The 57,671-nt window shown below is 41.7% G+C and carries 42 protein-coding genes and 1 pseudogene (1 of these 43 cut by a window edge); 36 read left to right on the top strand and 7 right to left on the bottom strand.

Annotated elements, in window-relative coordinates; genetic code table 11:
* Window positions 1-271 precede the first annotated feature (271 nt).
* The 7 genes from SM12261_RS08395 to SM12261_RS08365 all read left to right on the top strand — a co-directional run bounded on the left by SM12261_RS08395 (window position 272) and on the right by SM12261_RS08365 (window position 9,636).
* Window positions 272-1,030: an isoprenyl transferase gene (locus SM12261_RS08395; RefSeq protein ID WP_000466726.1), complete on the top strand. Its 759-nt coding sequence runs from the start codon at window positions 272-274 to the stop codon at window positions 1,028-1,030.
* A gap of 8 nt (window positions 1,031-1,038) precedes the next feature.
* The gene (locus SM12261_RS08390; RefSeq protein WP_000189860.1) at window positions 1,039-1,842 is read left to right on the top strand and encodes a phosphatidate cytidylyltransferase; all 804 of its coding nucleotides are present in this window, start codon (window positions 1,039-1,041) and stop codon (window positions 1,840-1,842) included.
* Window positions 1,843-1,863: 21 nt separating this feature from the next.
* Window positions 1,864-3,123, top strand: a complete 1,260-nt coding sequence (gene rseP / locus SM12261_RS08385) for an RIP metalloprotease RseP (RefSeq protein ID WP_000900673.1) — start codon at window positions 1,864-1,866, stop codon at window positions 3,121-3,123.
* A gap of 12 nt (window positions 3,124-3,135) precedes the next feature.
* Window positions 3,136-4,989, top strand: a complete 1,854-nt coding sequence (locus SM12261_RS08380) for a proline--tRNA ligase (protein WP_000814058.1) — start codon at window positions 3,136-3,138, stop codon at window positions 4,987-4,989.
* A gap of 98 nt (window positions 4,990-5,087) precedes the next feature.
* The gene (bglA, locus tag SM12261_RS08375; RefSeq protein ID WP_000943500.1) at window positions 5,088-6,467 is read left to right on the top strand and encodes a 6-phospho-beta-glucosidase; all 1,380 of its coding nucleotides are present in this window, start codon (window positions 5,088-5,090) and stop codon (window positions 6,465-6,467) included.
* A 192-nt stretch (window positions 6,468-6,659) separates the two neighbouring features.
* The gene (gene glmS, locus SM12261_RS08370; RefSeq protein ID WP_000334287.1) at window positions 6,660-8,468 is read left to right on the top strand and encodes a glutamine--fructose-6-phosphate transaminase (isomerizing); all 1,809 of its coding nucleotides are present in this window, start codon (window positions 6,660-6,662) and stop codon (window positions 8,466-8,468) included.
* A gap of 118 nt (window positions 8,469-8,586) precedes the next feature.
* Window positions 8,587-9,636 (top strand): LLM class flavin-dependent oxidoreductase, encoded by a 1,050-nt coding sequence (locus SM12261_RS08365; protein WP_000229793.1) that lies wholly within the window; start codon window positions 8,587-8,589, stop codon window positions 9,634-9,636.
* Between the two features lie 96 nt (window positions 9,637-9,732).
* Here the strand turns inward: SM12261_RS08365 and SM12261_RS08360 are convergent, their stop codons facing one another.
* A complete protein-coding gene (locus SM12261_RS08360) occupies window positions 9,733-13,629 on the bottom strand; it encodes a pullulanase (protein ID WP_001226813.1) in 3,897 nt (1,298 codons plus the stop codon).
* Between the two features lie 450 nt (window positions 13,630-14,079).
* On the opposite strand from SM12261_RS08360, the gene rpoB reads away from it, so the two are divergent.
* The 11 genes from rpoB (at window position 14,080) to SM12261_RS08305 (ending at window position 29,843) form a co-directional block, all read left to right on the top strand.
* Window positions 14,080-17,685 (top strand): DNA-directed RNA polymerase subunit beta, encoded by a 3,606-nt coding sequence (gene rpoB, locus SM12261_RS08355; protein WP_000907164.1) that lies wholly within the window; start codon window positions 14,080-14,082, stop codon window positions 17,683-17,685.
* A 38-nt stretch (window positions 17,686-17,723) separates the two neighbouring features.
* Complete coding sequence (rpoC, locus tag SM12261_RS08350) at window positions 17,724-21,401, top strand: DNA-directed RNA polymerase subunit beta' (protein ID WP_000228758.1); 3,678 nt, start codon at window positions 17,724-17,726, stop codon at window positions 21,399-21,401.
* Window positions 21,402-21,706: 305 nt separating this feature from the next.
* Window positions 21,707-22,129 carry a nucleoside-diphosphate kinase gene (ndk, locus tag SM12261_RS08345; protein WP_004239114.1) on the top strand — a complete coding sequence of 141 codons (423 nt, stop codon included), beginning with the start codon at window positions 21,707-21,709 and terminating at the stop codon, window positions 22,127-22,129.
* A gap of 129 nt (window positions 22,130-22,258) precedes the next feature.
* Window positions 22,259-22,891 carry a hypothetical protein gene (locus SM12261_RS08340; protein WP_000970273.1) on the top strand — a complete coding sequence of 211 codons (633 nt, stop codon included), beginning with the start codon at window positions 22,259-22,261 and terminating at the stop codon, window positions 22,889-22,891.
* Between the two features lie 95 nt (window positions 22,892-22,986).
* On the top strand, window positions 22,987-23,430 hold the full coding sequence (gene tsaE / locus SM12261_RS08335) for a tRNA (adenosine(37)-N6)-threonylcarbamoyltransferase complex ATPase subunit type 1 TsaE (protein ID WP_000288249.1): 444 nt from the start codon (window positions 22,987-22,989) through the stop codon (window positions 23,428-23,430).
* Window positions 23,420-23,938 carry a GNAT family N-acetyltransferase gene (locus SM12261_RS08330; RefSeq protein ID WP_000455549.1) on the top strand — a complete coding sequence of 173 codons (519 nt, stop codon included), beginning with the start codon at window positions 23,420-23,422 and terminating at the stop codon, window positions 23,936-23,938. Before tsaE ends, SM12261_RS08330 begins: the two co-directional genes overlap by 11 nt.
* Before the next feature lie 7 nt (window positions 23,939-23,945).
* Window positions 23,946-25,001: a glycopolymer--peptidoglycan transferase LytR gene (gene lytR, locus SM12261_RS08325; protein WP_000239266.1), complete on the top strand. Its 1,056-nt coding sequence runs from the start codon at window positions 23,946-23,948 to the stop codon at window positions 24,999-25,001.
* Window positions 25,002-25,078: 77 nt separating this feature from the next.
* On the top strand, window positions 25,079-26,335 hold the full coding sequence (locus tag SM12261_RS08320) for a competence/damage-inducible protein A (protein WP_000642690.1): 1,257 nt from the start codon (window positions 25,079-25,081) through the stop codon (window positions 26,333-26,335).
* 54 nt (window positions 26,336-26,389) lie between these two features.
* Complete coding sequence (recA, locus tag SM12261_RS08315; RefSeq protein WP_078228268.1) at window positions 26,390-27,544, top strand: recombinase RecA; 1,155 nt, start codon at window positions 26,390-26,392, stop codon at window positions 27,542-27,544.
* Between the two features lie 115 nt (window positions 27,545-27,659).
* Window positions 27,660-29,030 carry an MATE family efflux transporter gene (locus SM12261_RS08310; RefSeq protein ID WP_001036250.1) on the top strand — a complete coding sequence of 457 codons (1,371 nt, stop codon included), beginning with the start codon at window positions 27,660-27,662 and terminating at the stop codon, window positions 29,028-29,030.
* A gap of 96 nt (window positions 29,031-29,126) precedes the next feature.
* Window positions 29,127-29,843: a YebC/PmpR family DNA-binding transcriptional regulator gene (locus tag SM12261_RS08305; RefSeq protein ID WP_000532882.1), complete on the top strand. Its 717-nt coding sequence runs from the start codon at window positions 29,127-29,129 to the stop codon at window positions 29,841-29,843.
* Window positions 29,844-29,892: 49 nt separating this feature from the next.
* On the opposite strand, the pseudogene SM12261_RS08300 reads toward SM12261_RS08305, so the two are convergent.
* Window positions 29,893-30,538, bottom strand: a pseudogene (locus tag SM12261_RS08300) (DUF4190 domain-containing protein).
* Between the two features lie 213 nt (window positions 30,539-30,751).
* On the opposite strand from SM12261_RS08300, the gene SM12261_RS08295 reads away from it, so the two are divergent.
* From SM12261_RS08295 to SM12261_RS08230, 14 genes are all read left to right on the top strand, one after another.
* Window positions 30,752-31,213 carry a MarR family winged helix-turn-helix transcriptional regulator gene (locus SM12261_RS08295; RefSeq protein ID WP_000360529.1) on the top strand — a complete coding sequence of 154 codons (462 nt, stop codon included), beginning with the start codon at window positions 30,752-30,754 and terminating at the stop codon, window positions 31,211-31,213.
* Window positions 31,197-32,966 (top strand): ABC transporter ATP-binding protein, encoded by a 1,770-nt coding sequence (locus SM12261_RS08290; protein WP_000731780.1) that lies wholly within the window; start codon window positions 31,197-31,199, stop codon window positions 32,964-32,966. Before SM12261_RS08295 ends, SM12261_RS08290 begins: the two co-directional genes overlap by 17 nt.
* On the top strand, window positions 32,956-34,716 hold the full coding sequence (locus SM12261_RS08285) for an ABC transporter ATP-binding protein (RefSeq protein ID WP_078228271.1): 1,761 nt from the start codon (window positions 32,956-32,958) through the stop codon (window positions 34,714-34,716). The genes SM12261_RS08290 and SM12261_RS08285 overlap by 11 nt, the downstream gene beginning before the upstream one ends.
* Before the next feature lie 95 nt (window positions 34,717-34,811).
* Window positions 34,812-35,315, top strand: a complete 504-nt coding sequence (locus SM12261_RS08280; RefSeq protein WP_000800907.1) for a phosphatase PAP2 family protein — start codon at window positions 34,812-34,814, stop codon at window positions 35,313-35,315.
* A 113-nt stretch (window positions 35,316-35,428) separates the two neighbouring features.
* Entirely contained in the window at window positions 35,429-35,875 is a 447-nt protein-coding gene (locus tag SM12261_RS08275) for a LytTR family DNA-binding domain-containing protein (protein WP_000776607.1), read from the top strand.
* A gap of 4 nt (window positions 35,876-35,879) precedes the next feature.
* Window positions 35,880-36,554 (top strand): LiaF transmembrane domain-containing protein, encoded by a 675-nt coding sequence (locus SM12261_RS08270; RefSeq protein WP_000725716.1) that lies wholly within the window; start codon window positions 35,880-35,882, stop codon window positions 36,552-36,554.
* A 106-nt stretch (window positions 36,555-36,660) separates the two neighbouring features.
* Window positions 36,661-36,849 (top strand): 50S ribosomal protein L28, encoded by a 189-nt coding sequence (rpmB, locus tag SM12261_RS08265; protein ID WP_001140948.1) that lies wholly within the window; start codon window positions 36,661-36,663, stop codon window positions 36,847-36,849.
* A gap of 155 nt (window positions 36,850-37,004) precedes the next feature.
* A complete protein-coding gene (locus tag SM12261_RS08260; RefSeq protein ID WP_000216437.1) occupies window positions 37,005-37,370 on the top strand; it encodes an Asp23/Gls24 family envelope stress response protein in 366 nt (121 codons plus the stop codon).
* Window positions 37,371-37,372: 2 nt separating this feature from the next.
* Window positions 37,373-39,040: a DAK2 domain-containing protein gene (locus SM12261_RS08255; protein ID WP_000036656.1), complete on the top strand. Its 1,668-nt coding sequence runs from the start codon at window positions 37,373-37,375 to the stop codon at window positions 39,038-39,040.
* 200 nt (window positions 39,041-39,240) lie between these two features.
* Window positions 39,241-40,941: an acetolactate synthase large subunit gene (locus tag SM12261_RS08250; protein WP_000411747.1), complete on the top strand. Its 1,701-nt coding sequence runs from the start codon at window positions 39,241-39,243 to the stop codon at window positions 40,939-40,941.
* Complete coding sequence (gene ilvN / locus SM12261_RS08245; RefSeq protein WP_001253803.1) at window positions 40,934-41,410, top strand: acetolactate synthase small subunit; 477 nt, start codon at window positions 40,934-40,936, stop codon at window positions 41,408-41,410. The genes SM12261_RS08250 and ilvN overlap by 8 nt, the downstream gene beginning before the upstream one ends.
* 65 nt (window positions 41,411-41,475) lie before the next feature.
* Window positions 41,476-42,498 carry a ketol-acid reductoisomerase gene (gene ilvC / locus SM12261_RS08240; RefSeq protein WP_000290683.1) on the top strand — a complete coding sequence of 341 codons (1,023 nt, stop codon included), beginning with the start codon at window positions 41,476-41,478 and terminating at the stop codon, window positions 42,496-42,498.
* 113 nt (window positions 42,499-42,611) lie between these two features.
* Window positions 42,612-43,862 carry a threonine ammonia-lyase IlvA gene (gene ilvA, locus SM12261_RS08235; RefSeq protein WP_000952970.1) on the top strand — a complete coding sequence of 417 codons (1,251 nt, stop codon included), beginning with the start codon at window positions 42,612-42,614 and terminating at the stop codon, window positions 43,860-43,862.
* A gap of 852 nt (window positions 43,863-44,714) precedes the next feature.
* Window positions 44,715-44,930, top strand: a complete 216-nt coding sequence (locus SM12261_RS08230; RefSeq protein ID WP_001130035.1) for a capsule biosynthesis transcriptional regulator — start codon at window positions 44,715-44,717, stop codon at window positions 44,928-44,930.
* Between the two features lie 90 nt (window positions 44,931-45,020).
* On the opposite strand, the gene SM12261_RS08225 is transcribed toward SM12261_RS08230, so the two are convergent.
* Window positions 45,021-45,761 carry an amino acid ABC transporter ATP-binding protein gene (locus SM12261_RS08225; RefSeq protein WP_000189477.1) on the bottom strand — a complete coding sequence of 247 codons (741 nt, stop codon included), beginning with the start codon at window positions 45,759-45,761 and terminating at the stop codon, window positions 45,021-45,023.
* The gene (locus SM12261_RS08220; protein WP_049547091.1) at window positions 45,761-47,326 is read right to left on the bottom strand and encodes an ABC transporter substrate-binding protein/permease; all 1,566 of its coding nucleotides are present in this window, start codon (window positions 47,324-47,326) and stop codon (window positions 45,761-45,763) included. Before SM12261_RS08220 ends, SM12261_RS08225 begins: the two co-directional genes overlap by 1 nt.
* 138 nt (window positions 47,327-47,464) lie before the next feature.
* Between SM12261_RS08220 and SM12261_RS08215 the strand changes: the two genes are divergently transcribed.
* Together SM12261_RS08215 and SM12261_RS08210 are read left to right on the top strand one after the other, a co-directional pair.
* A complete protein-coding gene (locus tag SM12261_RS08215) occupies window positions 47,465-49,354 on the top strand; it encodes a DUF2207 domain-containing protein (protein WP_000750661.1) in 1,890 nt (629 codons plus the stop codon).
* Window positions 49,355-49,414: 60 nt separating this feature from the next.
* Window positions 49,415-50,260: an undecaprenyl-diphosphate phosphatase gene (locus SM12261_RS08210; protein ID WP_000280780.1), complete on the top strand. Its 846-nt coding sequence runs from the start codon at window positions 49,415-49,417 to the stop codon at window positions 50,258-50,260.
* Window positions 50,261-50,406: 146 nt separating this feature from the next.
* Here SM12261_RS08210 and dinB read toward each other — a convergent pair whose 3' ends face one another.
* Entirely contained in the window at window positions 50,407-51,468 is a 1,062-nt protein-coding gene (dinB, locus tag SM12261_RS08200; protein ID WP_000904599.1) for a DNA polymerase IV, read from the bottom strand.
* A gap of 238 nt (window positions 51,469-51,706) precedes the next feature.
* Here dinB and pflB point away from each other — a divergent pair, with 238 nt between their 5' ends.
* Window positions 51,707-54,022 carry a formate C-acetyltransferase gene (gene pflB, locus SM12261_RS08195; RefSeq protein ID WP_000260633.1) on the top strand — a complete coding sequence of 772 codons (2,316 nt, stop codon included), beginning with the start codon at window positions 51,707-51,709 and terminating at the stop codon, window positions 54,020-54,022.
* 335 nt (window positions 54,023-54,357) lie between these two features.
* On the opposite strand, the gene SM12261_RS08190 is transcribed toward pflB, so the two are convergent.
* Both SM12261_RS08190 and trkA read right to left on the bottom strand, forming a co-directional pair.
* The gene (locus SM12261_RS08190; protein ID WP_001043441.1) at window positions 54,358-55,797 is read right to left on the bottom strand and encodes a TrkH family potassium uptake protein; all 1,440 of its coding nucleotides are present in this window, start codon (window positions 55,795-55,797) and stop codon (window positions 54,358-54,360) included.
* Window positions 55,798-55,800: 3 nt separating this feature from the next.
* On the bottom strand, window positions 55,801-57,150 hold the full coding sequence (trkA, locus tag SM12261_RS08185) for a Trk system potassium transporter TrkA (RefSeq protein ID WP_000691702.1): 1,350 nt from the start codon (window positions 57,148-57,150) through the stop codon (window positions 55,801-55,803).
* A 188-nt stretch (window positions 57,151-57,338) separates the two neighbouring features.
* Between trkA and SM12261_RS08180 the strand changes: the two genes are divergently transcribed.
* A protein-coding gene (locus SM12261_RS08180) for an SAM hydrolase/SAM-dependent halogenase family protein (RefSeq protein WP_001063605.1) crosses the window boundary here: on the top strand, window positions 57,339-57,671 show its 5' end (the start). 516 nt of this gene lie beyond the right edge of the window; the window shows 333 of its 849 coding nt (coding positions 1-333); the start codon lies at window positions 57,339-57,341; its stop codon lies off the right edge, out of view.

Here is a 57,671-nt window from a genome sequence, read left to right as displayed (position 1 = left end):
CATAATAATCTCCCTATAAAAAATAGAGTCGCCCAATCAGGCGGCTTATTTTTTTGAAAAATGGGCTTGGTGCCTGAGAATAATACTCAATGAAAATCAAAGACCAAACTAGGAAGCTAGCCGCAGGTTGCTCAAAACACTGTTTTGAGGCTGCAGATAGAGCTGACGTGGTTTGAATTTGATTTTCGAAGAGTATAAATAGCTTAGTGATAGAAGAAAATAGGGAAATATGGTATAATGAAACGATAGATTTTTGAATAGGAATAAGATCATGTTTGGATTTTTTAAGAAAGATAAGGCTGTGGAAGTAGAGGTTCCGACACAGGTTCCTGCTCATATCGGCATCATCATGGATGGGAATGGTCGTTGGGCTAAGAAACGTATGCAACCGCGAGTATTCGGACATAAGGCGGGCATGGAAGCATTGCAAACTGTGACCAAGGCAGCCAACAAACTAGGCGTCAAGGTGATTACAGTCTATGCTTTTTCTACAGAAAACTGGACCCGTCCAGATCAGGAAGTCAAGTTTATCATGAACTTGCCAGTAGAGTTTTATGATAATTATGTCCCGGAATTGCATGCGAATAATGTTAAGATTCAAATGATTGGGGAGACAGAACGCCTGCCTAAGCAAACTTTTGAAGCTCTGACCAAGGCTGAGGAATTAACTAAGAACAACACAGGATTAATTCTTAATTTTGCCCTCAACTATGGTGGACGTGCTGAGATTACACAGGCTCTTAAGTTGATTTCTCAGGATGTTTTAGATGCCAAAATCAACCCAGGTGACATCACAGAGGAATTGATTGGTAATTATCTTTTTACCCAGCATTTACCTAAGGAGTTACGAGACCCAGACTTGATTATCCGTACTAGTGGAGAATTGCGTTTGAGCAATTTCCTTCCATGGCAGGGAGCCTACAGTGAGCTCTATTTTACGGACACCTTGTGGCCTGATTTTGACGAGGCGGCCTTGCAGGAAGCCATTCTTGCCTACAATCGTCGTCATCGCCGATTTGGAGGAGTTTAGGAGGAAATATGACACAGGATTTACAGAAAAGAACCTTGTTTGCAGGGATTGCCCTGGCTATTTTCCTACCAATTTTAATGATTGGGGGCCTCTTGCTTCAGATAGCAATTGGAATCATAGCCATGCTAGCCATGCATGAACTTTTGAAGATGAGAGGTCTAGAGACCATGACTATGGAGGGCCTCTTAACCCTCTTTGCAACCTTTGCTTTGACCATTCCCTTGGAGAATTATCTGACTTTTTTACCAGTTGATGGGAATGTGGTTGCCTATAGTGTTTTGATTTCAATTATGTTAGGAACGACTGTTTTTAGCAAGTCTTATACGATTGAGGACGCTGTTTTCCCTCTTGCTATGAGTTTCTATGTTGGCTTTGGATTTAATGCTTTACTAGATGCTCGCGTTGCAGGTTTAGATAAGGCTCTATTGGCCTTGTGTATCGTCTGGGCGACAGACAGTGGTGCCTATCTTGTTGGGATGAACTATGGTAAACGCAAATTAGCTCCGACAGTTTCTCCAAATAAAACCTTTGAGGGTGCCTTGGGTGGTATTTTAGGTGCGATTTTAGTAACTATTATCTTTATGATAGTTGACAGTACAGTTGCTCTTCCGTATGGAATTTACAAGATGTCAGTCTTTGCTATTTTCTTTAGCATTGCTGGACAATTTGGTGATTTACTAGAAAGTTCGATTAAGCGTCACTTTGGTGTCAAGGATTCTGGGAAATTTATTCCTGGACATGGTGGTGTTTTGGATCGTTTTGATAGTATGTTGCTTGTATTTCCAATCATGCACTTGTTTGGACTCTTTTAATCAAAAGACGGAGGAAATACTATGCTCGGAATTTTAACCTTTATTCTGGTTTTTGGGATTATTGTAGTGGTGCACGAGTTCGGACACTTCTACTTTGCCAAGAAATCAGGGATTCTAGTGCGTGAATTTGCCATTGGCATGGGACCCAAGATCTTTGCTCATATTGGCAAGGATGGAACGGCCTATACCATTCGAATCTTGCCTCTGGGTGGCTATGTTCGCATGGCCGGTTGGGGTGATGATACAACTGAAATTAAGACAGGAACTCCTGTCAGTTTGACCCTTACTGATGATGGTAAGGTTAAACGCATCAATCTTTCAGGTAAAAAATTAGATCAAACAGCCCTCCCTATGCAGGTGACCCAGTTTGATTTTGAAGACAAGCTCTTTATCAAGGGCTTGGTTCTGGAAGAAGAAAAAACATTTGCAGTAGATCACGATGCAACGGTTGTGGAAGCAGATGGAACTGAGGTTCGAATTGCTCCTTTGGATGTGCAATATCAAAATGCGACTATCTGGGGGAAACTGATTACTAACTTTGCAGGTCCTATGAACAACTTTATCTTAGGTGTCGTTGTTTTCTGGATTTTAATCTTTATGCAGGGTGGTGTCAGAGATGTCGATACCAACCAGTTCCATATTATGCCTCAAGGGGCTTTGGCTAAGGTAGGAGTACCAGAAACGGCACAGATTACCAAGATTGGTTCACATGAGGTTAGCAACTGGGAAAGCTTGATTCAAGCTGTGGAATCAGAAACCAAAGATAAGACGGCCCCGACCTTGGATGTGACTATTTCTGAAAAGGGGAGTGACAAACAAGTCACTGTTACTCCGGAAGAAAGTCAAGGCCGTTACCTTCTAGGTGTTCAACCGGGGATTAAGTCAGATTTTGTATCTATGTTTGTAGGTGGTTTTACAACTGCTGTTGACTCGGCCCTCCGAATTCTATCAGATCTGAAAAATCTGATTTTCCAACCGGATTTGAACAAACTAGGTGGACCTGTTGCCATCTTTAAGGCAAGTAGTGATGCTGCTAAAAATGGAATTGAGAATGTCTTGTACTTCTTGGCAATTATTTCCATCAATATTGGGATTTTTAATCTTATTCCGATTCCAGCCCTGGATGGTGGTAAGATTGTGCTCAATATCCTAGAAGCTATCCGCCGCAAACCATTGAAACAAGAAATTGAAACCTATGTCACCTTGGCCGGAGTGGTCATCATGGTTGTCTTGATGATTGCTGTGACCTGGAATGACATCATGCGACTCTTTTTTAGATAATCGAGGAATATTATGAAACAAAGTAAAATGCCTATCCCAACGCTTCGCGAAATGCCAAGCGATGCTCAAGTTATCAGCCATGCTCTTATGTTGCGAGCTGGTTATGTTCGCCAAGTTTCAGCAGGCGTTTATTCTTACCTACCACTTGCTAACCGTGTGATTGAAAAAGCTAAAAACATCATGCGCCAAGAATTTGATAAGATTGGTGCCGTTGAGATGTTAGCTCCAGCCCTTCTCAGTGCAGAATTGTGGCGCGAATCAGGTCGTTACGAAACTTATGGTGAGGACCTTTACAAACTAAAAAACCGTGAAAAATCAGACTTCATTCTAGGTCCAACTCACGAAGAAACCTTTACAGCTATTGTCCGTGATTCTGTTAAGTCTTACAAGCAATTGCCACTTAATCTTTATCAAATCCAGCCTAAGTATCGTGATGAAAAACGCCCACGTAATGGACTTCTTCGTACACGTGAGTTCATCATGAAAGATGCTTACAGTTTCCACGCTAACTATGATAGCTTGGACAGTGTTTACGATGAGTACAAGGCTGCTTATGAGCGTATTTTCACTCGTAGTGGTTTAGATTTCAAGGCTATCATCGGTGACGGTGGAGCCATGGGTGGTAAGGACAGCCAAGAATTTATGGCTATTACACCTGCTCGTACAGACCTTGACCGATGGGTTGTTTTGGACAAGTCAGTTACCTCATTTGATGAAATTCCTGCAGAAGTGCAAGAAGAAATCAAGGCAGAATTGCTTAAATGGATGGTTTCTGGTGAAGATACCATTGCTTACTCAAGTGAGTCTAGCTATGCTGCTAACTTGGAAATGGCAACAAACGAGTACAAACCAAGCAACCGTGTCGTTGCTGAAGAAGAAGTGACTCGTGTTGCAACACCAGATGTTAAAACAATCGATGAAGTTGCCGCCTTCCTCAACGTTCCAGAAGAACAAACGATTAAAACCCTCTTCTACATGGCAGACGGTGAGCTTGTTGCCGCCCTTCTAGTTGGAAATGATCAGCTTAATGAAGTTAAGTTGAAAAACCACTTGGGAGCAGATTTCTTTGACGTTGCTAGCGAAGAAGAAGTGGCAAATGTTGTTCAAGCAGGATTTGGTTCACTTGGCCCAGTTGGTTTGCCAGAGAATGTTAAAATCATTGCAGATCGTAAAGTGCAAGATGTTCGTAATGCAGTTGTGGGTGCTAACGAAGATGGCTACCACTTGACTGGTGTGAACCCAGGTCGTGATTTTACTGCAGAATATGTGGATATCCGTGAAGTTCGTGAGGGTGAAATTTCACCAGACGGACAAGGTGTCCTTAACTTTGCGCGTGGTATTGAAATTGGTCACATCTTCAAACTTGGCACTCGCTATTCAGCAAGCATGGGAGCAGATGTTTTGGATGAAAATGGCCGTGCTGTGCCAATTATCATGGGATGTTACGGTATCGGTGTCAGCCGTCTCCTTTCAGCAGTGATGGAGCAACACGCTCGCCTCTTTGTTAACAAAACGCCAAAAGGTGAATACCGTTACGCTTGGGGAATCAACTTCCCTAAAGAATTGGCACCATTTGATGTGCACTTGATCACTGTCAATGTCAAGGATGATGAAGCGCAAGCCTTGACAGAAAAGCTTGAAGCAAGCTTGATGGGAGCTGGTTATGAAGTCTTGACAGATGACCGTAACGAACGTGTTGGTGTTAAATTCAGCGATAGCGACTTGATTGGATTGCCAATCCGTATTACTGTTGGTAAAAAAGCGGCCGATGGTATCGTAGAAGTTAAGATTAAAGCGACTGGTGACACTATCGAAGTTCATGCAGATAACTTGCTTGAAACGCTTGAAATTCTCAGCAAGAAATAAAAACTATAATCAGAAGAAAAACAAGGAAAAAATGTAACTAGTTTTTACCTTGTTTTTTCTGTATAATGGGAAAAATGAGTAGATAAAGAGGTAAATGTATGCTAAGATTTCCAAAGGATTTTGTCTGGGGATCCTCTACTTCTGGACCACAAACAGAAGGACGTGTAGCTTGTGACGGTAAGGGAGATAATCTCTGGGATTATTGGTACCAAGTGGAGCCAAATCGTTACTATAATGGGATTGGTCCAGATAAAACATCAACCTTTTATGAAAACTGGGAAAAGGATATTGACCTCTTGTTAGAAACTGGTCACACGGCCTTTCGGACTTCTATTCAGTGGTCACGGATTTTTCCACAAGGGCGTGGGGAAGTCAATCCTCAAGGTGTAGACTTTTACCGTAAGGTTTTTGAGGCTATTAAGGCCAAAGGGATTCGTCTTTTAGTCAATCTTTATCATTTTGATTTGCCTTTTGCCCTTCAAGAGGATGGTGATGGTTGGGAAAATAAGGCGACTGTTTCAGCCTATGAAGACTATGCTCGTTTTTGTTTTGAGACTTATGGAGATTTAGTGGATCAATGGATTACCTTTAACGAGCCAATCGTTCCAGTAGAATTTGGCTATTTTTACGATGCCCATTATCCACATAAGGTGGATGCAGAGGCAGCCGTTAAAGTAGCTTATCATACACAATTGGCCAGCAGTCGGGTGGTTAAGGCTTGTCATGAACTTTTGCCAGATTCCAAGATTGGGATTGTCTTAAACTTGACACCGGCTTATCCACGTAGCCAGCATCCTGCTGATGTCAAGGCAGCTCGCATTGCGGACCTTTTTCAGGCCCAATCTTTCTTAGATCCGTCTGTTTTGGGGACTTATCCACAGGAGTTGGTAGAAATCTTGCATGAACACGGTCTCTTACCTGATGCTACAGAGGAGGAGTTGGAACTCATTCGTGACAATACGGTAGACTTCCTTGGTGTCAACTACTATCAACCTTTGCGTGTCATGGCTCCTCGATTTGCTAAGCATCCAGAGAGTCCACTCTTACCAGAACATTTTTACGAGGCTTATGTGATGCCTGGACGTAAAATTAATCCTCATCGTGGCTGGGAGATTTATGAGCAAGGGATTTATGACATCGCCCAAAAGATCAAGGAAAATTATGGTAATATCGAGTGGATGTTGACTGAGAATGGTATGGGTGTTGAAGGGGAAGAAAAATTCCGTCAAGATGGAATGATTCAAGATGATTACCGTATTGACTTTGTAAAAGGTCATCTTCGTGAACTGCACCGTGCCATTGAAGACGGAGCCAATTGTAAGGGCTACTTGATTTGGACCTTTATTGATTGCTGGTCATGGCTCAACAGCTATAAAAATCGCTATGGTTTGGTCGAATTAGACTTGGAAACTCAAGAACGTCGTCTGAAGAAATCAGGGCACTGGTTCAAGGAATTAAGCGATAATAATGGATTTTAAAAAAGGACTCTGTCTGATTATCCTAATTGGTCAGAGTTTTTTGGTTATAAAAAGTTAATTTGAACTATACCAATTTTTACTCTTGACAAGTGAAAGAAACAAGTATATACTGTTTTTGCTGATTCTATAAAAGAGGAATTAGACTATACCAATTTTAAGGAGAAAGCACAGCTTGTCTGTGTCGTATATACTATGTGTGGAATTGTTGGTGTTGTTGGAAACACAAATGCAACTGATATTTTGATTCAAGGGCTTGAAAAGCTCGAATACCGTGGCTATGATTCTGCGGGAATTTTTGTTCTAGGTGGTGCTGAAAACCATCTAGTCAAGGCTGTTGGTCGTATAGCAGAATTGTCTGCCAAGACAGCTGGTGTTGAGGGAACAACTGGTATCGGACATACTCGTTGGGCAACTCATGGGAAACCAACGGAAGATAATGCTCACCCACACCGCTCTGAGACAGAACGTTTTGTTTTGGTGCACAATGGGGTGATTGAGAACTACCTTGAAATCAAGGAAGAATACCTTGCAGGTCACCACTTCAAAGGGCAAACAGATACGGAAATAGCCGTTCACTTGATTGGAAAATTTGCGGAAGAAGAAGGTCTCTCAGTTCTTGAAGCTTTCAAAAAAGCTCTTCATATCATACGTGGTTCTTATGCTTTTGCCTTGGTTGACTCACAAGATCCTGAAGTCATCTACGTAGCTAAAAATAAATCACCACTTTTGATTGGTCTTGGAGAAGGCTATAACATGGTCTGCTCAGATGCTATGGCTATGATTCGTGAGACCAACCAATACATGGAAATTCATGACCAAGAGTTGGTAATCGTCAAGGCTGATAGTGTGGAAGTTCAAGATTATGATGGCAACAGTCGTGAACGTGCTAGCTATACTGCGGAACTTGACTTGTCTGATATCGGTAAGGGAACTTATCCTTACTACATGCTTAAGGAAATCGATGAGCAACCAACGGTTATGCGTAAACTCATCCAAGCCTACACAGATGAGGCTGGTCAAGTTGTCGTAGACCCAGCTATCATCCAGGCTGTTCAAGACGCAGACCGTATCTACATCCTTGCAGCTGGGACATCTTACCACGCAGGATTTGCTTCTAAGAAAATGTTGGAAGAATTGACAGATACACCAGTTGAACTTGGAATCTCATCTGAGTGGGGCTACGGTATGCCACTTCTCAGCAAGAAACCACTCTTCATCTTTATCAGCCAATCTGGTGAAACAGCGGATAGTCGTCAGGTTTTGGTTAAGGCTAATGAAATGGGAATCCCAAGCTTGACAGTGACAAATGTCCCAGGTTCAACTCTTTCACGTGAAGCTAACAATACCATGCTTCTTCATGCAGGTCCTGAAATTGCCGTGGCATCAACTAAGGCTTATACAGCGCAAATCGCAGCCCTTGCCTTCCTTGCAAAAGCAGTCGGAGAAGCAAATGGCAATGCCAAAGCGCAAGCCTTTGACTTGGTTCATGAGTTGTCAATCGTAGCTCAGTCTATCGAATCAACTCTTTCAGAGAAAGAAACCATTGAAGCCAAGGTTCGTGAGCTTCTTGAAACAACTCGCAATGCTTTTTATATTGGGCGTGGTCAAGATTACTACGTAGCCATGGAAGCAAGTCTCAAACTCAAAGAAATTTCTTACATCCAGTGTGAAGGCTTTGCGGCAGGAGAGCTCAAGCACGGAACTATTGCCTTGATTGAAGAGGGAACGCCTGTCTTGGCTCTCTTGTCAGATCCAGTCCTCGCTAACCACACTCGTGGAAATATCCAAGAGGTGGCAGCTCGTGGTGCCAAAGTCCTCACTATCGCAGAAGAAAATGTTGCTAAAGAGACAGATGATATTGTCCTTACGACTGTACACCCTTACCTCTCACCAATTTCAATGGTCGTGCCAACGCAATTAGTCGCTTACTTTGCAACACTCCACCGTGGGCTTGATGTGGACAAACCACGTAACCTTGCTAAGTCAGTAACGGTAGAATAAGCTTAAAAAGTCTAGTTATCTAGGCTTTTTCTTGTGAGCAAATCGGTTGCTTGTACTCAAGATTCGAGTTAGAATAATTTTTCAAAATGAAGGACCGGAATAGACAAGGAGAATCACTGTGGTAGAATTGGGAATTTCAACATTTGGGGAAACAACGGAGCTTGAAGGGACTGGGAAAACTTACAGTCATGCCGAACGCATTCGTCAGTTGGTGGCAGAGATTGAGCTGGCTGACAAGGTTGGTTTGGATGTGTATGGGATTGGTGAGCACCATCGAGCGGATTTTGCGATATCTGCTCCAGAGATTGTTCTGGCAGCTGGGGCAGTCAATACCAAGAAAATCCGTTTGACCAGTGCAGTCAGCATTCTCTCAAGTATGGATCCGATTCGCTTGTTCCAACAGTATGCCACTATTGATGCTTTGTCTAATGGACGTGCGGAGATTATGGCCGGAAGGGGTTCTTTCACGGAATCTTTTCCCTTGTTTGGATATGATTTGAAAGACTACGAAGCCCTTTTTGATGAGAAATTAGACTTGCTCCAGTTAGTTAATGAAAAGACCAAGTTAGACTGGCAAGGTCGCTTGACCCAAACAATCTCTGGCAGAGAAGTTTATCCTCGTCCAGTTCAGGACAAATTGCCCTTGTGGATAGCGACAGGTGGTCATGTCGAATCAACAGTGAAGATTGCTCAGGCAGGCCTACCGATTGTCTATGCCATTATTGGTGGCAATCCTAGTTATTTTAAAAAGTTGATTCAGGCTTATCGTGAGATTGGGAGCGAAGCGGGTCATGCCAGTCATGAACTAAAGGTTGGAGCCCATTCTTGGAGCTGGATTGCTGAAGATGGCGAGCAGGCGGTGAAAGATTATTTTCATCCGACCAAGCAAGTGGTGGATGCTATTTCCAAAGACCGTCCACACTGGCAGGGATTGCGTTATGAGCAATATTTGGAGCAAGTTGGGCCAAATGGTGCTATGTTTGTGGGCAATCCAGATCAGGTAGCAGAAAAATTGATTCGCATGATTGAAGACTTAGGTTTGGACCGCTTTATGTTGCACTTACCTCTTGGTTCTATGCCTCATGATCAAGTTCTAAGAGCTATTAAACTTTTCGGAACGCAAGTGGCTCCAAAAGTTCGAGCTTACTTTGCCATGAAAGAGGCTTAATAAAAACTACTCAAATTTATTATGACGATAAATATTGTACAAAAATCAATCCCCCGAGCGTCAAGGCTTGGGGGATTTTTCTATAGGAGGGCTAGTTTAGTTCTCTTTTTTGTTTTTTAGTAAGAACCCGAGACCTAGAAGGGCAAGAATGCTGATTCCTGCAAACAGGAGTTTGTGATCGTTTTTGGTTCCTGTATTTGGAAGTTCAGCTTGTTTAGCTAGGGGTGCAGCTATATTTTCCTTGCTAGAGTTATCTACCGATTCGTTTTGAACAGCTTCACTTACAGATGATGCTTGTGCTTCTTGTGCTGGTTGTTCAGCTTGTGAATCAGCTGTAGCTTGGCTAGGTTTATTTTCTGCATCAGCTACTTTTGCATCTGGTTTTGCAGAATCAGGTTTAGTTTGTGGAGCTGGAGTTTGCTGTTCCGGTTTGACTACTCGGTTTGACATATTGTCTTGGATATTATATTGCCCTTGTTCTTGTTTTAAGCTAGAAAGGTCAAATTCTGGTTTTTCTTCCACAGCTGGGGCAACGATGGCACCGCCTTGAGAGATTCTAAGAACAGTAGCTGTAAGGGCATTTAATTTCAAGCCTTTTTCAGTCCATTCGAGTCCTTTCGGGTTGGCAATTCCTACTGGCCCTGCTTGGTTTTCATCTGCTAAAACTTCAGCATTTCTGAGGTGGGCAAAGGCAGTTCCCAAATTAAATTCGCGAGCTTTTTCGTCCGCATTGACAAAGACTGCGTAGATGTCTCCATTTGGAGCAGTGATTTGGTAGCCAATTACTACGTCCTCTTTTGCCACACCATTTTGGCCTGGGACAGTGATGAGGTGGACACGGTCTTTGATATCTTGGAGACTCTTAAGTCGGAAGGCATCTGTAGATTGACGAAGAGCAATCAACCCTTTCATATAGTCACGGCTCTTGACATTTTCAGGATATGCTTTTCCATCTGTAGCCTTAGTCCAGTCAAACTTGTTAATAGCATCACTCGAATCGTAAGAGTCATGGATGAAGTAAGGATAGTCAAATGGATTGCCGTCCTTATCACGCAACAAGTGAGATTTGTTTGGAACCTTATCCTCCGATACTGGAGTCTTGTAGGCTGGGTCACGGAATTGTTTAGTACGTCCGTATTCCTGACCAGAGTGGATAAACGGAGTTCCTTGAGATGTCAAGACCATGAGGTTTCCAAGTCGCAAACGACGGTGGATTTCAGCATAGTTCTCAGCCTTGCTTGGGTCTTTTTTGATAGACTGGGCGATGATGTCAAAGAGGGTCAAGTTATCATGGGCTGCGATGTATTGGATGACATCTCCAGGGCTGTCAGCTTCAAAGTTGGTTGGTTGAGCAATGATATTTTTGAAGATGGTGTTGATATCACGCTTGCCACCTGTGATAAAGGCAGGTTGACCTTCGTTTGGATAACCAGACTTGAGGTTGTTACGAATGTCATCTGAAAAGACAGCGACTGTATCGGTATGTTTCATCCAATCTTGGTCAGCAGCTTTAGTAGGCATGTTCTCATCACCTGCATAGGTTCTCCAACCTTCACCAAGCATGATTAAGTGTGGATTGAGGGCGCGTGCGGCCTTGTACGCTTCTTCAATAGAAGCTGCATCATGGTCTCCCATCATATCGAAGCGGAATCCATCCACTTTGTAGGTATCAACTAGATATTTGATAGAGTCAACTAGGAGTCGTTTGGTCATATGGTGGGTTGTCCCCAAGCGTCCACCACCAAAGCTAGTGCGAGGTGTCCCATCAGCATCCATAAAGTGGTAGTAGTTTGGCTCTAAATCTTCAAAGATATCGACCTTGGCTGTATGGTTATACACTACATCTAGGATAGCTCCCATACCACGTTTGTGGATCTCGTTGATGAGGTTTTTAAATTCTGCGATTCGTTTTTCTGGATTTTTAGGATCGCTTGAATACATACCAGTCAAGGAGAAGTAGTTTTGAGGATCATATCCCCAGTTATAGTTGCTGTTGCTTGAAGCATAGTCAGACAAGCGTTCATGGTTTTTCAATTCATTGACAAAGTAGTAAGACAAGACTGGAAGGAGCTGGATGTGGGTTACACCCAAGTCTTTGAGATAGTCTAGTTTTTCAATAAATGCTTCAAAGGTACCAAATGGTTTGGTTAAGTCTTTTGCAATGGCAGGATCTGAAGTAAAGTCACGCACATGAGCTTCGTAGATAACGGCATCTTCACGAGTCTTGAAATTGTGAATCTTACCATAAGTCAAGTCTTGAGGTCCGAGTTTGGCTGGATCTACAAAGGCGGCTTTAGCCACTTTATGGGCATCGTCAATCTTAGCATCGTCACTATTCCAAGCAGCGAGGGACTTAGCGTAAGGATCGAGTGCAAGAACAGTTTTACCTTGACGTTCGATTTGGTATTGATAATAGTATCCAGTGAAATCTGTGATTCCGAGTTTGTTTGTGCTATCTAGAGTTTGTTTCCAAGTTCCTCTTTCCCCTTTTTCAAGAGCGACAGTTCCAACCACTTTTTCAGGGTTATTCTTGTCGTAGACAACGACAGAAACCTTGTCAGCACTTGGTGACCAAAGGGTTAAATCAACTTGTTTTCCTTCTTCTTTTAGGTCAGCTCCAAGTTTGCCATCATAACTGTAAGTCTCATCTTTCAGACGCCAGCTTGTTTTGGTAGTGAATTGGTCAGCGTTGTAGCTCACGGTATAAGGATGTTTTGTGTCCGAGAAATCTCCACTGTAGGTCACTTTCTTACCAGCTTCATCGATTGCAACATCGGTGATAGCTACTTTATTTCCTAGGTGATTAGTGATGTTGGAGTGTTTGAGGATATCCTCTTTTTTAGCACCGACAAGTGTTGAAAAACTACTCTCAATGCTAGAAGTGCCTACGTGTTGGGCTCCTGTCATACGGATATCATGGACATAGTATGGATTTGTGTAAATCGATTCATCATCGTCTTTTAGGAAAATTTGGCTATGATTTTTTAAATCTGTGAACTTATAATCTTCTTTACGGATTTTCACATCGTCTCCTTGTTTGTTTCTGTCTAGTAATAAAAATCCAAGGTCTTTAGCTGCATCTTTGAGTGGAATATCGATATAGCGACCATATTTGCCTGTAGCCGTAAAATCTGTTCCGTTAGGCCATTCACCACTACTTGGATTTTTCACATCTCCCCAGTACCAGAGAGATTTCTTGTCATAGTTGCCATCTGTACGGTAGTAGTTGACGCGAATAGTTCCTGCAGGTTGTGGCTCGTAAGAGAAAACCTTGTGTTCTTGGTCCAACCAAGCCTCATTCATATTTGGTGCCAGTTTTTCTATCGATTTATCGCCGGTTAGATTTTTCCCAGCTGTATTATTGATGAGGAAGCTAATTTTCTTGGCTTGTTCTCCCTTTAATTTGACATCTAGGTAGTAGCCATAGTCATCTTTTTTGGCATCCTTAAAGGACAAGGCTCCGTTAGGCCAGTTTTCAGATGGTTTTTCAACATCGTCCCAAGTCCATAGTCCTTGAGCATCCTTGTTTTCTTCAGGAAGCTTTTTGACATGGATACGGAAGTAGTTGTCTTCTATTGGTTCTTCTGCCTTAGTTTCAGTCGTTACTGGACTCGTAGAAGTAGTTGGTTCACTTGAACGATCTTGTCCGGTTTGTGGGGCTGAATCGGCGGGAGTTGCAGCAGGAGTAGTTGGCTCTGTTGCAGGTTTTTCTTCTGTTTTCTTTAGGGAAGCGTTTGCACTATCGGGTGAAGAAAAATCGCTTTCGTTCTTGCCAGCGATGTTTGTTGCATCAGTAAGAGGTTGAGTAAGGGAGGTCGTATTTCTGTTGCTGGGTTCGTTAGTGGTTGGTGTATTTTCGTTTGCTGAGATAGTTGGTGTAGCCATGGCAAGCAGAATAAGGCTTGCTCCAATAAGGACAGAACCAGTTCCATTTTTGAGGGAACGGATGCTGTAGACCATTTTTTTCTCAGTTTGAGATGGTATTTTTCTCATAATGATTCTCCAATCAATAAATTTCTATCATCAGTATAGCACTTAGTAAAATAAGATGCAAGCGTTTTCCTAAAATTAAAATAAAAGAAAAAATCGCAACAAATTTTGTTACGATTAAGCCAGTATTTCTTATAGGAAAAGATTTTGTCAAAAAATTGTTAATCCCCTTGAAAAATCTAGCTAAATAGGGTATAATATGAGTAATCATTTGTCGTAGGTTTTGTCTGAAATATTGTCCAGACAAGGCTCACAGCAGTTAAATCTTCTGAAAAAGTCAGATTTAGCTGCTCTTTTTGTGCTTTTTTTCAGGATTTTTAGTACTTGTAACAAAGACTTAAAGATTCTGAAAATTTATCAAGAGGACACGGTGATAAGGGTTTTTAAAACCATATGACGATTAGAAAAGCCTGATTGACAAGGCTTGGAACTTATTTACAAAGGAGAATCATCTTGGCAGGACATGACGTTCAATACGGGAAACATCGTACCCGTCGTAGTTTTTCAAGAATCAAAGAAGTTCTTGACTTACCAAATTTGATTGAAATTCAAACTGACTCATTCAAAGATTTCCTAGACCACGGTCTGAAGGAAGTATTTGAAGATGTATTGCCAATTTCAAACTTCACAGACACAATGGAGTTGGAATTTGTTGGATATGAAATCAAGGAACCAAAATACACGCTAGAAGAAGCTCGTATCCACGATGCTAGCTATTCAGCACCAATTTTTGTAACCTTCCGCTTGATCAATAAAGAAACAGGCGAAATCAAGACCCAAGAAGTTTTCTTTGGTGATTTCCCAATCATGACAGAAATGGGTACTTTCATCATCAATGGTGGTGAACGTATTATCGTTTCGCAGTTGGTCCGCTCACCAGGTGTTTACTTTAACGATAAAGTTGATAAAAACGGTAAAGTGGGCTACGGTTCAACTGTTATCCCTAACCGTGGAGCTTGGTTGGAGCTTGAAAGCGACTCAAAAGACATCGCCTACACTCGTATTGACCGTACTCGTAAGATTCCATTTACAACCTTGGTTCGTGCCCTTGGTTTCTCAGGAGATGATGAAATCTTTGATATCTTCGGCGACAGCGAATTGGTTCGCAACACTGTTGAAAAAGATATCCACAAGAATCCAATGGACTCTCGTACAGACGAAGCCCTGAAAGAAATTTACGAACGCCTTCGTCCAGGTGAGCCTAAGACTGCTGAAAGCTCACGTAGCTTGCTTGTGGCTCGTTTCTTTGACCCACGCCGCTATGACTTGGCAGCAGTTGGTCGTTACAAAATCAATAAAAAACTCAATGTCAAAACACGCTTGCTCAACCAAACCATTGCGGAACCATTGGTAGACCCTGAAACTGGAGAAATTTTGGTAGAAGCTGGTACAATCATGACTCGTAGCGTGATTGAAAGCATTGAAAGCCATTTGGATGGCGACTTGAACAAGATTGTTTACATTCCAAATGATGCAGCGGTTGTGACTGAGCCAGTTGTTCTTCAAAAATTCAAGGTTGTTGCTCCAACTGATCCAGACCGCGTCGTAACTATTATTGGTAATGCCAATCCAGATGACAAGGTTCGTATCGTCACTCCTGCAGATATCCTTGCTGAAATGAGCTACTTCCTCAATTTGGCTGAAGGACTTGGTCGTGTAGATGATATCGACCACCTTGGAAACCGTCGTATCCGTGCGGTAGGTGAATTGCTTGCTAACCAAGTACGTCTTGGACTTTCTCGTATGGAACGTAATGTCCGTGAACGGATGTCTGTCCAGGACAACGAAGTCTTGACACCACAACAAATTATCAATATCCGTCCTGTAACAGCTGCGGTTAAAGAATTCTTTGGTTCATCACAGTTGTCACAGTTCATGGACCAACACAACCCACTTTCTGAGTTGTCTCACAAACGCCGTTTGTCAGCCTTGGGGCCTGGTGGTTTGACACGTGACCGTGCTGGATATGAAGTACGTGACGTGCACTACACTCACTACGGTCGTATGTGTCCAATCGAGACACCTGAAGGACCTAACATCGGTTTGATCAATAACTTGTCATCTTACGGACACTTGAACAAATATGGTTTTGTTCAAACACCATACCGTAAAGTTGACCGTGAAACAGGTGTTGTTACGAACGAAATCGTTTGGTTGACAGCCGATGAAGAAGATGAATTTACTGTAGCACAGGCTAATTCTCGTCTGAATGAAGATGGAACATTTGCTGAGAAAGTTGTCATGGGACGTCACCAAGGGGTCAACCAAGAGTATCCAGCGAATGTTGTTGACTACATGGACGTATCACCAAAACAGGTAGTTGCCGTTGCGACAGCATGTATTCCTTTCTTGGAAAACGATGACTCCAACCGTGCCCTCATGGGAGCCAACATGCAACGTCAGGCTGTACCATTGATTAATCCTAAAGCACCTTACGTTGGTACTGGTATGGAATACCAAGCAGCCCACGATTCAGGAGCGGCTGTGATTGCTCAGTATGACGGTAAAGTTACCTATGCAGATGCTGACAAGGTAGAAGTTCGTCGTGAAGATGGTTCATTGGACGTTTACCACATCCAAAAATTCCGTCGTTCGAACTCAGGTACTGCTTATAACCAACGCACTCTCGTAAAAGTTGGTGATGCCGTTGAGAAAGGCGATTTCATCGCTGACGGACCTTCTATGGAAAATGGAGAAATGGCGCTTGGACAAAACCCAATCGTTGCCTACATGACTTGGGAAGGTTACAACTTCGAGGATGCCGTTATCATGAGCGAACGCTTGGTGAAAGACGATGTCTACACATCTGTCCACCTTGAAGAATACGAATCAGAAACACGCGATACAAAGCTTGGGCCTGAAGAAATTACTCGTGAAATTCCAAACGTTGGGGAAGATGCCCTTAAAGATCTTGACGAAATGGGTATTATCCGTATCGGTGCTGAGGTTAAAGAAGGGGATATCCTTGTAGGTAAAGTAACACCTAAGGGTGAGAAAGACCTTTCAGCTGAAGAACGGCTCTTGCACGCTATCTTCGGAGATAAATCTCGTGAAGTACGTGACACTTCTCTTCGTGTACCACACGGAGCTGATGGTGTGGTTCGTGATGTTAAGATCTTTACACGTGCAAATGGAGATGAATTGCAATCAGGTGTCAACATGCTGGTTCGCGTCTACATCGCTCAAAAACGTAAGATCAAGGTCGGAGATAAGATGGCCGGACGTCACGGAAATAAAGGGGTTGTCTCTCGTATCGTTCCTGTAGAAGATATGCCTTACCTTCCAGATGGAACTCCAGTCGATATCATGTTGAACCCACTTGGGGTGCCATCACGTATGAATATCGGTCAGGTTATGGAACTCCACCTTGGGATGGCAGCTCGTACTCTTGGTATTCACATCGCAACACCAGTCTTTGACGGAGCAAGTTCTGAAGATCTTTGGTCAACTGTTAAAGAAGCTGGTATGGATAGCGATGCCAAAACAATCCTTTACGATGGACGTACAGGTGAACCATTTGATAACCGTGTTTCTGTCGGAGTCATGTACATGATCAAACTCCACCACATGGTTGATGATAAATTGCACGCGCGTTCAGTCGGACCTTACTCAACCGTTACTCAACAACCACTTGGAGGTAAAGCTCAGTTTGGTGGACAACGTTTCGGTGAGATGGAGGTTTGGGCTCTTGAAGCCTACGGTGCATCAAATGTCCTTCAAGAAATCTTGACTTACAAGTCTGACGATATCAACGGACGTTTGAAAGCTTATGAAGCTATTACAAAAGGAAAACCAATTCCAAAACCAGGTGTTCCAGAATCCTTCCGAGTTCTTGTCAAAGAATTGCAATCTCTTGGTCTTGACATGCGAGTCCTTGACGAAGATGATCAAGAAGTGGAACTTCGTGACTTGGATGAAGGAATGGACGAAGATGTCATCCACGTAGATGACCTTGAAAAAGCCCGCGAAAAAGCAGCACAAGAGGCTAAAGCAGCCTTTGAAGCTGAAGAAGCTGAGAAAGCAACAAAAGCGGAAGCAACAGAAGAAACTGCTGAATAAGAATAAGCAGTTCACTTAGAATAGAAAGGGAAGAAATAGTGGTTGATGTAAATCGTTTTAAAAGTATGCAAATCACCCTAGCTTCTCCAAGCAAAGTCCGTTCATGGTCTTATGGAGAAGTCAAAAAACCTGAAACAATCAATTACCGTACCTTGAAACCAGAACGTGAAGGACTATTTGATGAAGTTATCTTTGGTCCTACAAAAGACTGGGAATGTGCTTGTGGTAAGTACAAACGCATTCGTTACAGAGGAATTGTTTGTGACCGTTGTGGGGTTGAAGTAACGCGTACAAAAGTTCGTCGTGAGCGTATGGGGCACATTGAGTTGAAAGCTCCTGTATCTCACATCTGGTACTTCAAGGGGATTCCAAGCCGTATGGGCTTGACCCTTGATATGAGCCCTCGTGCCCTCGAGGAAGTTATCTACTTTGCAGCTTATGTGGTGATTGATCCTAAGGATACACCACTTGAGCACAAGTCTATCATGACAGAGCGCGAATACCGTGAGCGCTTGCGTGAGTATGGTTATGGATCATTCGTTGCCAAGATGGGTGCCGAAGCTATCCAAGACCTTCTAAAACAAGTAGATCTTGAAAAAGAAATTGCTGAACTCAAAGAAGAGTTGAAAACAGCTACTGGACAAAAACGTGTCAAAGCTATCCGTCGTTTGGATGTTTTGGATGCCTTTTACAAGTCTGGAAACAAACCTGAATGGATGATTCTCAACATCCTTCCGGTTATTCCACCAGATCTTCGTCCAATGTTGCAGTTGGATGGTGGCCGTTTTGCCTCATCTGACTTGAATGACCTTTACCGCCGTGTTATCAACCGTAACAACCGTTTGGCTCGTTTGCTTGAGTTGAATGCACCAGGTATTATTGTTCAAAATGAGAAGCGTATGCTTCAAGAAGCGGTTGACGCTTTGATTGACAATGGTCGTCGTGGTCGTCCAATCACAGGACCAGGTAGCCGTCCATTGAAATCATTGAGCCATATGCTTAAAGGTAAACAAGGACGCTTCCGTCAAAACTTGCTCGGTAAACGTGTTGACTTCTCAGGACGTTCCGTTATCGCCGTTGGTCCAACGCTTAAGATGTACCAATGTGGTGTGCCACGTGAAATGGCGATTGAGCTCTTTAAACCATTCGTTATGCGAGAAATCGTTGCACGTGATATCGTGCAAAACGTCAAAGCGGCTAAACGCTTGGTGGAACGTGGAGACGAGCGTATCTGGGATATCCTTGAAGAAGTAATCAAAGAACACCCAGTACTTCTTAACCGCGCACCGACCCTTCACCGTTTGGGTATCCAAGCCTTCGAGCCAGTCTTGATTGATGGTAAGGCCCTTCGCTTGCACCCACTTGTCTGTGAAGCCTACAATGCCGACTTTGACGGGGACCAAATGGCCATCCACGTACCGCTTTCAGAAGAAGCCCAAGCAGAAGCTCGTATCCTCATGCTCGCTGCTGAGCACATCTTGAACCCGAAAGATGGTAAACCAGTTGTTACCCCATCTCAGGATATGGTTTTGGGTAACTACTACTTGACTATGGAAGAAGCTGGCCGTGAAGGTGAAGGAATGGTCTTCAAAGACCGTGACGAAGCCGTTATGGCTTACCGTAATGGTTATGTTCACCTCCACTCACGTGTTGGTATCGCAACAGACAGCCTCAACAAACCATGGACAGAAGAGCAAAGACACAAGGTCTTGCTTACAACAGTTGGTAAAATCCTCTTCAACGACATCATGCCAGAGGGTCTACCATACTTGCAAGAACCAAACAATGCCAACTTGACAGAAGGCGTTCCAGCTAAATACTTCTTGCCACTTGGTGGAGATATCAAGGAAGCAATCAGCAAACTTGAACTCAACCCTCCATTCAAGAAGAAAAACCTTGGAAATATCATCGCTGAAATCTTCAAACGTTTCCGTACAACAGAAACTTCTGCTCTACTTGACCGTATGAAGAACCTCGGTTACCACCACTCAACTCTTGCAGGATTGACAGTTGGTATTGCCGATATCCCAGTCGTTGATGACAAGGCTGAAATCATTGAAGAATCACACAAACGTGTAGAACAAATCACAAAACAGTTCCGTCGTGGTATGATCACAGACGACGAGCGTTACAATGCTGTTACAGCTGAATGGCGTGCTGCCCGTGAGAAACTAGAGAAACGTTTGATTGCCAACCAAGATCCTAAGAACCCAATCGTTATGATGATGGACTCTGGAGCCCGTGGTAATATCTCAAACTTCTCACAGCTTGCCGGTATGCGTGGTCTGATGGCTGCTCCTAACGGACGTATCATGGAATTGCCAATCCTTTCAAACTTCCGCGAAGGTTTGTCAGTACTCGAAATGTTCTTCTCAACTCACGGTGCCCGTAAAGGTATGACCGATACGGCCCTTAAGACAGCTGACTCAGGTTACTTGACTCGTCGTTTGGTTGACGTTGCCCAAGACGTTATCATCCGTGAGGACGACTGTGGAACAGACCGTGGTCTCTTGATCCGTTCTATCGCAGAAGGAAAAGAGATGATCGAGTCTCTTGAAGAACGTCTCAATGGTCGTTACACTAAGAAAACCGTTAAACATCCAGAAACTGGTGCAGTGATTATCGGTTCAAATGAGTTGATTACAGAAGACAAGGCGCGTGAAATTGTTAATGCTGGTGTGGAAGAAGTGACTATCCGCTCTGTATTTACATGTAACACTCGTCATGGTGTCTGTCGTCACTGTTACGGTATCAACTTGGCGACTGGTGATGCGGTTGAAGTTGGTGAAGCAGTTGGTACAATCGCTGCCCAATCTATCGGGGAACCTGGTACACAGCTTACAATGCGTACCTTCCACACGGGTGGGGTTGCCTCAAATACCGATATCACTCAGGGTCTTCCTCGTGTCCAAGAAATCTTTGAAGCCCGCAATCCTAAAGGGGAAGCGGTTATCACAGAGGTTAAAGGACAAGTTACTGCTATCGAAGAAGATGCATCAACTCGTACTAAGAAAGTCTTTGTTAAGGGTGAAACTGGCGAAGGTGAATACGTCGTTCCATTTACAGCTCGTATGCGTGTTGAAGTTGGAGACCAAGTAGCGCGTGGTGCTGCTCTTACAGAAGGTTCTATCCAACCAAAACGTCTCCTTGCAGTTCGTGATGTCTTGTCAGTTGAAACTTACCTTCTCGGTGAAGTACAAAAAGTTTACCGTAGCCAAGGGGTAGAAATCGGTGACAAACATATCGAGGTAATGGTTCGTCAAATGATCCGTAAAGTCCGTGTCATGGATCCAGGTGACACAGATCTTCTCATGGGTACCCTCATGGATATCAATGACTTTACAGATGCCAACAAAGATGTCCTTATTGCAGGTGGAGTTCCAGCGACAGGTCGCCCAGTTCTTATGGGAATTACCAAAGCCTCACTTGAAACAAATAGTTTCTTGTCAGCGGCTTCCTTCCAGGAAACAACTCGTGTCCTTACTGATGCGGCTATCCGTGGTAAGAAAGACCATCTCCTTGGACTTAAGGAAAATGTTATCATCGGTAAGATCATCCCAGCTGGTACTGGTATGGCCCGTTACCGTAACCTTGAACCACATGCTATCAACGAAGAAGAATACCTTAATCCTCCAGTAGAGGAAGAAGGGGATGAAGAAATAACAGAAGTAGTTGTGGATACTGCCGTTGAAACTGTGGAAGAAACAGTAGAATAAAAGAGAATGAGAGAGCCTTCGGGTTCTCTTTCTCTTTTCTGAAAACTTTCTCCATTTTTCCATGAAATGTGGTAAAATAATACTCAATGAAAATCAAAGAGCAAACTAGGAAACTAGCCGTAGGTTGCTCAAAGCACTGCTTTGAGGTTGTAGATAGAACTGACGAAGTCAGCTCAAAACACTGTTTTGAGGTTGTGGATAGAACTGACGAAGTCAGTAACCATACCTACGGTAAGGCGACGTTGACGTGGTTTGAAGAGATTTTCGAAGAGTATAAAAGAAAGAAGCTGACAAAGGAGACAGGTATGGAACAAACATTTTTTATCATTAAACCAGACGGTGTAAAAAGAGGATTAGTGGGTGAGGTGTTGAAACGCATCGAACAACGTGGATTTACAATCGAAAAATTGGAGTTGCGTACAAAGGTTTCAGAAGGGTTAATTGATCAGCACTATCAGGACTTGGTTGGTCAAAGTTTTTACCCACCGATTCGTGAATTTATGACTTCAGGACCGGTTCTTGTAGGTATCATTTCTGGTCCCAAAGTAATTGAAACTTGGCGGACTATGATGGGTGCAACTCGTCCAGAAGAAGCTTTACCAGGAACTATTCGAGGTGATTTTGCAAAAGCTGCTGGAGAAAATGAGGTTATCCAAAATGTTGTGCATGGTTCAGATTCAGAAGAGTCAGCTAAGCGAGAAATTGCTCTTTGGTTTGAAGAGAAATAGTAAAAGTTTGATGTAAGGGATACTTGCGTCAAACTTTTTTGCATTTTAGAGTAGAAAACTGACAGTTGAGAAATATTCTAGCAATGGTGAGGCTTTCTAGCATATAATAAGAGCAAGTATGGAGGAAGAATGATGGAAAAAATGAAAAAGCAAATTCGAGTTTTGTTATTGCTGACAGTTTTTGGTCTTAGCAGCTGTTCTTGTTTAAGTTTATCTACTTGGGCCTTGATGTTAAATCAAAACTGCTTCTATTATTTAGTTGGCATGTTGCTTCTTGCCAGTATTGGTGCAGGGCTAAACTATTATAGAGGGCAGGGAAATCAACATTATTCAGTTTTTAAGGAAGATAAGCAACAATTCTTGTATAGTCTCTTGCTCTTAGTAAATATTTTGGGTTTAGCTTTAATTGTCATAGAACATATCCTTGCAGGAAATACATCCGTAGAAGGATTTGTGGAAGCCTTTCTACCGAGTTTCTTTTTCTTATTTGGGATTGATTTGTTAGTTTTTCTGCCGATTCAGAAGTATGTAAATGGAGTGAAAAAGTTTTTGGGAAAGAAGGAAATCTGTTTTATTAGTGGACTAGCTATTCTAATCTTTCTCAGAAATCCTTGGATGCTATTGTCCATGACCTTTTATATTGCCTTGGGGATGCTATTTCTAGGACTGTTGGTGCCAAAAGTCATTCGCTGGGAAGTTTCATTTTACAGTCATTTGATGAGAGATATCTTGTTAGTTGTCTTCTTACTGTTTCTATTTTAAGAACAAAAAAAGAGATAGTTCTAGTTTTACAATTTATAATATGGAATTCATAGATAATACCTAGACAAAGGACAACTTTTTGGTATAATAGAAACATGTACACTAAAAACGAAGAAGAGTTACAGTCCTTAGGTGAACGTTTGGGCTATTTATTAGAAAAGAATGATGTCTTAATTTTAACTGGTGAACTTGGAGCAGGCAAAACGACATTTACAAAAGGTCTTGCTAAAGGATTACATATTTCTCAGATGATTAAGAGTCCAACCTACACTATCGTAAGAGAGTATGAAGGTCGTCTTCCACTTTACCACCTAGATGTTTATCGTATAGAGGGGGATGCTGATTCTATTGATTTAGATGAGTTTCTCTTTGGTGGTGGGGTAACTGTCATCGAGTGGGGGCATCTTTTAGGTGATGCCTTGCCAGATACTTATTTAGAATTGGAAATTCTAAAAGAAGAAGAGGGTCGCAGACTGAATTTTCAAGCAAAAGGTTTGCGTGCAGAAAAGCTTTTAGAGGAGCTTCAACATGGAGTATGAGTTGCTCATTAGGGAAGCAGAAGTTGAAGATGCGGCTGAATTAGTATCATTTTTAAATCGTGTCAGTGTAGAAACAGATTTTACCAGTCTGGACAGGAATGGCATTTTGATGACAGATACTGAGATGGAGTTGTTTTTGGATAAACAGGCTCACTCTGAAAATCAAATCACTTTACTGGCCTTGCTGAATGATGAAATTGCTGGTCTTGTGAATATCACAGCTGATCAACGCAAGAGAGTTCGTCATATTGGAGATCTCTTTATTGTGATTGGTCAGAAGTATTGGAATAATGGACTGGGGAGTTTGTTACTTGAAGAAGTCGTAGAATGGGCACAGGCTAGTGGCATTCTTCGTCGACTTCAACTAACTGTCCAAACTCGCAATCAGGGTGCAGTTCATTTATATCAACAGCATGGCTTTGTAATTGAAGGTAGACAAGAGCGCGGTGCGTACATAGAAGAAGGGAAATTTATAGATGTTTACCTGATGGGTAGACTGATAGATTGATAGAAATATGGTTAAAAAAATTATTGGAATGGTGCTAGCTTTTCTAGCTGTGACAGTTTTAGGTGTGGGTGTTTTTGCTTATACTATTTATCAGCAAGGTACAGAAACCTTATCAAAAACCTATAAAAAGATTGGGGAAGAAACCAATGTTATTGAGGCTACTGAACCCTTAACGATCCTTTTAATGGGGGTTGATACTGGAAACGAAGAACGAACGGACCCTTGGGAGGGAAATAGTGATTCCATGATTCTTTTGACAGTTAATCCGCACACGAAAAAGACCATGATGTTGAGTTTGGAACGTGATATCCTGACTAAAATTCAGCATAAAGATGGTAGTATTGAAGAAGCGAAACTGAATGCCGCCTATGCGGGTGGAGGTGCAGAATTAGCTATCTCAACCATTCAGAAGATGATGAACATCCATATTGACCGCTATATTATGGTCAATATGCACGGATTACAACAATTAGTCGATGCAGTGGGTGGTATAACTGTCAATAACACGCTAGGTTTCCCGATTTCTATTAGTGACCAAGAGGAATTTAATACTATTTCTATTGGTGTTGGGCAACAAACTCTAAATGGAGATGAAGCTCTTGTTTATTCTCGCATGCGCTACCAGGACCCAGAAGGGGACTACGGACGTCAGAAACGTCAGCGTGAAGTCATTCAAAAGGTTGTTGAAAAAGTTCTTAGCTTGAATAGTGTTAGTCACTATCAATCTATCTTAAAAGCCCTAAGTACCAATATGCAGACTAATATTGATCTATCTGCTAAGAGTATCCCAAGTTTGTTAGGTTACAAGGACTCGTTTAAAACGATTGAAACCCAACAATTACGAGGAGAAGATGCCGAATTGCAAGGGACATCTTACCAAATCGTAACTGCTAACCATTTGTTAGAGATCCAGAATCTTTTGAGAACCTCACTTGATAAACCGAGGGTGACAGAGTTAGAGACAAATGCAGTCTTATATGAAGATATTTTTGGAAACCAAAATGGTATCGGTTTGGGAACAGGTACGATTAATAATACAACAAATCAAGAAGATGTAGAATAATCTATTTTATAGTTAAAATCGTGGGAAATTTCCTACGATTTTTTCAAAAAAATACGAATAGATAGTTAGGAGGAAACATGAAAGCAGAAATTATTGCTGTTGGAACAGAGATTTTGACAGGACAGATTGTCAATACCAATGCTCAGTTTTTGTCGGAAAAACTAGCAGAGATTGGGGTAGATGTATATTTTCAGACGGCTGTAGGAGACAATGAAGCTCGTCTCTTGTCTTTGCTCGAAATTGCCAGTCAACGTAGTAGTCTAGTGATTTTGACAGGTGGTTTAGGGCCAACTGAGGACGATTTGACCAAACAAACTCTGGCTAAATTTTTAGGGAAAGAATTAGTCTTTGATCCTCAGGCGCAGGAGAAGTTGGATGTCTTTTTTGCCCAGAGACCAGACTATGCCCGAACACCGAATAACGAAAGACAAGCTCAACTTGTAGAAGGAGCGATTCCACTGCCAAATGAAACAGGACTGGCTGTGGGAGGAATATTGGAAGTCGATGGAGTGACCTACGTTGTCCTTCCAGGTCCACCAAGTGAATTAAAACCTATGGTTTTAAACCAACTTCTACCCAAGTTGATGACAGGGAGCAAGCTGCATTCCCGAGTTCTTCGTTTCTTTGGGATTGGCGAGAGCCAGTTGGTTACGATTTTGTCTGATTTGATTGATAATCAAACCGATCCGACCTTGGCCCCTTATGCTAAGACAGGAGAAGTCACTCTGCGTCTGTCAACAAAAGCTAGCAGCCAAGAAGAGGCGAATCAAGTGCTGGATATCTTGGAAAATCAAATCTTAGGTCGCCAGACCTTTGAAGGCCTTTCTTTACGAGATCTTTGTTATGGTTATGGGGAAGAAACTAGTTTAGCTAGCATTGTGGTAGAAGAACTGAAAAGGCAAGGGAAAACCATCACGTCTGCTGAGAGTTTGACGGCTGGTCTTTTCCAAGCTAGGGTAGCGGATTTTTCGGGTGCTTCAAGTATATTTAAGGGTGGTTTTGTAACCTATAGCTTGGAGGAAAAATCAAAGATGTTGGATATTCCTGTCAAGGATTTGGAAGAACAGGGTGTGGTGTCTGAATTTACAGCACAGAAGATGGCTGAGCAGGCACGAATCAAGACCCAGTCTGATTTTGGCCTTAGTTTGACTGGTGTGGCAGGGCCAGATAGCCTAGAAGGACATCCAGCTGGGACAGTCTTCATAGGCTTGGCTCAAGAGCAAGGAACTGAGGTCATCAAGGTCAATATTGGAGGCAGAAGTCGAGCAGATGTACGTCACATTGCGGTTATGCATGCCTTTAACCTAGTTCGCAAGGCTTTATTAAGTGACTAACTTTTGATATAATAGTAGATAGGTCTGAGGACCATTAGAATGTAGGAGAATAGAATGGCGAAAAAACCAAAAAAATTAGATGAAATTTCAAAAAAATTCGGGGCAGAACGTGAAAAAGCCTTGAATGACGCTCTTAAATTGATTGAGAAAGACTTTGGTAAGGGTTCAATCATGCGTTTGGGTGAACGTGCGGAGCAAAAGGTGCAAGTGATGAGCTCAGGTTCTTTGGCTCTTGACATTGCCCTTGGTTCAGGTGGTTATCCTAAGGGACGTATCATTGAAATCTATGGGCCAGAGTCATCTGGTAAGACAACGGTTGCCCTTCATGCAGTTGCGCAAGCACAAAAAGAAGGTGGTATTGCTGCCTTTATCGATGCGGAACATGCCCTTGATCCAGCTTATGCTGCGGCCCTTGGTGTCAACATTGACGAATTGCTCTTGTCACAACCAGACTCAGGAGAGCAAGGTCTTGAGATTGCAGGAAAATTGATTGACTCAGGAGCCGTGGATCTTGTCGTAGTCGACTCAGTTGCGGCCCTTGTCCCTCGTGCGGAAATTGATGGAGATATCGGTGATAGCCACGTTGGTTTGCAGGCTCGTATGATGAGCCAGGCTATGCGTAAACTTGGTGCTTCTATCAATAAAACCAAAACAATTGCCATCTTTATCAACCAATTGCGTGAAAAAGTTGGGGTCATGTTTGGAAATCCAGAAACAACTCCTGGTGGACGTGCTCTGAAATTCTACGCATCAGTCCGTTTGGATGTTCGTGGAAGCACACAAATCAAGGGAACTGGTGACCAAAAAGATACCAATGTCGGTAAAGAAACTAAAATCAAGGTCGTGAAAAACAAGGTGGCTCCACCATTTAAGGAAGCCTTCGTTGAAATCATGTACGGAGAAGGTATTTCTAAGACTGGTGAACTCTTGAAAATCGCAAGCGATTTGGATATCATCAAAAAAGCAGGAGCTTGGTACTCTTACAAGGATGAGAAAATCGGGCAAGGTTCTGAAAATGCTAAGAAATACTTGGCAGATAACCCAGAAATCTTTGATGAAATTGACCATCAAGTCCGTGTTCAATTTGGTTTGATTGATGGAGAAGAAATTGCTGAAAGCAAAAAAGATGAAGCAGCTCAAGTAGACTCTGTGAATGAAGAAGTAACCCTTGACCTAGGCGATGAGCTTGAAATCGAAATTGAAGAATAAGTTGTTAAAGTAGTGGAGCAAATCCACTGCTTTTTCGATGCCTTATTCTGGTTTTCCGCTCACGCATAGTTTGCTGTTTCTTGTCGCTCCTCTGGAAAGCTGATATAATAGCCTTATGAATAAAAAACGAACAGTGGACCTGATACATGGTCCGATTCTTCCTTCTCTCTTGAGTTTTGCCTTCCCAATCTTGCTATCAAATATTTTTCAACAGCTCTATAATACTGCTGATGTCTTGATTGTTGGGCGTTTTCTTGGTCAAGAATCCTTGGCTGCAGTAGGAGCGACGACAGCAATTTTTGACCTGATTGTAGGATTTACTCTTGGTGTTGGCAATGGCATGGGAATTGTCATTGCCCGTTATTACGGGGCTCGGAATTTTATAAAAATTAAGGAAGCAGTAGCAGCCACCTGGATTTTAGGTGCTCTTTTGAGTATTGTAGTTATGCTGCTGGGATTTCTTGGTTTGTATCCTCTCTTGCAATACCTAGATACTCCTGCAGAAATTCTTCCCCAGTCCTATCAATATATTTCTATGATTGTGACCTGTGTCGGTGTCAGCTTTGCCTATAATCTCTTTGCAGGTTTGTTGCGGTCCATTGGGGACAGTCTGGCAGCGCTTGGATTTCTGATTTTCTCTGCTCTGGTTAATGTGGTTCTGGATCTCTATTTCATTACGCAATTGCATCTGGGAGTTCAATCTGCAGGCCTTGCTACCATCATTTCGCAAGGCTTATCAGCGGTTCTCTGCTTTTATTATATCCGTAAGAGTGTGCCAGAACTTTTGCCTCAACTCAAGCATTTCAAATGGAACAAGGCTTTGTACGCTGATCTCTTGGAGCAAGGTTTAGCTATGGGTTTGATGAGTTCAATTGTATCGATCGGCAGTGTGATTTTACAGTCTTCTGTTAATACCTTTGGTGCAGTGATTATTAGTGCCCAGACGGCAGCTCGACGCATTATGGCTTTCGCCCTTCTTCCCATGACTGCTATTTCTGCATCAATGACGACCTTTGCTTCTCAGAATCTAGGAGCTAAGCGACCAGACCGCATTGTTCAAGGACTTCGAATCGGCAGTCGTCTAAGTATATCCTGGGCAGTTTTTGTTTGTATCTTCCTCTTTTTTGCCAGTCCAACCTTGGTTTCCTTCTTGGCTAGTTCGACAAATGGTTACTTGATAGAAAATGGAAGTCTGTACTTGCAAATCAGTTCAGCCTTTTATCCTATTTTGAGTCTCTTGTTGATTTATCGCAATTGTTTGCAGGGTTTGGGGCAAAAAATCCTTCCTCTGGTTTCTAGCTTTATCGAACTAATCGGGAAAATCGCTTTTGTGGTTTTGATTATCCCTTGGGCAGGATATAAGGGAGTTATCCTTTGCGAACCCTTAATCTGGGTTGCCATGACCATTCAACTGTATTTCTCACTGTTTCGTCACCCCTTGATAAAAGAAGGCAAGGAAATTTTAGCAACTAAAGTGCTATCCTAGTTGTATTTACTGAATAAAATCCATTTCCTCTAGTGAAAATCGAAAAAACTTGTGTTATAATAAGAAAGATTAAAATGTGAAAAAAGGAGATTCCTAATGGGACGTAAATGGGCCAATATCGTAGCCAAGAAAACGGCTAAAGATGGAGCTAACTCTAAAGTATATGCAAAATTTGGTGTAGAAATCTATGTAGCAGCTAAAAAAGGTGATCCAGATCCAGAATCAAACTCAGCCTTGAAATTCGTTATCGACCGTGCTAAACAAGCCCAAGTGCCAAAACACGTTATCGATAAAGCTTTGGACAAGGCTAAAGGAAACACAGACGAAACCTTTACAGAAGGACGTTACGAAGGTTTTGGACCAAATGGTTCTATGCTGATTGTTGATACTTTGACTTCAAATGTCAACCGTACAGCGGCTAATGTCCGTGCAGCCTTTGGTAAAAATGGCGGAAACATGGGCGCTTCAGGTTCAGTTTCATACCTCTTTGACAACAAGGGAGTTATCGTATTTGCAGGTGAAGATGCGGACGCGGTCTTTGAGCAATTGCTAGAAGCAGATGTGGATGTGGATGATGTAGAAGCAGAAGAAGGGACAATCACAGTTTACACAGCTCCAACTGACCTTCATAAGGCTATCGTTGCCCTTCGTGAGTCAGGTATCGAAGAATTCCAAGTGACTGAATTGGAAATGATTCCTCAGTCAGAAGTGGAATTGTCAGGCGATGATCTTGAAACCTTTGAAAAACTTTACAGCGTTCTTGAAGACGACGAAGACGTACAAAAGATCTACACAAACGTAGATGGATTCTAATAGAAAAACGAACAGTTTTACTAGCTGTTCGTTTTTTTGATATTTGAACTTAGAATCTGGTTTCAGAATCGTTTTGTTGATTGCTTTTTCTAGACCTAGACCGACTGATGTTTTTGGACGAGCAAGAGCTCTCCATTGTCCTGTTTTGCAAAAGTTAAGGTAACAGTCTTGATCTTGTCTCCAATAGAGATATAGGTGATTTTTTTCGTATTGTAACCCCCAAGAGTGAAGTCAAACTCGGAATCTGGCTTTCCGTGTTTGTTGATAATATCCTCGTAGGTGGTACCACCTTTTCCTTTGTTGTCAAGGTCACCTTCGATTAAGGCGTCGAACTGTTCTTGGGTCCAGGAGAAGGTATCGTCTGTCAAGCCGCTTTTTTCTTCGCGTTCCATTGAGGCACTCGTATCCATGTAGGAACGGTTAAACTCCTTGGCATACTCTTTGTAGACATCAGCGTATAGTACCTGAGTCGTAAAGAAAAGTACAACAGAGGCAACTGCCAGGGATGTTCCGATAATAGTCATTGTTTTCCGTTTTTTGAGGTTGACGATAAGGCCGATAATCCCCAAGATAAATGCGACGATGCCGATGAACAACGATGGATAGTTAATAAACGGGATCCAGGATCCTAAAAGTGCGATGGCTCCAAAAATAGTTGCTAAGATTCCTAAAACTCTTTGTTCTTCTGGTTTCATTTGAAAGTTTTCTCTCCTCATTAAGTGAATGGATTTCTACCCACAGTAGTGAGCGCTTATTATATAAAAAATCTTGCCTAATGTCAATTTAAACTAAGATAGTTCTCATGGAAACTTTTTCTTGACATCTCTTTTTAAAGTGGTAAAATAGTTCTCATGGAAACTTATTTAGTTCCTAGGAGAACTAAATGTGATAGTTAGAAAGGAGTTAGTATGGATAAACCGATGTTAGTCTTTAAGCGTTTTGGTCATCAGATTCACCTGATGGTGCAAAAGGAAGCCAAACGTTGTGGTATTGAATTTATGGGTGGGCCTCAAGGGCAGGTTCTGCATTTTTTAGATCATTGTGAACAAAAAGAGGAACTGGTCCTGATTAAGGATATCGAGCAGGAACTCAATATTACCAAGTCTGTTGCTAGTAATTTGGTCAAGCGTATGGTGCAAAATGGTTTGGTGGAATTGGAGGCGAGTCCTAGCGATAAGCGGGCAAAATTTGTTCGTTTGACGGACAAAGCACGTTCTCAGATGCAACAGGTTAAGTCTTTTTTTGAACGAATAGACAAGAAGTTGATGGAAGACATTGATGAAGATGAATTACTGATTTTTGAGAAAGTTCTCGGTCAACTACAGGAAAATATCAAGAGAATAGGAGGAGATAATGAAGAAATTAGCTAAACGAATTAGTAGAAAAGAATGGGGGATGATTTTACTAGCCATTCTCTTTACCTGCTTTTCAGTCTACCTAGAGTTGGAAGTTCCGACCTATATCTCGAAAATTACGGATTTGCTGGGAAGTCAAGGAACCAACTTGGATGAGTTATGGCAACCAGCAGGTATGATGGTCGGAATGTCTTTTTTTGCCTTCTTATCCGCAGTCGCAGTTGGATTTTTTGCATCCCGAGTGGCGGCTTCTTATACTAGTAGGCTGAGAAGTGATATTTTTAACCGAGTTTTGGATTACTCGCAGACAGAGATTAAGAGATTCTCTATTCCCAGTCTTTTAACTCGTACCACCAATGACATTACTCAAGTTCAGATGTTGATTACCATGGGCTTGCAAGTAGTTACGCGTGGTCCGATTATGGCTATCTGGGCTATCGGGAAGATTTTAGGTCATTCAGAATACTGGCTCTGGGCCGTACTTGTGGCAGTGATTGTCAACGTTCTGATGACGACTGTTTTGATGACGCTAGCCTTTCCAAAACAGTCCTTGATTCAGGGGCTGACTGATAAACTGAACAGTATCACTCGTGAGAGTTTAACAGGTATTCGCGTCGTTCGCGCCTACAATGCTGAAGAATACCAAAATGAAAAATTTGCAGCAGCAAATGATGAATTGACACGCTTGAATTTGTTTGTCAACCGTCTTATGGCTATTTTGAACCCTATCATGATGGGAATTTCAAGTGGTTTGAGTGTGGCGATTTACTGGATTGGGGCCTATGTGATTAACGACGCTGCTCCGATAGCACGTCTGCCTCTCTTTAGTGATATGATTGTTTTCATGTCTTATGCCATGCAGGTTGTCATGGGCTTCCTTCTCATGGGAGCACTCTTCATCGTTCTTCCCCGAACTATAGTCTCTGCTAAGCGCATTAATCAAGTTTTAGATTTGCATTCTTCTATCCAAAACCCTGCTCAAGTGCAGCTGGCTGATGAAAACCTCAAAGGTCAGGTCGAATTTAAGGATGTGACCTTCCGCTATGCGGCAAATTCGGAGGCAGTTATCGAGCATGTTAGCTTTAGAGCAGAAACTGGTCAAACAGTGGCCTTTATTGGGTCAACAGGTTCTGGTAAATCAACTCTAGTCAATCTGATTCCACGTTTCTACGATGTGTCAGAAGGAGAAATTCTGGTGGACGGTGTCAATGTTCAAGACTATGCTCTAGAAGATTTGCGCAACAAAGTTGGTTATATTCCTCAGAAAGCGGTTCTCTTTTCAGGTGATGTCAAGGGCAATCTAGACTTTGGACAAAGTCTAGAAACACCGCTTAGTGAGCAGGCTATGTGGCAGGCTTTGGAGTTGGCCCAGTCTAAGAACTTTATCGAAGACAAGGAAGCGGGCTTAGCGTCAGAAGTGTCCCAAGGAGGAACCAACTTCTCAGGTGGTCAAAGACAGCGTCTAGCAATTGCGCGTGCCTTAGCTCGGAAGCCAGAAATCCTCATCTTTGACGACTCCTTCTCAGCCTTGGACTACAAGACAGACCGTGTCCTACGCCAAGAGTTAGTAGAGAAAACCAAGTCTATGACCAAGCTTATTGTCGCACAGCGTATTTCAACGATTATGGATGCAGATTTGATTTTGGTCTTGGATCAAGGAAAAGTCGTGGGACAAGGCACCCACAAGGAACTTCTAGCTAATAATGAAGTTTACCAAGAAATTGCCTATTCACAACTATCGAAGGAGGAATTGGAACATGGAAAATAAGAAAATGTCTCTTTGGAAACAGAGCAAACCCTATCTTGCAGGCCTCCAGTTTGCCCTTCTGATAGCCTTTCTAGCAACAATCGTATCCAATATCATTACTGTATATGGTCCAACCCGCATCAAGGAAATGACTAATATTATTGCTAGTGGTCTGGAAACAAGTGTGGATGTCGTGGCGGTTGCAGCTATTGGTGGTTTTTTGGCCGTGATTTATGTGATAGGACTTCTATCAAATTATTTACAGGCATTTCTGTTTACAACAGCTATTCAACGTTTTTCAGAGCGTTTGAGAAGAGCTATTGCAGAGAAAATCAATAGCCTACCATTGGGATATTTTGATGGACATTCTCAAGGAGATACCTTGTCTCGTGTGACCAATGATGTTGATACTGCAGCCCAGTCCCTCAATCAAAGTCTGGGAACAGTTCTTTCATCCACTTTACTGGTCGTGGCAGTCTTGGTAACCATGTTTGGGATGAACTGGATTTTAGCCTTGGTGACGGTTGTTTCAACTCTTGTTGGTTTTGTTTTCGTGTCCGTCTTTATGGGCAAATCACAGGGCTTTTTTAAGAGTCAGCAACAAGATTTGGCAGCTGTCAATGGCTATGTGGAGGAAATGTACTCTGGCCATAATGTGGTGACCAGTTACAATGCTATCGAGAGCACGAAAGAAGAGTTTGCGAAATTAAACAATCGTCTGTATGATAGTATCTGGAAATCTCAATTTATTTCAGGGATTATGATGCCGATTATGATGTTTATTGGGAATTTTAGCTATGCCTTGGTGATTATCGTTGGTGCAGCCTTGGCCTTAAATGGGCACATCAGTATCGGGATTATCGTTGCCTTTATGGCCTACGTTCGTATCTTTTCTCAGCCCCTTTCACAAATTGCCCAAGGGGTTACTAGTCTTCAGCAGGCTAGTGCAGCCATGGGACGTGTCTTCGAATTCCTAGCTGAAGAGGAAATGGAAGACGAATCCCATAAAGAAAGACAATTGAGCGATATGAAAGGTCAAGTAGTCTTTGATCGAGTCTCCTTTGGTTATACACCAGAGCGAACCATTATTCATGACTTTTCTGCGACCGCTCATGCAGGTCAAAAGGTTGCCATTGTCGGACCGACTGGGGCTGGTAAGACAACTATTGTCAATCTTTTGATGAAGTTCTATGAGATTGATAAGGGAAGTATCCGTATCGATGGTGTGGATACCAAGGATATGAAGCGTTCGGAAGTACACAATGCCTTTTCAATGGTCTTGCAGGATACTTGGCTCTTTGAAGGCACTATCCGAGACAATCTCATTTATAACCAAACAGGTATTAGTGATGAGCGCGTGATTGAAGCTAGCAAGGCTGTAGGGATTCACCACTTTATTATGACTCTACCAGATGGTTACGATACCGTCTTGGACGACACAGTGACCTTGTCTGTCGGACAAAAACAACTCTTGACCATCGCTCGTGCTTTGCTGAAAGATGCACCGCTCCTAATCCTAGATGAGGCGACTTCTTCTGTTGATACCCGTACAGAGGAATTGATTCAGAAAGCCATGGATCGTTTGATGGAGGGAAGAACTTCCTTTGTCATCGCTCACCGCTTGTCTACCATCCGAAATGCTGATTTGATTCTTGTTATGAAGAATGGTAATATCATCGAGCAAGGAAATCATGATGAGCTGATGGCGCAAGCTGGTTTCTACGCTGACCTCTACAACAGTCAATTTACAGAAGACGAAGCAGAAGAATAAACCCAAAGAAGGCTTGACGGCCTTCTTTTTCTGCACTATACTAGAAGACAAGTGCTTCCCTATAAGCAAAATTTGAATAAGTGATGAGAAAATATATGAAAAATTATCAAGAATGGTATGACCACATTGCCGGTAACATTGGAAATAAGCCCTTTCTTCTGAGCTTGTTAAGAACTTTCAATCGGTTCATGACAGTAGTTATGCCTATGATTTATCTAACCTTGTTAGCAACTACCTATCTCCAACAAGGACTTGGGAAACAGGTCGGGATCTATTTGTTTATTCCAGCGTCAGGTTTTGTGATTTTGTCCTTTCTTCGTAAGAAAATCAATGCCCCTAGGCCTTATGAGGAATGGACTATTAAACCCTTGCTTGACAGAGATAGTCCTGGTCAGTCAATGCCCAGTCGTCATGTCTTTTCAGCAACCATTATCTCCATGGCTTGCTTACATGCTAGTTTATCTGTAGGGGTTATCTTGTTGGTCTTGTCAGCTTTCCTCGGTCTAGTAAGAGTCTTAGGGGGAGTGCATTATCCCAAGGATGTAGTGGTTGGCTATATTTGTGGTCTTGTGTGGGGTGTGATTTTATTTCTATGTTGACCTGTAAGTTAAGGTAGCCTTACAACCACTTACGGATCTAAAGTAACCACTTGCTTTTTTGCTCTTGTTTTCTTATTTTTCCTTTGATATAGTAGAGTCAGAAAGGAGATGGAATGAAGTTACGAATCGAAATTGACAGCAATTTAGAGGAAACTGAAATTGTCATCAAGGCAGCGGCTTTGACAGATGAGATTGCGGATTTACAGCGCCTCTTGCAAGAATCCAAGTCTCCTAGGTTGATTTTTTACAAGGGAACAGGTGAATATTATCTGGACTTATCAGAAATTCTCTTCTTTGAGACGGAAGGTAGCAAAATTTATGCTCATACCCAGAAAGATGCCTACGAGGTTCGGCTTAAACTCTATGAGTTGGAGTCTATCCTGCCCCGTTATTTCAGTCGGGTATCCAAGTCGACTATTGCAAATATCCGTCAGGTTTACTCGGTGGACAAGTCCTTTTCAGGAACGGGCACCATTTCCTTTTATCAGACCCACAAGGAGGTTCATGTCTCACGACATTACCAATCCCTCCTAAAAGAAAATCTAAGAAACATGAGGTAAGAAGATGAAAAAGAAAGCATTTGGTATTGTGTTGCTAGTATTGGCAGCTTTAATATTATTACAAGGAAATTTTGGAATCCCTTCATTCGGTGGGCAAATTTGGCCCTTGCTTGGTATTGCATTTTTTGCCTATCAATCAGTTGGAGCTTTGTTGCGTCGTCACTTAACTTCAGCCTCTTTTACAGTTCTAGTAGCCTTAATGATTGCTAACCACTTTTATGGCATTTTACCAATTCCCAATCAGTCATTGTTCTGGGCAAGTATTTTAATCGTAATAGGTGTCAGCGCACTCACTCATTCTAACAGAACTTGGAATGGGAAAAAATGGTGGTATGATGGTAAAAAGACCATTCTTACAGATAAGGAAGTTGCTTTTAGGACTGGGACTTTCTACAAGCAAAATCAAGAATTGGTAGACGACCAAGTAGAAGTTGGTTTTGGAAATGCCAAGATATATTATGACAATGCAGAGATTTTAGGAGATAGCGCAACTCTGAAAGTGGAAGTCGGTTTTGGGAATGCAGTTATCTATGTTCCTAAACATTGGGGAGTTGATTTAAAGGTAGAAACTTTCTGTGGCGTAGCCAAGGCAGATACTCCTCTAGCGCCAACCAGCAAAACCTTGATTATCCGTGGAGATGTGGCCTTTGGGAAGTTGGGAATTGTCTACGTTAAATAAAAAAATCTTCCAATTCCCTTGCAAAAATGAAGAAAGTGTGATAACATAGTACAGTATGTGGTGCTAGCACATCCGCTATATTAGATCTAATAGGAGGAAAACACAAATGGCTAAAGTATGTTACTTTACAGGTCGTAAGACTGTATCAGGAAACAACCGTTCACACGCGATGAACCAAACAAAACGTGCCGTAAAACCAAACCTTCAAAAAGTTACTGTTCTTATCGATGGTAAACCTAAAAAAGTTTGGGCTTCAGCTCGTGCTTTGAAATCAGGTAAAGTTGAACGCGTTTAATAATAAAAGTAAGGAGACCTTAGGGTCTTTTTTCTTTTACTGTAGATATAAAATCATTTGAAAAATAGAGTAAATATCCGCTGATACAGTATTCTGCTTTTACACTTGGGCTGAAATATGATAAAATAGAGTATCAACTAGTTGAGGTAAAAAGGATGACTGTAAAAATTAATACAAAAGATGGTCAAATCGAACTAACAGATGAAGTGATTGCAACCGTCGTAGGTGGAGCAGCAACTGAGATTTTTGGTGTGGTCGGTATGGCTAGTAAAAATGCCCTCAAAGATAATTTCCAAGCCCTTCTAGGTAAGGAAAATTATTCCAAAGGTGTCGTCGTAAAGGCAGCCGAAGATGGCAGTATTGCAGTTGATGTATATACCGTGTTGAGCTACGGAACAAAGATTAGCGAAGTGTCAAAAAACATTCAAGAGCGTGTTCGTTTTAGTTTGGAAAACCAACTTGGAATTACTGCTCAGACTGTAAATGTCTACATTCAAAATATCAAAGTTGTAGGAGAATAACCGTGTCAAAAATTACTACTAGCTTATTTCAAGAAATGGTGCAAGCTGCATCAACTCGCTTGAATAAGCAAGCTGAATATGTCAATTCATTAAACGTCTTCCCCGTTCCAGATGGAGATACCGGGACAAATATGGGAATGACCATTGAAAATGGTGCTAAAGAAGTTGCAGACAAGCCAGCTTCTACAGTTGGAGAGGTAGCGAGCATTCTTGCCAAAGGTCTTTTGATGGGAGCGCGTGGGAACTCAGGAGTTATTACGTCTCAGCTTTTCCGTGGATTTTCACAAGCCATCAAGGATAAAGACGAGTTAACAGGTCAAGACTTGGCCCTTGCCTTCCAATCAGGTGTGGAAGTTGCCTATAAGGCAGTAATGAAGCCAGTTGAAGGAACGATTTTGACAGTTTCTCGTGGGGCTGCTATCGGTGCTAAGAAAAAAGCTGAGCAAACAGATGATGCTGTTGAAGTCATGCGCGCAGCCTTGGAAGGTGCTAAAACAGCTCTAGCTAAAACACCAGACATGCTTCCAGTATTGAAAGAAGTTGGCGTTGTGGATTCAGGTGGTCAAGGACTGGTCTTTATCTATGAAGGTTTCCTTTCAGCCCTTACTGGTGAATATATTGCATCTGAGGACTTTGTAGCGACTCCGGCTAACATGAGTGAAATGATCAATGCAGAGCACCACAAGTCTGTAGCTGGTCATGTAGCAACTGAGGACATCACCTTTGGTTACTGTACTGAAATCATGGTAGCTCTTAAGCAAGGCCCAACCTATGCCAAAGATTTTGACTACGATGAATTCCGTAATTACTTGAATGTGCTTGGAGACTCTCTCCTTGTTGTCAATGATGATGAAATTGTCAAAGTCCATGTCCATACAGAAGATCCAGGACTTGTTATGCAAGAGGGTCTCAAATATGGTAGCTTGGTCAAGGTGAAAGTTGACAATATGCGTAACCAACACGAAGCACAGGTTGAGAAAGAAGCTGCTCAAGTTAGCAAGCCTGCTGAAGAAAAAGAGTATGCTTTAATTGCTGTGGTGGCTGGTAAAGGTCTCGCAGATATCTTCCGTTCTCAAGGTGTGGATTATGTTATCGAGGGCGGTCAAACTATGAACCCTTCAACAGAAGACTTTATCAAGGCTGTTGAACAGGTCAACGCTCGTAACATCATCTTCCTGCCAAACAACAAGAATATCTTTATGGCCGCTCAATCTGCAGCAGAAGTTTTGGAGCAACCAGCAGTAGTGGTGGAAGCTCGTACTTTGCCACAAGGTTTGACAAGTCTTCTCGCCTTTGACCCAAGCAAGTCCATCGAAGAAAACCAAGAGCGTATGACTGCTGCTCTTAGCGATGTCGTTAGCGGAAGCGTCACAACAGCTGTGCGTGATACAACAATCGATGGTTTAGAAATCCATGAAAACGATAATCTTGGTATGGTGGATGGGAAAATCCTCGTGTCAAACCCTGACATTCACCAAACCTTGACTGAAACCTTGAAACATATGTTGGATGAAGATAGTGAAATCGTAACCTTCTATGTCGGTGAAGACGGAAGCGAAGAACTTGCCAATGAAATTGCCCAAGAAATCGCAGAAGAATTCGAAGATGTTGAGGTAGAGATTCACCAAGGCCAACAACCAGTTTACCCATACCTATTTAGTGTGGAATAAGATTAATGAAGAACTGAGAAATCAGTTCTTTTTTCTTTTTTAGTAAATGAAATCGGTATCTTTTTAATAAAAACAAAAATAACATTCATAAATAAACGTTAAAATAGAAAATTCAGAAAATTTCTTCTTTTCTCTTGAAAAATTTTGAAAAAATGGTATGATAGTAACAAGTTATTTTTAAGAGAAGAGAAAGGGGAACAATGGAGAAAATCAGTTTAGAATCTCCTAAGACGGGGTCGGACCTAGTTTTGGAAACACTTCGTGATTTAGGAATTGATACCATCTTTGGTTATCCTGGTGGTGCAGTCTTGCCTTTGTATGATGCGATATATAATTTTAAAGGCATTCGCCACATTCTAGGACGCCATGAGCAAGGTTGTTTGCATGAAGCTGAAGGTTATGCCAAATCAACTGGAAAGTTGGGTGTTGCCGTCGTCACTAGCGGACCGGGAGCAACAAATGCTATTACAGGGATTGCGGATGCCATGAGCGATAGTGTTCCCCTTTTGGTCTTTACAGGTCAGGTGGCGCGAGCAGGGATTGGGAAGGATGCCTTCCAGGAGGCAGACATTGTGGGAATTACCATGCCAATCACTAAGTACAATTACCAAGTTCGGGAGACAGCTGATATCCCTCGAATCATTACGGAAGCTGTCCATATCGCAACTACAGGTCGACCAGGGCCAGTTGTCATTGACCTACCTAAAGACGTATCTGCTTTAGAAACCGACTTCATCTATTCACCAGAAGTGAACCTACCAAGCTATCAACCGACTCTTGAGCCGAATGATATGCAAATCAAGAAAATTTTGAAGCAATTGTCCAAGGCTAAAAAACCAGTCTTGTTAGCTGGTGGGGGGATTAGTTATGCTGAAGCAGCTGCAGAATTAAATGAATTTGCAGAACGCTATCAAATCCCGGTGGTAACCAGTCTTTTGGGACAAGGAACGATTGCAACGAGTCATCCACTCTTCCTTGGAATGGGAGGCATGCACGGGTCATTCGCAGCTAATATTGCCATGACGGAAGCGGACTTTATGATTAGTATTGGTTGTCGTTTCGATGATCGCTTGACGGGGAATCCTAAGACCTTCGCTAAGAATGCTAAGGTTGCTCACATTGATATTGACCCAGCTGAGATTGGCAAGATTATCAGTGCGGATATTCCTGTAGTTGGAGATGCTAAGAAAGCCTTGCAAATGTTGCTAGCAGAACCGACAGTTCATAACAATACTGAGAAATGGATTGAGAAAGTTACTAAAGACAAGAACCGTGTTCGTTCTTATGATAAGAAAGAACGTGTGGTTCAACCTCAGGCCGTTATTGAACGCATCGGTGAGTTGACGAATGGTGATGCCATTGTGGTAACAGACGTTGGTCAACACCAAATGTGGACAGCTCAGTACTATCCTTACCAAAATGAACGTCAGTTAGTGACTTCAGGTGGTTTGGGAACGATGGGATTTGGAATTCCAGCAGCAATCGGTGCTAAAATTGCTAACCCAGATAAGGAAGTAGTCTTGTTCGTTGGGGATGGTGGTTTCCAAATGACCAACCAAGAATTGGCTATTTTGAATATTTACAAGGTGCCAATCAAGGTGGTTATGCTGAACAACCACTCACTTGGAATGGTCCGCCAGTGGCAGGAATCCTTCTATGAAGGTAGAACATCAGAGTCAGTCTTTGATACCCTTCCAGATTTCCAATTGATGGCACAAGCTTACGGTATTAAAAACTATAAATTTGACAATCCTGAGACCTTGGCTCAAGATCTTGAAGTCATCACTGAGGATGTTCCGATGCTAATCGAGGTAGATATTTCTCGTAAGGAACAGGTGTTACCAATGGTACCAGCTGGTAAGAGCAATCATGAGATGTTGGGGGTGAAGTTCCATGCGTAGAATGTTAACAGCAAAACTACAAAATCGATCAGGAGTCCTCAATCGCTTTACCGGTGTCCTGTCTCGTCGTCAGGTTAATATCGAAAGTATCTCTGTTGGAGCAACAGAAGATCCGAATGTATCGCGTATCACCATTATTATTGATGTAGCTTCTCATGATGAGGTGGAGCAAATTATCAAACAGCTTAATCGTCAAATTGATGTGATTCGCATTAGAGATATTACAGATAAACCACACTTGGAGCGCGAGGTGATTTTGGTTAAGATGTCAGCGCCAGCTGAGAAGCGAGCTGAGATTCTAGCAATTATTCAACCTTTCCGTGCAACGGTGGTAGACGTAGCGCCAAGCTCGATTACTATTCAAATGACAGGAAATGCTGAAAAGAGCGAAGCTCTATTGCGAGTCATTCGACCATACGGTATTCGCAATATCGCTCGTACGGGTGCAACTGGATTTACCCGCGATTAACAATCCAACTTAAATTTGTTAAACCAGCCTAAAAGGCAATAAATAATAGAAAAGAGAGAAAAACTATGGCAGTTCAAATGGAATACGAAAAAGATGTTAAAGTAGCAGCACTTGACGGTAAAAAAATCGCCGTTATCGGTTATGGTTCACAAGGACATGCGCATGCTCAAAACTTGCGTGACTCAGGTCGCGATGTCATCATCGGTGTACGTCCAGGTAAATCTTTTGACAAAGCAAAAGAAGATGGATTTGACACTTACACAGTAGCAGAAGCAACTAAATTGGCTGACGTTATCATGATTTTGGCACCAGACGAAATCCAACAAGAATTGTACGAAGCAGAAATCGCTCCAAACTTGGAAGCTGGAAATGCAGTTGGGTTTGCCCATGGTTTCAACATCCACTTTGAATTTATCAAAGTTCCTGCAGATGTAGATGTCTTCATGTGTGCTCCTAAAGGACCAGGACACTTGGTACGTCGTACTTATGAAGAAGGATTTGGTGTTCCAGCTCTTTATGCAGTTTACCAAGATGCAACAGGAAATGCGAAAAACATTGCTATGGACTGGTGTAAAGGTGTTGGAGCAGCTCGTGTAGGTCTTCTTGAAACAACTTACAAAGAAGAAACTGAAGAAGATTTGTTTGGTGAACAAGCTGTACTTTGCGGTGGTTTGACTGCCCTTATCGAAGCTGGTTTCGAAGTCTTGACAGAAGCAGGCTACGCCCCAGAATTGGCTTACTTTGAAGTTCTTCACGAAATGAAATTGATCGTTGACTTGATCTACGAAGGTGGATTCAAGAAAATGCGTCAATCTATTTCAAACACTGCTGAATACGGTGACTATGTATCAGGTCCACGTGTAATCACTGAACAAGTAAAAGAAAATATGAAGGCTGTCTTGGCAGATATCCAAAATGGTAAATTTGCAAATGACTTTGTAAATGACTATAAAGCTGGACGTCCAAAATTGACTGCTTACCGTGAACAAGCAGCTAACCTTGAAATTGAAAAAGTTGGTGCAGAATTGCGTAAAGCAATGCCATTCGTTGGTAAAAACGACGATGATGCATTCAAAATCTATAACTAATTGATAGAAATTAAGGTGAAGGCGAGTTGGGGGACTAACTCGCTTTTATAATCAATTCATCTCTTTTTTAAGAGGATGGATTGTGATAGTATGAGATAGTCTAGGAGAAAATGATGTTAAGTTCAAAAGATATAATCAAGGCTCACAAGGTCTTGAATGGTGTGGTTGTGAATACCCCACTGGATTACGACCATTATTTATCGGAGAAGTATGGTGCTAAGATTTATTTGAAAAAAGAAAATGCCCAACGTGTTCGCTCTTTTAAAATTCGTGGTGCCTATTATGCCATTTCCCAGCTCAGCAAGGAAGAACGTGAGCGTGGGGTAGTCTGCGCTTCTGCGGGGAATCATGCGCAGGGAGTTGCCTATACTTGCAATGAAATGAAGATTCCTGCAACTATTTTCATGCCAATTACTACTCCGCAACAAAAGATTGGTCAAGTTCGCTTTTTTGGTGGGGACTTCGTGACTATTAAATTAGTTGGAGATACTTTTGATGCCTCAGCCAAAGCAGCTCAAGAATTTACAGTCTCTGAAAATCGTACCTTTATTGATCCCTTTGATGATGCCCATGTTCAAGCTGGTCAAGGGACAGTTGCTTATGAGATTTTAGAAGAAGCTCGAAAAGAATCGATTGATTTTGATGCTGTTTTGGTCCCTGTTGGTGGCGGTGGTCTCATTGCTGGGGTTTCTACCTATATCAAGGAAATAAGTCCAGAGATTGAAGTCATTGGGGTAGAGGCTAATGGAGCGCGTTCCATGAAGGCTGCCTTTGAAGCTGGTGGACCAGTCAAACTCAAAGAAATTGACAAATTTGCGGATGGGATTGCTGTGCAAAAGGTAGGTCAGTTGACCTATGAAGCAACTCGTCAACATGTTCAAACTTTGGTAGGTGTCGATGAGGGATTGATTTCTGAAACCTTGATTGACCTTTATTCTAAGCAAGGGATAGTCGCAGAGCCTGCTGGAGCAGCTAGTATCGCCTCTCTAGAGGTTTTAGCTGAATATATCAAGGGGAAAACCATTTGTTGTATCATTTCTGGAGGAAATAATGATATCAACCGTATGCCAGAAATGGAGGAGCGCGCCTTGATTTATGATGGGATCAAGCATTACTTTGTGGTTAATTTTCCACAGCGTCCAGGGGCCTTGCGTGAGTTTGTAAATGATATCTTGGGGCCAAATGATGATATCACACGTTTTGAGTATATTAAGCGAGCTAGCAAGGGGACAGGCCCAGTATTAATTGGGATTGCCTTGGCAGATAAGCATGATTATGCAGGATTGATTCGTCGAATGGAAGGTTTTGATCCAGCTTATATTAACTTAAATGGTAACGAAACGCTCTATAATATGCTTGTCTGAGGACTAATAAAAAAATATCATATTATTTGCACAATTGATGTATAGGTGCTATAATGAAGATGAAGAAAGGGGGCGATTCCTATGGACTTAGGAAATCGGTTACGCTATTTCTATCATAACTCATTATAGTACCTATGTTTTTTGATTCAGTTTATAGTAAGGGAGTAAAATTACTTGTTATATGTAAGGAGTTTTTTGAAATCTACTATTTTATATATAGCTAATCTGAAATTTGGCTAAATATAATAGGAATTAGAAAAAATAATCAATACTAATGAGAAGCCTTATACTGAGTTAACTGAGAAGAGTGATAAGATACTAAGAAGATAAAAACAGTGGAAAATGTTGGAAGATAGGATACTATTGTTTCCTAACTACTCATCTTTTTATAGGTTTGAAGAAATAAAAAGGAATATTGATAAAGTAAATAAATAGTACAAGTTGACCAAATGATTGAATGCTGGTGTAGACAGGAAAAGTCTAAAAGTAGAAAAATACTCGTTAGAAATGGTTTAGAGCAGAAGATTTTTTTGTCAAATTTTTTTGTTTTGCAGTGGAATAAATAATATGAAATAAGACTAGAATATGTCTAGATTATCGAGAATCAGCATCTGACAAATATGAATATTATTACATGAATAAGATTTAATAATACAGTTGCTTTAAAGAACTATAAAAATTGTTTTCGGCAATGAAAAACCTATATATTATAAACTTTAATAAGATAGCAAGTAAAAATAAGGGCGTTTATTTTATTGAATATATGTTTTTTTATTGACAAAAAGCATAAAAACGTATACAATTAAAAGCGTATACAATTAAATATCGTAAATAAGAAAATAGGAGAAGGACATGGCTAAGTCAAACTTTGAAAAAGTAGAATCAGTTGTTGGCTGGGTTCGTGATAAGAAAATCACAGGCTACCGTATCTCTAAAGAAACGAATGCGCGTGAAATGTCTATCATTGCTCTAGCACAGGGGCGTGCAAAAGTAAAAAATATTTCGTTTGAAACGGCTCTAGGTTTAATTGATTTCTATGATAAAAATCATGAAAAATTTGAAGATTAATCTTTGGATAATGGCGGATTCTTGAATAGGGTCTGCCTTTTCATTTTTTGGCTAGTAAAAAGACTGCACGGTTGATGCAGCCTTTTCTTTTTATTTGAGATAGCGTTGAAGGAATTCTTTTGTACGGTCTTCTTTAGGATTGGTGAAGAGGTCTTCTGGTTTGCCTTCTTCAGCAATCACACCTTTATCCATAAAGATAACACGGTGAGAGACATCACGGGCGAATTCCATTTCGTGAGTTACGACAATCATAGTCAAGCCTTCTTGAGCCAGGTCCTGCATGATTTTGAGGACTTCTCCAACCATTTCTGGATCGAGAGCTGATGTTGGTTCATCAAAGAGAATAGCATCTGGATTCATGGAGAGGGCACGAGCGATGGCCACACGTTGTTTTTGACCACCTGAGAGTTGTTTTGGTTTCGCTTGCCAGTAGCGTTCTCCCATGCCGACCTTTTCCAGGTTTTCTTTGGCAATCTTTTCAGCTTCTGTACGTTCGCGTTTAAGGACAGTTGTCTGAGCGACAATTGTGTTTTCAAGAACGTTGAGATTTTCAAAGAGGTTAAAGGATTGGAACACCATCCCCAACTTTTCACGGTATTGCGTGAGGTCATAGCCTTTTTCGAGGACGTTTTGTCCATGATAAAGGATTTGTCCATCAGTTGGCGTTTCAAGGAGGTTAATGGAGCGTAGGAAGGTTGATTTTCCGCTTCCAGAGCTTCCGATGATAGAGATTACCTCTCCCTTGTGGACAGTGAGTGAAATGTCTTTTAGCACTTCGTTTTGTCCATAGGATTTTTTGAGGTGTTTAATTTCAAGGATTGCTTGTGTCATTATTTCAAATCCTCCGTTTGCATTTGGTTAGCACCTGTAGTATAGGTATCCATGTCCATGCGGCGTTCGATGAAGCGTAGGATACGTGTTACGGTGAAGGTGAGGACAAAGTAAATCACGGCGATGATTGTAAATGTTTGGAAGTATTGATAGGTTTGAGTTGCCACGGTATTTCCTGAGAAATAAAGTTCAACAACAGAGATAACGTTCAATACAGATGTATCTTTGATATTGATGACAAATTCATTACCAGTTGCTGGTAGGATGTTACGGACTACTTGAGGTAGGACAATCTTACGCATGGTTTGGTTATGGGTCATACCAAGAGCAGTCGCTGCTTCAAATTGTCCCTTATCAACTGCTAGGATACCACCACGGACGATTTCAGTCATGTAGGCACCGGTGTTGATCGAAACGATGAAGATAGCAGCCAGTGTGCGGTCAAGGTTGATACCGAAAGCTTGAGCAGTTCCGTAGTAGATAACCATCGATTGAACGATCATTGGCGTTCCACGGAAAATTTCGATATAGACATTGAGACCCCATCCGACTAGTTTTTGTAGGCTGTAAATAGCTTTGTTTTCAGAGAGAGGAGCAGTACGGAAAACACCAATAGCAAGACCGATAATGAGACCTATGATGGTTCCGACGATAGAGATTAAAAGAGTGATACCCGCACCACGCAAGAGTTGTTGCCAGTTTTCAGAAAGAATTTTAGCGACTTGGTTAAAGAAACTACTGCTAGTCTCTTCAGTTGTTGTTGCTTCGGCAGGTTGCTCCTTGATCATACGATCCATTAGGGCAACTTGCTCATCTTTTGAAATGGTTTCAATGCTGGCATTGATTTGGCTAATACGAGTGTCATCTTTACGAAGTCCAATGGCAATAGCTGTATCTTCTTCCCCCGTTTTGAAACCTGGTTCTACTTGAACCATCTTGAACTTAGAGTTAGCAGCTTCGGCAGTCAGAGCTTCTGGACGTTCAGAAACATAGGCATCAATGACACCAGCCTCAAGTGCTTGGCGCATTTGAGCGAAGTCTCCCATGGCAGTTTCTTTTTTAGCGCCTGAGATTTGGGAAATCAAGTCATAAAGGTAAACACCTTGTTGAGAAGTGATTTTCGCTCCATTAAAGTCATCCAAAGATTTGGCATTTGCATAGGCAGAATCTTTTTTGACAAGTAGGACAGGCTCGCTAGTGTAGTAGCTGCTTGAAAAGGCGATTTCTTGTTTGCGTTCAGCGGTTGGACTCATACCTGCGATAATCATGTCAATCTTACCAGAAGTAAGGGCAGGAACTAAACCTTCCCACTTGGTTTTAACAACCAAAGGTTCTTTACCTAAGTCCTTAGCGATTTTCTTGGCAATTTGGACATCGTATCCATTGGCATACTGGTTGGTTCCATCGATTTTGACAGCTCCGTTGCTATCATCATCCTGGGTCCAGTTAAAGGGAGCATATGCTGCTTCCATCCCGATGCGTAAATATTCATCAGCTTGAGCAACATTGACAAGTCCCAGCATCAGCAAGAAACTTGTGAAAATAGATAAGTATATTTTTCTCATGATTTCTCCTATTTCTAATCTATTAAAAAATAACTGTCTCCTATTTTATCGAAAAAAACTCTATTTTTCAATACAGGTAAGCCCTTACTTGAGAAAAAATGATATAATGATAGCAAAGATAAAAAGGGGGTTTAGTTGATGAAAAAAACTTTTTTCTTACTAGTGTTAGGCTTGTTTTGCCTTCTGCCACTTTCTGTTTTTGCCATTGATTTCAAGATAAACTCTTATCAAGGTGATTTGTATATTCATGCAGACAATACGGCAGAATTTAGACAGAAGATAGTTTATCAGTTTGAGGAGGACTTTAAGGGGCAAATCGTGGGACTGGGACGTGCTGGCAAGATGCCTAGTGGATTTGACATTGACCCTCATCCAAAGGTTCAGGCATCGAAAAATGGTGATGAACTAGCAGACGTTACTAGCGAAGTGATAGAAGGCGCAGATGGTTATACTGTTAAAGTTTATAATCCAGGTCAGGAGGGTGACACAGTTGAAGTTGACCTTGTCTGGAATTTAAAGAACTTGCTTTTTCTTTATGAAGATATCGCTGAATTAAATTGGCAACCTTTAACAGACAGTTCAGGGGCTATTGGAAAGTTTGAATTTCATGTAAGGGGAGAAAAGGAGGCTGAAAAACTCTACTTCCATACAGGGAAACTCTTTAAAGAAGGAACGATTGAAAAGAGTAACCTTGATTATACTATTCGTTTAGATAATCTTCCGTCTAAGCGTGGAGTTGAATTGCATGCCTATTGGCCTCGAACTGATTTTGCTAGCGCTACGGATCAGGGCTTGAAAGGAAATCGTTTAGAAGAGTTTAATAAGATAGAAGACTCGATTGTTAGAGAAAAAGATCAGAGTATGCAGCTCGTCACTTGGGTGTTTCCTTTGATACTTTCCATTTCCTTGTTATTGAGTGTCTGCTTCTATTTTATTTATAGAAGAAAGACCACTCCTTCAGTCAAATATGCCAAAAATCATCGTCTCTATGAGCCACCAATGGAATTAGAACCAATGGTTTTATCGGAGGCTATTTACTCGACCTCCTTGGAGGAAGTGAGTCCCTTAGTCAAGGGGGCTGGCAAATTTACCTTTGACCAACTTATTCAAGCTACCTTGCTAGATGTGATAGACCGTGGGAATGTTTCTATTATTTCAGAAGGAGATGCAGTTGGCTTGAGACTGGTGAAAGAAGATGGCTTGTCAAGTTTTGAGATAGACTGTCTAAATCTGGCCTTTTCAGGCAAAAAAGAAGCAACTCTTTCCAATTTGTTTGCGGATTACAAGGTATCTGATAGTCTTTATCGTAGAGCAAAAGCCTCTGATGAAAAACGGATTCAAGCAAAGGGGCTTCAACTCAAATCTTCTTTTGAAGAAGTATTGAACCAGATGCAAGAAGGAGTGAGAAAACGAGTTTCCTTCTGGGGGCTCCCAGATTATTATCGTCCTTTAACTGGTGGGGAAAAGGCCTTGCAAGTGGGTATGGGACTCTCTACTATCTTGCCTTTATTTATCGGATTTGGTTTGTTCTTGTACAGTTTGGATGTTTATGGCTATCTTTACCTCCCCTTGCCAATACTTGGTTTTCTAGGTTTGGTTTTGGCTGTTTTCTATTATTGGAAGCTTCGTCTAGATAATCGTGATGGTGTCCTAAATGAAGCAGGGGCAGAAGTCTACTATCTCTGGACCAGTTTTGAAAATATGTTGCGTGAGATTGCACGATTGGATCAGGCTGAATTGGAAAGTATTGTGGTCTGGAATCGCCTCTTGGTCTATGCGACTTTATTTGGCTATGCGGACAAGGTCAGCCATTTGATGAAGGTTCATCATATCCAAGTGGAAAATCCAGATATCAACCTCTATGTAGCTTATGGTTGGCATAGTATGTTTTATCATTCAAGTGCGCAAATGAGCCATTATGCCAGCGTCGCAAACACAGCAAGTACCTATTCCGTATCTTCTGGAAGTGGAAGTTCTGGCGGTGGCTTCTCTGGAGGAGGAGGCGGTGGCAGTATCGGTGCCTTTTAAAGAGAACTGCCATATACTGAAAAAGTATGCTATAATGGAAGATAGAAAAAGGAGTAATCTATGTATCTTATTGAAATTTTAAAATCTATCTTCTTCGGGATTGTTGAAGGAATTACGGAATGGTTGCCGATTTCGAGTACAGGTCACTTGATTTTAGCAGAGGAGTTTATCCAATACCAAAATCAAAATGAAGCCTTTATGTCCATGTTTAATGTCGTGATTCAGCTTGGTGCTATTTTAGCGGTTATGGTCATTTACTTTAACAAGCTCAATCCTTTCAAATCGACTAAGGATAAGCAGGAAGTTCGTAAGACTTGGAGACTGTGGTTGAAGGTCTTGGTTGCCACTTTGCCTTTACTTGCCGTCTTTAAATTTGATGATTGGTTTGATACCCACTTCCATAACATGGTTTCTGTTGCTCTCATGTTGATTATCTATGGGATTGCCTTTATCTATTTGGAAAAGCGCAATGAAGCGCGTGCTATAGAGCCAAGTGTAACAGAGTTGGACAAACTTCCTTATACGACAGCATTCTATATCGGACTCTTCCAAGTTCTTGCCCTTTTACCAGGAACTAGCCGTTCAGGAGCGACTATTGTCGGTGGTTTGTTAAATGGAACCAGTCGTTCTGTTGTGACGGAATTTACCTTCTATCTTGGAATTCCTGTTATGTTTGGAGCTAGTGCCTTAAAGATTTTCAAATTTATAAAAGCAGGACAACTCTTGAGCTTTGGGCAATTGTTCTTGCTCTTGGTTGCGATGGGAGTAGCCTTTGCAGTCAGCATGGTCGCTATTCGTTTCTTGACAAGCTATGTAAAAAAACACGACTTTACCCTTTTTGGTAAATACCGTATCGTGCTTGGTAGTGTCTTACTACTTTACAGCTTTGTCCGTTTATTTGTATAAGAAAAACCTTGAAGGGGCAACTCTTCAAGGTTTTATACTCTTCGAAAATCTCTTCAAACTGCATCAGCTCTATCTGCAACCTCAAAACAGTGTTTTGAGCAGCCTGCGGCTAGCTTTCTAGTTTGCTCTTTGATTTTCATTGAGCTTTAAAATCCAGTTACGGTAATCCCCAGCAGGCGGACGCCTTTTTCTTTCTCGTCCAACTCTTCATAGAGTTGCAGGGCTATTTGGCTGATCTGACTAGCATCCTGCGTTTTTTGATCCAGACTTTTTCGTTTAGTCAGAGTTGAAAAGTCTTCGTAGCGGATTTTCAGAATGACAATTTTTCCAGCTTTTTCTTGTTGACTGAGATTGAGAGCGACTCTTTCTGATAGGAGAGTCAGCTCTTTTTTGATGTCTTCCTCGGCACGGAGAATTTTTCCATAGGTTTTCTCTTTCCCGATTGATTTACGGATACGATTGGATTTGACCGGGGAATTGTGAATACCACGAGCCTTTCGATAAAGGTCATAGCCCAGTCTGCCAAAACGGTCTATCAGGGTCACTTCAGGGACTTCAAGCAAATCAGCGCCGGTAAAAACACCCATTTGATGAAGTCTTTCCACCGTCTTTTTTCCTACTCCATGAAACTTGGAAATATCCATTTGTTTGAGGAAATCCTCAGCCTGGTCAGGTAAAATCACTGTCAGACCATGTGGCTTTTGATAATCGCTGGCCATTTTAGCTAAGAATTTGTTGTAGGAGACGCCTGCGGAAGCAGTCAGGTGTAGTTCCTGCCAGATATCCTCTTGAATGAGACGAGCAATTTTGACCGCTGACTTGATACCGAGTTTATTTTCTGTCACATCTAAATAGGCTTCGTCAATGCTCATGGGTTCAATCAAATCTGTATAACGCTTAAAGATAGCTCGAATCTGGAGGCCCACAGTCTTGTATTTCTCATAATTCCCTGAGATAAAGACGGCCTGGGGACAACGCTCATAGGCTTCTTTGGAACTCATGGCTGAATGGACACCAAAAGCTCGCGCCTCATAGCTACAAGTGGAAACGACACCACGCCCACCTGTTTGTCGAGGGTCGCTACCGATAATGACAGGTTTTCCTCTGAGTTTAGGATTATCTCTGATTTCGACCGCAGCAAAAAAGGCATCCATGTCAATATGGATGATTTTTCTTGACAAATCATTTAATAAAGGAAAAATCAACATGTCTGGTCCCCTTTTTACTGCTTATTTTCTTTTATTATACCCTTTTTTCTGAAAAAAAGAAAAAAGGCTTTAATTTTTTCAAAAATATAATACAGTTTGGGATAAAATATAGACTGTTTTAGAAAAGAAAGTGTAAAAATAGGGATTTATCACTTGTTGAAATCGGTTACTGTATGGTATACTTGTCTCATGAATGTAACAGATGGATGTTACTAGAAAGAAAAAAGAGGACATTAACATGGTTGTTAAGACAGTTGTTGAAGCACAAGATATTTTTGACAAAGCTTGGGAAGGCTTCAAAGGCGTAGATTGGAAAGAAAAAGCAAGTGTGTCACGCTTTGTACAAGCTAACTACACACCTTATGACGGAGACGAAAGCTTCCTTGCAGGACCAACAGAACGTTCACTTCACATCAAAAAAATTGTAGAAGAAACTAAGGCTCACTACGAAGAAACTCGTTTCCCAATGGACACTCGTCCAACTTCTATCGCTGATATCCCTGCAGGATTTATCGATAAAGAAAACGAAGTTATCTTTGGTATCCAAAATGACGAACTCTTCAAATTGAACTTCATGCCAAAAGGTGGTATCCGTATGGCTGAAACCACTTTGAAAGAAAATGGATACGAACCAGACCCAGCTGTTCACGAAATCTTCACTAAATACGTAACAACAGTTAACGACGGTATCTTCCGCGCTTACACTTCAAACATTCGTCGCGCTCGTCACGCTCACACTGTAACTGGTCTTCCAGATGCATACTCACGCGGACGTATTATCGGTGTTTACGCACGTCTTGCTCTTTACGGTGCAGACTACTTGATGCAAGAAAAAGTAAACGACTGGAATGCAATCGAAGAAATCGATGAAGAAACAATCCGTCTTCGTGAAGAAATCAACCTTCAATACCAAGCATTGCAACAAGTTGTTCGCTTGGGTGACCTTTACGGAGTTGACGTTCGCAAACCAGCGATGAACGTTAAAGAAGCAATCCAATGGGTTAACATCGCCTTCATGTCTGTCTGCCGTGTTATCAACGGTGCTGCTACATCTCTAGGACGTGTGCCAATCGTATTGGACATCTTTGCAGAACGTGACCTTGCTCGTGGTACATTTACTGAATCAGAAATCCAAGAATTCGTTGATGATTTCGTTATGAAACTTCGTACAGTTAAATTTGCTCGTACAAAAGCTTATGACCAATTGTACTCAGGTGACCCAACTTTCATCACAACTTCTATGGCTGGTATGGGTAACGACGGTCGTCACCGTGTTACTAAGATGGACTACCGTTTCTTGAACACTCTTGACAATATCGGTAACTCTCCAGAACCAAACTTGACAGTTCTTTGGACTGACAAATTGCCATACAACTTCCGTCGCTACTGTATGCATATGAGCCACAAACACTCTTCTATCCAATACGAAGGTGTTACAACAATGGCCAAAGACGGATACGGTGAAATGAGCTGTATCTCATGCTGTGTGTCTCCACTTGACCCAGAAAATGAAGAACAACGCCACAACATCCAGTACTTCGGTGCACGTGTAAATGTATTGAAAGCTCTTCTTACTGGTTTGAACGGTGGTTACGACGATGTTCACAAAGACTACAAAGTATTTGACATCGAACCAATCCGTGACGAAGTTCTTGAATTCGAATCAGTTAAAGAAAACTTTGAAAAATCTCTTGACTGGTTGACTGATACTTACGTAGATGCTTTGAACATCATCCACTACATGACTGATAAGTACAACTACGAAGCTGTTCAAATGGCCTTCTTGCCAACTAAACAACGTGCGAACATGGGATTCGGTATCTGTGGATTTGCTAACACTGTTGATACATTGTCAGCTATCAAATACGCTACAGTTAAACCAATCCGTGACGAAAATGGCTACATCTACGATTACGAAACAATCGGTGAATACCCACGTTGGGGTGAAGATGATCCTCGTTCAAACGAATTGGCAGAATGGTTGATTGAAGCTTACACAACTCGTCTACGTAGCCACAAACTTTACAAAGATGCAGAAGCTACAGTATCACTTTTGACAATCACATCTAACGTTGCTTACTCTAAACAAACTGGTAACTCACCAGTCCACAAAGGTGTATACCTCAACGAAGATGGTTCTGTGAACTTGTCTAAACTTGAATTCTTCTCACCAGGTGCTAACCCATCTAACAAAGCTAAAGGTGGATGGTTGCAAAACTTGAACTCACTTTCTAGCCTTGACTTTAGTTACGCAGCTGATGGTATCTCATTGACTACACAAGTTTCACCTCGCGCGCTTGGTAAGACTCGTGACGAACAAGTTGATAACTTGGTAACAATCCTTGATGGTTACTTCGAAAACGGTGGACAACACGTTAACTTGAACGTTATGGACTTGAACGATGTTTACGAAAAGATCATGTCAGGTGAAGACGTTATCGTACGTATCTCTGGATACTGTGTAAACACTAAATACCTCACTCCAGAACAAAAAACTGAATTGACACAACGTGTCTTCCACGAAGTTCTTTCAATGGATGATGCATTGAGCTAATCAATTAACTTGAATAAGGAAAAGGAACCCTCGGTCAAACGACTGAGGGTTATTTTTTGGACTATTAAATTCCTTAAGTCAGGTATTGAAATGTCTGACCGGGATTCAAAGATACTTGTTGAGTTGCGGGAGGTATTTGATATTCAATGAAAATCAAAGAGCAAACTAGGAAGCTAGCCGCAGGTTGCTCAAAGCACCGCTTTGAGGTTGTAGATAAGACTGACAAAGTCAGTCACACATATACGGCAAGGCGAAGCTGACGTGGTATTTTTATTTTCGAAGAGTATGAAAATAAAAATACCACACTTTGTAGGTTTACAAGGTGTGGTTGTATTTTATCTCTTAGACCAAGTTCTCTTCATAAAGAGAAGTAGGATTGGATAAATCTCCAAGCGCCCTGCAATCATTGCAAAGGAGAGGAGAATTTTTGAGATAGGACTAAAGATTGAGAAACTAGAAGTGGTTCCTAGAATAGGTCCGATATTATTGAAACAGCTAAAGACAGCACTGGTAACGACTAGAAAATCATTGCTATCTAGGCTGACAATAAAGATAAGGGATAGCAAAATCATAGAATAGATGACAAAGTACTTGAGAATCTTATGCTGGGTATCTTTGTCAATCACCGTTTTATTAACATGGAGGGTCAAAACACGGTGGGGCGATAGAATTGACAAAATTTGGTTTTTGGCAATTTTTGAAAGGATGAGGCCTCGAATAACCTTGAGTCCACCTGCGGTTGAACCAGCAGAACCACCGATTCCCATGAGGAAGAGAAGGATAAACTGGGAGAAGAGGGGCCAGTTGGTAATGTCTCCGTAACCAAAACCAGTCGTTGTAATGATATTGGAAACCTGGAAGAAGGCCATTTCAAAACTCTTTGAAAATCCTGGATAGAGATAGAGGGTATTAAGGCTAATCAAGCCTGTAGAAAGCAGAACAATGACCAAGTAAGCACGAAGTTCCTCGTCACCAAAGAAGGCTTTGACGCGACGGAGCATGAGGTAGTAGTAGAGATTGAAATTTACCCCAAAAACCAGAACTCCGATACTAACCAGATAGGTAATCAGTGAGCTGCCATAGTGGGCAATCCCGTCGTTATAGACGGTAAAGCCTCCTGTACCTGCTGTCCCCATAGCAATGACAAAACTATCAAATAGGGGCATGCCAGCCAGATAATAGATGATGACAAAGAGGGAGAAGAGAGCTAGATAAAGGAGATAGAGAATCTGGGCAGTGTTTTTTAGTTTGGATACTACTTTACCAAAAACAGGGCCAGGAACCTCAGCCTTCATCACTTCTAGGTGACTATTCTTGGCATTATCCATAATAGCAAGTGCAAAAACAAGCACTCCCATCCCTCCAATCAAGTGGGTAAAACTTCGCCAGAAGAGGAGGGAACGACTGAGGACCGAAACGTCGTTCAGAATAGTTGCTCCAGTAGTTGTAAAGCCAGAACTGATTTCAAAAAAGGCATCGATAACGCTGGGAATTTGCTTAGCAAAAACAAAGGGGAGACCGCCAAAGAAGGACCAAAGGATCCAACAGAGGGCAACAATCAAGACTCCCTCCTTGGCATAAATCCGTTGATTTTTGGGCTTTTGTAAAATTCCTGAACCGCCTAGTAATACGAGAATCCCTATTGTTGAAAAGAGGGCCGTAAAGACTTGGCTCGATTCACGGTAATAGACAGCGACAGACACAGGAACCAAAAGAAGAACAGCTTCAATCAAAAGTAATTTTGAAAGGAGGTAACGAATCATACTTTTATTCATTTCTTACCTCGTGATCAAGTCATAAATCTTAGTGATGTTTGGCAACAAAGTTGTTACTAGGAGCTTGTCTCCAACTTCCAACATATCCTCCCCAGTAGGGAAAATAGTCTTGCCCTTTCGAATGATGGCTGCTATAAGAACCCCTTTTTTCAGTTTTAGTTGAGAAAGAGGTTTGGCAGTCATTTTATTAGCTTCCTTGATATGAAATTGCAGGGTTTCGATTTGGCCATTGGCTAGATGGTGCATGGCCTGAAGGTCTGAATACTGGGCATTAACCCGACCACGAATAAAGTGCATAATCGTATCTACAGCGATGCTTTTAGGTGTGATGATACTTGAAAAATCAGGCGCATTGATAATTTCGAGGAGACTGGTACGATTGACCTTGGTGATATTTTTTTGTACACCTACCCTGTCAAGGAACATAGAGGTAATCAGATTTTCCTCATCAACCCCTGTTAGAGTCGCAACGGCATCATAGTTTTGAGCACTTTCTTCCAGCAGGATATCTTTTGCGGTACCATCTCCTTGAACGATGTAGAGGTTTGGGAATTTCTCGCTAAAGAAGCTAGCGATTTCAGGATTGATTTCAATAACCTTGGTATCAATACGACTGTCTTTTAGGATACCTAGTAGATAATAGGCGATTCTACCAGCTCCAACAATAAGAAGGCTCTTCACGGCACGAGATTTAAAATAATTATGGAAGAGCATCATATCAACACGGTTACCAGTGACAAAGATTCTATCTTTATCCTGTATGGTCATGTCACCGCTTGGAATGATAATTTGATGATCCCTCTCTATAGCGCAGACAATAACATTGCCAAATTTTTTACGAAAATCAGAAATGGGCATTTGGCAAAGACCGCTGGAAGATTTAACAGTGAATTCCATGAGGCTAACGCGTCCACCAAAGAAACGTTCGACAGAGAGGGCGTTGGGGAAGTCAATGATATTCGCGATAGCGCGGGCAGCCAAGAGCTCAGGGTTAACGATAAGAGAAAAACCGAGAATATTCTTTTCCTTGAAATAAGAGTTAGAATATTCAGGGTTCCGCACCCGAACGATGGTCTCTTTAGCTCCCATTTTTTTGGCTAGAACGGCTGCAATCATGTTCACTTCATCGTATTCAGTCAGGGCGATAAAGATATCACAATCCTGGACACTGGCTTGCTCAAGGATGGTAAAATCGGCCCCGTTACCAAGGATACCCATGATATCAAAGCGATTAACAATATGATTGAGAACAGCTTCGTCTTGCTCAATCAGCAAAACATCATGCTTTTCTGCAACCAAGGAGCGACAGAGGGCAGAACCAACTTTTCCCCCTCCGACAAGGATAATTTTCATAATAAAACCTACTTTTTCATGATGTAACTATCATACCTTTTTTCAAGAAAAAATGCACCTACTAGCTAATAACAAGAGCTTTTAGTAGGAAATTTGCTATAAGGTAAAACTATACCCTAATCAATTGAAATAGCTATTAGCGACTTTCTCTGAAATATGGTATGATAAAGGATATACAAGGAGATAAAATGAATAATAATTTACTGGTATTACAATCAGACTTTGGTCTGGTTGATGGTGCGGTATCGGCTATGATTGGAGTGGCTTTAGAAGAATCTCCAACCTTAAAAATTCATCATTTGACGCACGATATCACGCCTTATAATATTTTTGAGGGGAGCTATCGTCTCTTTCAGACGGTAGATTACTGGCCTGAGGGAACGACATTTGTATCGGTGGTCGATCCAGGTGTCGGCTCGAAACGTAAGAGTGTAGTTGCCAAGACTGTAAAAAATCAATACATTGTCACGCCAGACAATGGAACGCTTTCTTTTATCAAGAAACACGTTGGTATTGTAGCC

The organism is Streptococcus mitis NCTC 12261 (assembly GCF_000148585.2).
GTDB lineage: Bacteria > Bacillota > Bacilli > Lactobacillales > Streptococcaceae > Streptococcus > Streptococcus mitis.
This window is presented reverse-complemented; position numbering and strand designations above follow the sequence as displayed.

What these genes read in the sequence shown, in the direction of transcription:
- trkA (WP_000691702.1), bottom strand. Translation starts at nt 57,150, where the DNA reads ATGAAAATTATCCTTGTCGGAGGGGGAAAAGTTGGTTCTGCCCTCTGT.
- SM12261_RS08395 (WP_000466726.1), top strand. Translation starts at nt 272, where the DNA reads ATGTTTGGATTTTTTAAGAAAGATAAGGCTGTGGAAGTAGAGGTTCCG.
- rseP (WP_000900673.1), top strand. Translation starts at nt 1,864, where the DNA reads ATGCTCGGAATTTTAACCTTTATTCTGGTTTTTGGGATTATTGTAGTG.
- SM12261_RS08250 (WP_000411747.1), top strand. Translation starts at nt 39,241, where the DNA reads ATGGAGAAAATCAGTTTAGAATCTCCTAAGACGGGGTCGGACCTAGTT.
- SM12261_RS08310 (WP_001036250.1), top strand. Translation starts at nt 27,660, where the DNA reads ATGAATAAAAAACGAACAGTGGACCTGATACATGGTCCGATTCTTCCT.
- rpmB (WP_001140948.1), top strand. Translation starts at nt 36,661, where the DNA reads ATGGCTAAAGTATGTTACTTTACAGGTCGTAAGACTGTATCAGGAAAC.
- pflB (WP_000260633.1), top strand. Translation starts at nt 51,707, where the DNA reads ATGGTTGTTAAGACAGTTGTTGAAGCACAAGATATTTTTGACAAAGCT.
- SM12261_RS08230 (WP_001130035.1), top strand. Translation starts at nt 44,715, where the DNA reads ATGGCTAAGTCAAACTTTGAAAAAGTAGAATCAGTTGTTGGCTGGGTT.
- SM12261_RS08330 (WP_000455549.1), top strand. Translation starts at nt 23,420, where the DNA reads ATGGAGTATGAGTTGCTCATTAGGGAAGCAGAAGTTGAAGATGCGGCT.
- SM12261_RS08260 (WP_000216437.1), top strand. Translation starts at nt 37,005, where the DNA reads ATGACTGTAAAAATTAATACAAAAGATGGTCAAATCGAACTAACAGAT.
- SM12261_RS08190 (WP_001043441.1), bottom strand. Translation starts at nt 55,797, where the DNA reads ATGAATAAAAGTATGATTCGTTACCTCCTTTCAAAATTACTTTTGATT.
- SM12261_RS08280 (WP_000800907.1), top strand. Translation starts at nt 34,812, where the DNA reads ATGAAAAATTATCAAGAATGGTATGACCACATTGCCGGTAACATTGGA.
- ilvN (WP_001253803.1), top strand. Translation starts at nt 40,934, where the DNA reads ATGCGTAGAATGTTAACAGCAAAACTACAAAATCGATCAGGAGTCCTC.
- SM12261_RS08380 (WP_000814058.1), top strand. Translation starts at nt 3,136, where the DNA reads ATGAAACAAAGTAAAATGCCTATCCCAACGCTTCGCGAAATGCCAAGC.
- SM12261_RS08305 (WP_000532882.1), top strand. Translation starts at nt 29,127, where the DNA reads ATGGGACGTAAATGGGCCAATATCGTAGCCAAGAAAACGGCTAAAGAT.
- glmS (WP_000334287.1), top strand. Translation starts at nt 6,660, where the DNA reads ATGTGTGGAATTGTTGGTGTTGTTGGAAACACAAATGCAACTGATATT.
- ndk (WP_004239114.1), top strand. Translation starts at nt 21,707, where the DNA reads ATGGAACAAACATTTTTTATCATTAAACCAGACGGTGTAAAAAGAGGA.
- tsaE (WP_000288249.1), top strand. Translation starts at nt 22,987, where the DNA reads ATGTACACTAAAAACGAAGAAGAGTTACAGTCCTTAGGTGAACGTTTG.
- ilvA (WP_000952970.1), top strand. Translation starts at nt 42,612, where the DNA reads ATGTTAAGTTCAAAAGATATAATCAAGGCTCACAAGGTCTTGAATGGT.
- dinB (WP_000904599.1), bottom strand. Translation starts at nt 51,468, where the DNA reads ATGTTGATTTTTCCTTTATTAAATGATTTGTCAAGAAAAATCATCCAT.
- recA (WP_078228268.1), top strand. Translation starts at nt 26,390, where the DNA reads ATGGCGAAAAAACCAAAAAAATTAGATGAAATTTCAAAAAAATTCGGG.
- SM12261_RS08285 (WP_078228271.1), top strand. Translation starts at nt 32,956, where the DNA reads ATGGAAAATAAGAAAATGTCTCTTTGGAAACAGAGCAAACCCTATCTT.
- SM12261_RS08340 (WP_000970273.1), top strand. Translation starts at nt 22,259, where the DNA reads ATGATGGAAAAAATGAAAAAGCAAATTCGAGTTTTGTTATTGCTGACA.
- lytR (WP_000239266.1), top strand. Translation starts at nt 23,946, where the DNA reads ATGGTTAAAAAAATTATTGGAATGGTGCTAGCTTTTCTAGCTGTGACA.
- SM12261_RS08225 (WP_000189477.1), bottom strand. Translation starts at nt 45,761, where the DNA reads ATGACACAAGCAATCCTTGAAATTAAACACCTCAAAAAATCCTATGGA.
- SM12261_RS08320 (WP_000642690.1), top strand. Translation starts at nt 25,079, where the DNA reads ATGAAAGCAGAAATTATTGCTGTTGGAACAGAGATTTTGACAGGACAG.
- SM12261_RS08360 (WP_001226813.1), bottom strand. Translation starts at nt 13,629, where the DNA reads ATGAGAAAAATACCATCTCAAACTGAGAAAAAAATGGTCTACAGCATC.
- SM12261_RS08220 (WP_049547091.1), bottom strand. Translation starts at nt 47,326, where the DNA reads ATGAGAAAAATATACTTATCTATTTTCACAAGTTTCTTGCTGATGCTG.
- SM12261_RS08210 (WP_000280780.1), top strand. Translation starts at nt 49,415, where the DNA reads ATGTATCTTATTGAAATTTTAAAATCTATCTTCTTCGGGATTGTTGAA.
- SM12261_RS08290 (WP_000731780.1), top strand. Translation starts at nt 31,197, where the DNA reads ATGAAGAAATTAGCTAAACGAATTAGTAGAAAAGAATGGGGGATGATT.
- SM12261_RS08295 (WP_000360529.1), top strand. Translation starts at nt 30,752, where the DNA reads ATGGATAAACCGATGTTAGTCTTTAAGCGTTTTGGTCATCAGATTCAC.
- ilvC (WP_000290683.1), top strand. Translation starts at nt 41,476, where the DNA reads ATGGCAGTTCAAATGGAATACGAAAAAGATGTTAAAGTAGCAGCACTT.
- SM12261_RS08275 (WP_000776607.1), top strand. Translation starts at nt 35,429, where the DNA reads ATGAAGTTACGAATCGAAATTGACAGCAATTTAGAGGAAACTGAAATT.
- SM12261_RS08270 (WP_000725716.1), top strand. Translation starts at nt 35,880, where the DNA reads ATGAAAAAGAAAGCATTTGGTATTGTGTTGCTAGTATTGGCAGCTTTA.
- SM12261_RS08390 (WP_000189860.1), top strand. Translation starts at nt 1,039, where the DNA reads ATGACACAGGATTTACAGAAAAGAACCTTGTTTGCAGGGATTGCCCTG.
- bglA (WP_000943500.1), top strand. Translation starts at nt 5,088, where the DNA reads ATGCTAAGATTTCCAAAGGATTTTGTCTGGGGATCCTCTACTTCTGGA.
- SM12261_RS08215 (WP_000750661.1), top strand. Translation starts at nt 47,465, where the DNA reads ATGAAAAAAACTTTTTTCTTACTAGTGTTAGGCTTGTTTTGCCTTCTG.